The organism is Extensimonas vulgaris (genome assembly GCF_003337425.1).
Classification (GTDB): domain Bacteria; phylum Pseudomonadota; class Gammaproteobacteria; order Burkholderiales; family Burkholderiaceae_C; genus Extensimonas; species Extensimonas vulgaris.
In genome coordinates, this window is record NZ_QPJU01000001.1 from 284,755 (window position 1) to 338,879 (window position 54,125).

Below are 54,125 nucleotides of genomic sequence, written 5' to 3' on the forward strand. Positions count from 1 at the left end.
GATCAGCGCCGGGTCGCCAAAAGCGCTCGCACCTTCGCGCATGGCCGATGCGATGTCGGCCTCGAGCGTGTCCAGCGTGCGTACCACGCGCATGCCCTTGCCGCCCCCGCCCGCTGCCGCCTTGAGCACCACGGGCAGCGGCATGCCGCGCACGGTGGCGGCAATCGCGGCCGCGTCGCGGCTGGGCTGTTCGCTGCCACCGAGCACGGGCACGCCGGCGGCGCGCGCCTCGTGCTTGGCCGCGGCCTTGTCGCCCAGACGCTCTATGGATTCGGGCGTGGGGCCGATGAAGACCAGCCCCGCCGCCTCGACGGCGCGCGCGAACGCGGGGTTTTCGGCCAGAAAGCCGTAGCCCGGATGGATGGCCTGCGCGCCCGTGCGCCGCGCAGCCGCGATCACGGCGTCCATGCGCAGATAGCTCTCGGTGGCGGGGGCGCCGCCGATTTCGATCGATTCGCCGATGCGATCGACGTGCAGCGCGTCGCGGTCGGCGCTCGAATGCACGCCTGCCACGGCAATGCCCAGGCGCTCGCAGGTGCGCGCGATGCGGCAGGCGATCTCACCACGGTTTGCGATCAGGATTTTTCTGAACATAAAACTTCCAAATCAGTAGCTGCTAGCGCTTGATGCATAAGCGCTAGAGGCCCATTTGATGCATATTTTTGGGACGACAGCCAGGTTCGCACTCACATGCGGAACACGCCGAAATGCGTTTCCTTGGCCGGCAGGCGCCCGGCGAGTTCGAGCAGCAGCGCCATGGTGTCGCGCGTCTCGGTCGGCTCTATGACCATGTCGCACCACAGGTGCGCGGCGTAGTTGTAGGGGCTCGCAAAGCGCTCGAACTGCTCGCGGATCGGCTGCTTGAAGCGTTCTTTTTCTTCCTCGCTCCAGCTCGTGCCCTCGCGTTCGTGGATGTTCTCGCGCACCATGGTCAGCGTGGTGGCGGCCTGCTCGGGGCCCATGAGCGCCGCGCGGCCCGTAGGCCACATCATCATCACGTTGGGCTTGAAGGGGCGGCCGCACATTGCAAGATAGGCGGCGGCGTAGGAGCCGCCCGTGATCAGGGTGTAGCGCGGCACGTTGGCCGAGGCCATGGCCGTCATGAACTTGGCGCCGTGCTTGGCAATGCCCTGCTGCTCCACGGCCTGGCCGACCATGAAGCCCGACACGTCGGCCATGAACAGCAAGGGGATGTCGCGCTGGCAGCACAGCTCGATGAAGTGCGCCCCTTTGATCGCGCTTTCGGAAAAGATCACGCCGTTGTTCGCAAGAATGCCGATCTGAAAACCCTTGATGCGCGCAAAGCCGCAGATCATGGTGTCGCCGTACAACGGCTTGAACTCCTGCAGGTCGCTGTCGTCGATCAGGCGCAGCAGCACCTCGCGGTTGTCGGTCGGGTGGCGGGTGTCGGCGCTCACGATGCCGTAAATCTCGCGCGGGTCGTGGCGCGGCGGCAACGGCGGGGCCACGTCCCAGCGCTGCCTGGGGCCCGTGCCCAGGTTCGCGACGATGCCGCGCACGATAGCGATGGCGTGCGCGTCGTTTTCGGCCAGGTGGTCGGTCACGCCGCTGATGCGGCTGTGCATCTCGCCGCCGCCCAGGGTTTCCACGTCGACCACTTCTTTGGTTGCGGCATAGACGAGCTGCGGGCCGCCGAGGAACATGGCGCCCTGGTTGCGCACGATCACGGCCTCGTCGCACAGCGCGGGCAGGTAGGCGCCGCCCGCGGTCGAAGGCCCGTGCACGGTGGCGATCTGCGTGATGCCCTCGGCGGACATGCGGATCTGGTTGTAGAAGATGGAGCCAAACTGCCCGTCGTCGGGGAAGATGAACTCCTGCTCGGGCAGATTCGCGCCGCCCGACTGCACCATGGTGATGCATGGCAGGCGGTGCTGCCAGGCGAACATCTGCGCGCGCACGTGCTTTTTCGCGGTGATGCCGTAGTAGGTGCCGCCTTTGACGGTGGCGTCGTGGATCATGATCATGCAGGGCCGCCCGCTGACCAGGCCCACGCCCGTGATGATGCTGCCGCCCGGCGGCACGCCCTCGTATAACCCATCGCCCGCGAGCTGGCCGAACTCCAGAAACGGCGAGCCAGGGTCGAGCACGGCCGCGAGACGCTCGCGCGGCAGCAATTGCTTGCGCTGCTTGTGCAGGCGCCGTGCTTTTTCAGGGCCACCCGCCAAGGCGCGCGCACGGCGCTCGTGCAGTTCGGCAATGCGCGCCTCGTAGGCTTCGCGGTTGCGGCGGAATTCGTCGGTGTGCACCGACACGTTGGAAACCATTGCTGTCATTCGATTCCTCTTTCGTCTCGGTGCCCCGGCGGTCCGCCTCGTGGCGGGTCAACCCAAGGCCGCAAAGCGCTGCAGGTGATGGTCGGCGCTGCCAAACAGGTTGCAAAACAGCGTCAGGCGCCGGAAGTAGTGGCCTATGTCGAGCTCTTCGGTCATGCCCACGCCGCCGTGTAGCTGCACCGCCTGCTGCGCCACATAGCGCGCGCGCTCGCCGATGGCCGATTTGGCCGCGGACACCATGCGTGCGCGCGTGCGCGCGTCGGCATGATCGACGTGCAGCGCCGCCATGAGCAGCATGGAGCGGCTCGCCTCCACCGCGGCAAACATATCGACGATGCGGTGCTGTATGACCTGGAAGCTCGCGATCGGCACGTCGAACTGCTTGCGCGTCTGCACGTACTCGCCCGTCTTGCGCAAGAGCGCCGTCATGCCGCCGAGCGCGTCGGCGCAGGCCACGACGGTGCCCAGATCGATGACTTGTTCGAGCAGCGCGAGGCCCGCGCCCTCGGCGCCCACGAGGGCGTCGCGGCGCACCTGCACGCCGTCGAGCACCAGATCGCCCGCCTTGCTGCCGTGGTAAGTGCGGTAGCCTGCAATCTTGAGCGCAGGCGTGTTCGCATCGAGCAGAAACAGGCTGATGCCCTGCGCGTCGTCCGCCGCGCCCGAAGTTCTGGCCGCGACCACGAAGCCGTGCGCCCAAGGCGCGCCGAGCACGCCCGTCTTGCGCCCGCTGAGCGCCCAGCCGTCCCCTTGCGCACGCGCCTGTGCCGTGACGTAGCGCAGCTCGTGGCGCGCGTCGGTTTCGCCGTAGGCCAGTGCAAGGATGCGCTCGCCCGCGGCCACGGCGGGCAGCCAGGCTTGCTGCTGCGCGGGCGTGCCGGCCAGCGCGAGCGCCTGCGCGCCGAGCACCGTGCTCGCCAGGTAAGGCTCGACCACGAGCGCCGCGCCCATGGCCTCGGCCACCTGCGTGAGTTCGACCACGCCGCCAAAGCCGCCGTGCGCCTCGGGTAGCCCCAGGCCCAGCCAGCCCATGTCGGCAAACTGCTTCCAGTGCGCGGCGCTCATGCCGGCGTCGGAGGCGATGGTCTTGTTGCGCGCGTCGAAGGTGTATTCGGTTTGCAGGTACTTTTGCGCGGCGTCGCGCAGCATTTTCTGCTCTGCAGAGAGTTCGAAATTCATGGCTTGTTCCTCCTGCGGGCTTTATCAATGCGCGCCGCCCGCGAGCAGCATCTTGGCAAGCACGTTTTTCTGCACCTCGTCGCTGCCGCCGTAGATCGTCGCTGCGCGTGAAAAACAGTAGCGCGGCATGGCATGGGCAAAGCGTCCCTGACCGAATTCGCCTTGCTCGTGCCAGGGCCAGGCAAGCTCGGCCGCAAGCTCCACGTCGAGCTCCGAAAGGGTCTGTTGCACCGCCGTGCCCATGGTCTTGAGCAGCGAGGATTCGGGCCCGGGCGCCTTGCCCGCCGCCGTGGCCGCAAGCACGCGGAAGTTGGTGTATTCGAGCGCCATCAGATCGATCTCGGCGCGCGCGATCTTGAGGCGCAGCGCCGGGTCTTCGATGGCCGGGCGCCCGCCCGAGCGGCGCTCGCTGGCCGCGGCGCGCAGGTTCGCAAGGTGCGCCTTGGAGTCGGCCACGCCCGCGATGCTCGTGCGCTCGTGCGTGAGCAGGTATTTGGCAATGTCCCAGCCCTGCCCTTCGCGCCCCACGAGGTTGCGCTTGGGCACGCGCACGTCGGTGAAGAACACCTGGTTCAGGTGGTGCTCGCCGTCGATCGAGACGATGGGGCGGATTTCTATGCCCGGGCGATCCATCTCGATCAGCAAAAACGAGATGCCCTCCTGCTTCTTGCCCGTGTTCGCCGTGCGCACCAGGCAGAACATGTGCGTGGCCCAGTGCGCATAGGTGGTCCAGATTTTGGAGCCGTTGATCACGTAATCGTCGCCATCCGAGACGGCCGCGGTCTTGAGGCTGGCCAGGTCCGAGCCCGCGCCGGGCTCCGAATAGCCCTGGCACCACCAGTCTTCGCAGCGCCGGATGCGCGGCAGGTATTGGGCTTTTTGCTCGGGCGTGCCGAAGGCGATCAGCACCGGCCCGAGCATGATGACCCCCATGGACAGGCCGACAGGTGCGTTGGCCGCCGCGCGCTCGAGGTCGAAGATGTAGCGCTGCGTCGGCGTCCAGCCCGGCCCGCCGTACTCCTTGGGCCAACCGGTGACGAGCCAGCCGCGGTCGTCGAGCTTGCGCTGCCACTGCACGATCTCGTCTTTTTGCAGCATTTGTCCCGTGATCACCTTGCGCTTGAGCGACTCGGGCGTGTTTGCCTGGAACCAGGCGCGCACTTCGCGCTGGAACTCCAGGTCTTGCGGGCTGAAGTCGATATCCATGGTGTCCTCTCAGTCTGCGTGAAGTAGGCTCAGATCGTGATGCCGCCGCCGCACACCAGCGTCTGGCCACTGATGTAGTTGGACTCGGGCGTGCACAGCAGATAGACCGAACCGGCCGCCTCTTCGGGCGTGCCTGCGCGGCCCAGCGGAATGCTGCGCTCCATCATGGCGAGCAGGTCGGGGTTCACGCCGACTTTGATCTTGCGGCCCTCGATGTCGATCGCGGCATCGCCCTTGGCCGGCGCCTCGGTCAGGCGCGTCTTGATCATGCCGAAGGCCACGCAGTTGACGTTGACCTTGTAGCGCCCCCATTCCTTGGCCATGGCCAGCGTCAGGCCCACGACGCCCGCCTTGGCGGCCGAATAATTGGCCTGGCCAGCGTTGCCGCCCAGTCCCGCGATCGACGAGATGTTGACCACCTTGCGGAACACCTCCTGGCCCGCGTCGGCTTCTTTTTTGGCGGCAAAGCGGATGTAGTCGGCAGCGGCGCGCAGGATTTTGAACGGCGCCGTCAGGTGCACGTCGATGATCGCGTACCACTGCTCGTCGGTCATCTTCTGGATCACACTGTCCCAGGTGTAGCCGGCGTTGTTGATGATGATGTCCAGGCCGCCAAAGCCCTCGGTGGCGGTCTGCACGAAGCGCTCGGCGAAGCCGTCGGCCGTGACGCTGCCAGGGCAGGCGAGCGCCTGGCCGCCCGCTGCATGAATGTCTGCCACGGTTTGTTCGGCCGGTGCTGCATCGAGATCATTGACGACCACTTTGGCGCCCTCGCTCGCGAGCTTGAGCGCAATGGCGCGACCAATGCCGCGGCCGGAGCCGGAAACGATGGCCACTTTGCCTTCGAGTTTTTTCATGGTGCTGGTCCTTTGCTGGAGAGAAAAAGGGAAGCGGCGCACGCGCGTTGACCTGCCACCCCTGCGCCCGCGCGCAGCAGTGGCTCGGCCGGCGTGGGCCAGGATGGCAAAAAATGCAGCGGTTTCAGCCCTGCGCGATCAGGGCCTCGCCCGCGAGGGTGATCTCACCCGTGCTCTTGGCCGCAGTGAGCTCCACGCGCACACAGGGACGGCCTGCGCGTTCGGTCTTTTCGACCACCTTGCCCGAGCAGCGCACGCGGTCGCCCAGGTGCGTGACGGCGGCAAAGCGCACGCCAAAGCTCAGCAGCTGGCGCTGCGGCACCCACTCGGTCAGGGCGCGCCCGAGGTAGGCCATGGACAGCATGCCGTGTGCAAACACGTCGGGCATGCCGGCCTTGCGCGCGAAGTCGATGTCGATGTGGATGGGGTTGTGGTCGCCCGAAGCGCCCGCGAACAGGGCGAGCGTGGTGCGCGTGATCGGGGGCAGCTCCAATACGGGCATTTCATCGCCAATCTGGAGCACTTTGATGGGGGTATTCATGGGAAAAGCTCCTTCAAGCATGGCGCACGACGATGACCGAGTGAAGGTCGGCGACATGCTCGCCGAGCTGGTTGGTCACGCGCGTATCTTTGGCGATGAATTCGAGCGCGCCGCCTTTTTTCTCGTAGATGTCGGTGATCTTGGACTCGAAGCGCAGCGTGTCCCCCGCGCACACCGGCGCGTAGTAGTCGAAGCGCTGCTCGCCGTGCAGCACCTTGCCCAGGTCGATGTTGAGCGTCTCGATGAGCTGCATCATGGCGCCCGAATCGCCCTCGGCGCCGAAGATGAAGGTCGGCGGCGCCACCACGTTGCGATAGCCTGCGGCGCGCGCGGCTTCGACATCGGTGTAGATCGGGTCTTTTGCGCCTATGACCTTGGCAAAAAAGGCGATGCGACCTTTTTCCACGTCCCACAGCGTGGGCGGCTGGGTGTAGCCGATGAATTTTTTATCGATCATGTTCGCGTCTCCTTGGATCCTGCGGCGCTCAGTTGGTCTGGTACATCGTCACCACACAGGCACCGCCCAGGCCGAGGTTGTGCTGCAGCGCGATGCGCGCACCTTCGACCTGGCGCTTCTCGGCCGTGCCGCGCAGCTGGTGCGTGAGCTCGTAGCACTGGGCCAGCCCGGTCGCACCGAGCGGATGGCCCTTGGAGAGCAGGCCGCCCGAGGGGTTGGTGACGACCTTGCCGCCGTAGGTGTTGTCGCCGTCGAGCACGAACTTCTCGGCACCGCCTTCGGGGCACAGGCCCAGCGCCTCGTAGGTGATGAGCTCGTTTTGCGCAAAGCAGTCGTGCAGCTCAACCACATCGACATCCTCTGCTCCGATGCCGGTGCGCTCATAGACCTGGCGTGCGGCATCGCGCGCCATGTCGTAGCCGACCACGCGCATCATGTCCTTGGACGTGAAGGTGCTCGGGAAGTCCGTGGTCATGGCCTGGGCGACGATCTTCACCTGCGTGTTGAGGCCGTGCTTCTTCGCGTATTCCTCGGAGCAGACCACGGCAGCCGCAGCGCCGCAGGTGGGCGGGCAGGCCATGAGGCGCGTCATCACGCCGGGCCAGACCGCGGGTGACTCCATGACCTCCTGCACCGTGACTTCCTTGCGAAACAGCGCGAGCGGGTTGTTCACGGCGTGGCGGCTCGCCTTGGCGCGGATGGCGGCGAAGGTTTCGAGCTTGGTGCCGTACTTGTCCATGTGCGCCTTGCCCGCACCACCGAAGTAGCGCAGCGCGAGCGGGATTTCGGGGTGGCCCACGAGCGCGTCGGTCACGCGGTCGAACTCTTCGAACGGCGTGGGGCGGTCGGTGAACTTGGCCTTGATCGCGCCCGGCTCCATCTGCTCGAAGCCCAGCGCGAGCACGCAGTCGGCCGCACCGCTCTCCACGGCCTGGCGCGCGAGAAACAGCGCGCTCGAGCCCGTCGAGCAGTTGTTGTTGACGTTGATGATCGGAATGCCCGTCATGCCGACCGGGTACAGCGCGCGCTGGCCGCAGGTCGAATCGCCATAGACATAGCCGACGAAGGCCTGCTGAATGGCGCCGTAGTCGACACCGGCATCGGCCAGAGCCTGGCGCGCGGCCTTCTCGCCCATGACGTGATAGAAGTCGCTGGCGCCGGGCTTGGCAAACGGGATCATGCCGACACCGGCAACGATGACTTTGTGGCTCATGAAAATCTCCTAAGGATGAAGGGGTGCCTACGTCACGCAAAAGGAACAACGAGGACTTTGGCAGTCTATCTAACGCTTGACAGTCCTGCAAGCCAAATTTACATTGCGTCGCTGAAGCCGTTTGATGGGCTGGCGCATGCGCCCCCACGCGGGGACTTCCCCACGGGGCTCTGGCAACGCCTGCTCAAGCCCCAGGACGCGCCAACGACAACGACATTCAGGAGACAAACCCCATGAGCATCACCGCGCTCGAAATGAACCTGCTGCGCCGCCAGAACCTCGGCGACAGCCTGCGCCGCTCGGCCCTCGCGGCGCCGAACAAGCCCGCGATCATCTACTACACCACCGACGGCGCAAGCCGCAGCGTCACCTACGCCGAGCTCAACCGCAAGGCCAACGCCGTGGCGCACAACCTCATGCAACGCGGCATCGCCAAGGGCGACAAGGTGGCCGCGCTTTCGCGCAACAGCATCGAATTCCTCGTGCTCGGCTACGCGCTGCACAAGATCGGCGCCTGGCTGGTGCCGATCAACTTCATGCTGCAGCCGCCCGATGTGCAACACCTGATCGATTTTTCCGAAACCAAGTGGTTCTTCGTCGAAGATGCCTTGCTGGGCAACGTGGCCCCCGTGCTCGACAAACTCACCGGCGTGCAGCAGTTCGTGCAATTCGGCCCGAGCCCGAGCCGCCCTGCGGGCTGGATGGCCTTTGACGAGTTGCTGCCAGGCCCCACGCACGAGCCCGAGGTACTGATCGAAAGCGACGACGTGGCCATTCTGCTCTTCACGAGCGGCACCGAATCCGCGCCCAAGGGCGTGCTCTCCACGCACGCCAACTACTGCGCAGCGCAGCTGAGTTGGTCGATGAACATGGGTGTGGCCCAGGATGACGTCTTTTTAGTGAGCATTCCGCTGATCCACGCAGCAGGCTACGTGCTGTCCACGCTGTGCCTGACGAACCACGCCACCATCGTGATGACGCAGGCGCCCCAGCCCGTGCAGATGATCGAGCTGATGGCGCGCCACCGGGCCACGGGCACAGCGCTGCCGCCCACGCTCTACGTGGCGCTGCTCGCCTGCCCCAACTTCAAGACAAGCGACCTGAGCTGTGCGACCAAGCTGATCACTTGGGCCTCCACCATTCCGCGTGCCATGGTCGATGGTTGGAAAGAAGTAGCACCGAACGCACGCTTTTACTCGGGCCAGGGCATGAGCGAAACCACCGCCTCCCTGCTGACTGCCGGCTTCGTTTCGAGCTGGGCCGAAATGCCCAACGGCGACGGCCGCTGGGTCGGCACCCTGCTCGCTTATGGCGCCGACGTGCGCCTGGTGGATGACGAGGACCAGGATGTTCCCGTGGGGATGGCCGGTGAGCAGATCATCCGCGGCCCTGTGGTCATGAAAGGCTATTACAAAAACGCCGAGGCCAACGAGCGCGCATTCCGTGGCGGCTGGTTCCACACCGGCGACGTTTTGTTCCGCGACGCCGAGGGCAATTACTTCTTTGCCGACCGCAAGAAGGACATGATCAAGAGCGGTGGTGAAAACGTCTATTGCCAGGAGGTCGAAAGCGTGCTCGGCACGCACCCTGCCGTCATGCAGTGCGCCGTGTTCGGCCTGCCCGACGAGCGCTGGGGTGAGGCCGTCGCCGCGGCCGTGATCGCGCGCGCCGGCAGCACCGTCACCGAGGCCGAACTGATCGAATACTGCCGCGAGCGCCTGGCCGGCTTCAAGACGCCCAAGCGCATCTTCTTTCGCACTTCGATGCCCATCAGCGCCGCGAACAAGCTGCTCAAGCGCGAGCTCAAGGCCGAGTACGCCAAGGCGCTGCAAGCCTGACCTGGCCATCACCATCACGACGCACGCAATTCAGAGGCTCAGGCAAGGCGCTCGCCCCATGGCAACACACTTTGCTCCAGCCTTTTTTGCGTAAGTCCAGACCAAGGAGACGAAGCGACATGACCACCCCCACCACCATTTTGTTCGAGCAGCGCGGCGCTGCGGCCTGGATCACGCTGAACCGGCCCGCGGCCATGAACGCGCTCTCCGACGCCATGTGCACCGAGCTGCTCGAGGCCATCGAGCGCTGCGAGCGCGACGCCGCGATCCGCGTGATCGTGCTCACGGGCGCCGGGCGCGCGTTCTGCGCAGGCGCCGACCTCAAGGGCGTGTTCGAAAACACGCAAAGCGGCCCAGGCCCGCGCGACCCCATGGGCGAGTTCCTCGACCTGGTCAACCGCATGATGGACAAGCTGCGCTTTTGCCCCAAGCCGACGATTGCGGCGCTCAACGGCCTGACCATGGCCGGCGGGCTCGAGCTGGCCATGGCGTGCGACCTGATGCTGGCCGCAGAGAGCACGCGCATCGGCGACGCGCACGCCAATTTCGGCGTCTTTCCCGGTGCCGGGGGTGCGGCCATTCTGCCGCGGCGCATAGGGCCGACGGCGGCCAAGTACCTGCTCTTCACGGGCGACACCCTGCCCGCGCGCGACCTGGTGCCGCTGGGCCTCGTGAACAGTGTCGTGCCCGATGCCGAACTCGTGCCCGAGGTCGAAAAGCTCGCTGCGCGCATCGCGAGCAAGAGCCCGCTGGTGTTGCGCCGCATGAAGCAGACCGTGGCCGACGGGCTCGAGCAGCCCGAAGCGGTCGCGCTGCGCCTGGAGCGCCTGGTGCTCGAGGCGCACAGCCATTCGCACGACATCAAAGAGGGGCTCGCCGCCTTCGTCGAAAAGCGCACGCCGAACTTCAAGGGCTATTGAGCCCCGGCTGCGGCGCGCAAGCCCAGGGCTTTTCAGGCAGCGACTGCCGCCCGAATTTTTGAAAAATCCACTCCAAAAAGATAGCTGCTTGCGCTTCATTCATGAGCGCAAAAGCCCTTTTTTAATATCATTTTTTCGCTATTGTTTTTGTAACTCAGGAGCCCTCCATGAGCCACGCCCAGCCTCCCGTTTACATTGCCGGCATCGGCATGACGCCGACCGGCAAGTTCCTCGACAAGAGCATCAAGCAGCTCACGGCCGACGCCGTGCACGCGGCGCTCGCGGACGCGGGTCTGACCGTGGCCGACATCGAATCGGCGTTTTTCTCCAACGCCACCCAAGGCGCGCTCGAAGGGCAGACCATGGTGCGCGGCCAGATCGCGCTGCGCACCATGGGCTTCGAGGCCATTCCCATCTTCAACGTCGAGAACGCCTGCGCGAGCGCGAGCTCGGCCTTTCACCTCGCGGTGCAGTACGTGCGCTCCGGGGCGGGCGAGATCGCGCTCGCCGTGGGCGCCGAAAAAATGTTCTGCACCGACAAGGCCAAGATGTTTGGCGTATTCGACGGGGCCTGGGACGTCTCCACGGTCGAGCAAAACAAAAGCACGCTGCTGCAAATGGGCCACGGCGTCGTGCCACCCGAGGGCAGCACGTCCAAGGCGCCGTACAGCCTGTTCATGGACATCTACGCGGCCTTCGGGCGCTTTCACATGCGCGAGTTCGGCACCACGCAGCGCCAGATCGCCGCCGTCTCGGCCAAGAACCACGGCCATTCGGTGCACAACCCGCTCGCGCAGTACCGCAACGCCTACACCATCGACGAGGTGCTGGCCGCGCCGCCCATCACCTACCCGCTCACGCTGCCCATGTGCGCGCCCGTCAGCGACGGCGCCGCGGCGGCCATCGTGTGCTCCGAAGCCGCGCTCGCCCGGCTCGCGCAGCGCCAGCGTGCGATCCGCGTGCTCGCCTCGGTGGTGGCCACGGGCACCAACCGCCGCCCCGAGGACGTAGGCCAGCACATCACCGTGCATGCGGCCAAGAAAGCCTACGAAATGGCCGGTGTCGGCCCCAAGGACATCTCGGTGGCCGAGGTGCACGACGCCACCGCGATCGGCGAGATCATCCAGAGCGAAAACCTCGGCTTTTGCGCCTTCGGTGAAGGCGGGCCGCTCGCCGAGCGCGGCGCAACCACGCTCGGCGGACGCATCCCCATCAACACCTCGGGCGGGCTCGAATCCAAGGGCCACCCCATAGGCGCGACCGGCATAGGCCAACTGCACGAACTCGTGCAACAGCTGCGCGGCGAGGCCGGCGCGCGCCAGGTGCAAGGCGCACGCTTGGCGATCGCCGAAAACGGCGGCGGCCTCTACGGCATCGAGGAAGCCGTGGCCGCGATCACCATCCTGGGCCGCTGAAGCGCCCCGTCCTTACCCCACCCATTTCACCAACGCACCTGCGCGGAGCCCATCATGAACTTTCTGCCCACCGAAGAACAACGCATGGCCGTCGAAGGCTTCACCCGCTTTCTCGAAGACAAGCTGCGCCCCATCGTGCAGCGCTACCAGCCCGACAAATTCATCGAAAAAGAGCGCATGCTCGAGATTTTCCAGATGATGCTGCCCTATGGCATGGGCGGCAACGGCCTGATCTCGGAAGAAAACGGCGGCATGGGGCTGCCCTGGCTGACCTACGCGCTGATGTACGAACAGCTCGCGCGCATCTCGGGCGACGTGGCGCTTTCGCTCCTGATCCAGCAGCTCGGCGCGTATTCGCTCGAGGTCTGCACGAACGAGGCCATGCGCAAAAAATACCTGCCGCGCATGGTGCGCGCCGAGATCATCTCGTGCAGCGGCATCAGCGAGCCGGGCGTGGGCTCGAACGTCGCCGAGGTCACCTGCCGCGCGCAGCGCGACGGCGACCACTACATCGTCACGGGCGAAAAAACCTGGATCTCCAACGGCCACTATTCCGACTTCTGCATGGTCGTCGTGCGCACCTCGAGCGAGGGCTCGGGCAACCTCTCGATGATCCTCGTGGACCGCGCCGAACACGGCTACGAAAGCCGCAACATCGACAAGCTCGGCCTTAACAGCACCTCGACCGCGCAGCTCTTTTTCGACCACGTGCGCGTGCCCGCCGAGAACATGATGATCGCCCCCGGCGCGGGCCTCAAGAGCACCCTGGTGCTGTTCGAAAAAGCCCGCCCCATGGTGGGCCTGACCTCGATCGGCATCGCGCAGGCCGCGCTCGACAAGGCCGTGGCCTACGCCAAGGAACGGCGCCAGCACGGCAAACCCATCGGCGGCCACCAGCTGATCCAGGGCATGCTGGCCGAGGCCGCGACCGAGCTCGATGCGGCGCGCCTGCTCGTATACCGCGCGTTTGACCTGATTGACCATGGCGTGCGCAGCGAAGTACAAAGCGCCATGGCCAAGTGGTATGCCACCGAAATGGCGGTGGACGTGGCCTCCAAAGCCCTGCAAGTGCACGGCGGTAACGGAATCACCAAGGAGTTCGGAGTGGAATTGCTGTTCAGAAACGCCCGCATGATGCCCATCCCCGATGGCACGACGGAAATCCAGAAACTCATCATCGGCCGCGCGCTGACCGGCATCAACGCCTTCTCTTGATGGCCTCTGAACACTCCCACTCCATGGACAAAAACACCTCTGCAGGAGCCATCAAGGCCACGGTGCTCACAGCCCTGAATGTCACCTTGCGCTTCGGCGGCGTGACTGCGCTGTCGGACGTCTCCATCGCCGTGCGCGACGATGAACTGCTCGCGATCATCGGCCCCAACGGTGCCGGCAAGAGCTCGCTCATGAACGTGCTCAGCGGCTTTTACCTGCCGCAGGAAGGCAGCGTGCACTACCGCGGCGAGAGCATCAAAGGCCGCCCCGTGCACCAGATTGCGCGCGACGGCATCGTGCGCACCTTCCAGGGCACGCACCTGTTTTCCAACCTGAGCGTGATCGACAACATCCTCGTGGGCCGCTACAGCCTGATGCGCTCGGGCCTGCTGCAATCCTTCCTCTACTTCCCGTGGACGCAGCGCGAGGAGTCGCAGCACCGCGAGGTGGTCGAGGACATCATCGACTTCCTCGAAATCGAAAGCATCCGCCACCAACCCGTGGGCACGCTGGGCTACGGGCTGCGCAAGCGCGTGGATCTGGGCCGCGCGCTCGCGATGGAGCCCCAGGTCTTGCTGATGGACGAACCCATGGCCGGCATGAACACCGAAGAAAAAGAAGACCTTGCGCGCTTCATCATCGACGTGCGCGAAGCCAAGCACATCCCCGTGGTGCTCGTGGAGCATGACATGGGCGTGGTCATGGACCTGGCCGACCGCGTGGCCGTGCTCGACTTCGGCCGCAAGATCGCCGACGGCACGCCTGCGCAGGTGCAGGCTGACCCGGCCGTGATCAAAGCCTATCTGGGAGCCGCGGCATGAGCGCCCCCTCTTCCGTGATCCCCACGCTGCCGCAAACCCTGCTCGCGCACGCGCAAAACCACCCGCAGCGCCTGGCGCAGCGCGTCAAGCGCAAGGGCATCTGGCGCACCTACACCTGGAGCAACGTATTCGAGCGCGTGCGCAACATCGCCCTGGGCGCGGCGGCGCAAGGCCTGCAGCGCGGCGAAACCGTGGTCGTGATCGGTGAGAACGAACCCGAGCACTTCTGGGCGCTGTTCGCCGCGCAGTCCCTCGGCGCCAAGACCGTCTCGGTCTATCCCGACGCCACGCCCGACGAGCTCCACTACCTCTGCGAAGACTCCGAGGCGCGCTTCATCTTCGCGCAAGACCAGGAGCAGGTGGACAAGGCGCTCGCGGTGCTCGACCGGCTGCCCGACATCCGCGGCATCGCCTACTGGGACGACGCGGGCATGTGGTCGTACCGGCACCCGCTGCTGCTGTCGCTGGACACCTTGAGCGCCGAGGGCGCACGCCAGCACGAGCGCCAGCCGCAACGCTTCGCGCGTGAAGTCGCCGACGGCCGGGCCGACGACCTGGCGCTGCTGACCTACACCTCGGGCACCACGAGCAAGCCCAAGGGCGTGATGATCAGCCACCGCTGGCTCATAGACAACGCTCTGCGCATGAAGAGCGCGCTGCCGCTGCAAGAGGGCATGGAATACCTCTCGTACACGCCGCTGGCCTGGGTCACCGAGCAGTTGCTGGGCGTGACGCTGGGCCTGATCACGCCCCTGGTGGTGAACTTCCCGGAGGCGCCCGACCAGGTCTTGCCCAACCTGCGCGAGCTCGCGCCGCACATCGTGCTGTTTGGCCCGCGCCAGTGGGAAAACATCGCCGCGACCATCGAGGCGCGCATGCTCGACGCGAGCTGGCTCGCGCGCCGCACCTACCGCTGGGGTCTGCGCATCGGCCACGACGTGCATGTGGCGCGGCTCGAAGGGCGCGCCGCGCCGCTCGCCTCGCGCCTGCTGCTGCCGCTGGCCGAGGCGCTGGTGCTGCACCCGCTGCGCGACCAGTTCGGGCTCATCCACGCCAAAGTCGCGGTCTCGGGCGGCACGGCCATGGCGCCCGACGTGTTCCGTCTGTTCCACGCCATGGGCGTGGGCCTGCGCAACGTCTATGGCTGCTCGGAGTTCGGCCTGATCGCGGGCCACCGCGGCGAACGCTACGACCTCGAGACCGTGGGCCCGCTGCTCGACGTCGATCCGGCTTTTGGCGAGCCGCTGCAGACGCGCATCGCCGACAACGGCGAGCTGCAGTTGCGCGGCGGCACGGGGTTTTTGGGCTACTGGCACAAGCCCGACAAGACCGCGGCAATGGTTCGCGACGGCTGGTTCCTCACGGGGGATGCGGTGCGCCAGACCGAGCGCGGCGAGCTCGTCTATCTCGACCGTGTCGAGCACCTCGTCAAGCTCGCGAGCGGCCACCTGTACCCGCCACAGTTCATCGAAACACGTCTGCGCTTTTCGCCCTACATCAAGGACGTGATGGTGCTCGGTGACGCCACGCGCCCCTGGGTCGGCGCGCTGATCAACATCGACATGGCCGTCGTAGGCCGCTGGGCCGAGGAGCGGCGCATCGCGTTCTCGACCTTCACCGACCTGTCGCAGCGCCCCGAGGTGCGCGAACTCGTGCGCGAGGAGATCCGCCGCATCAACCAGTTCCTGCCCGAGGGCTCGCGCGTGGTGCGCTTTGCCAACTTTCCCAAGGAGCTCGACCCCGACGAAGGCGAACTCACGCGCACGCGCAAGCTGCGCCGTGAATTCCTCGCGCAGCGCTACCAAGCACTCATCGAGGGCTTGTATGCAGGAGCCGCAGAGATCCCCTGCGAGATCGCCGTGACCTATCAAGACGGCCGCCAAGGCGTGCTGCGCGCCACCGTCGTCGCCACCGACATCGAACCCCAGACCGCAGGGGGACGCAACGCCCGGAGTGCCCAAGCATGATGACCGAATTCTTCAACTACACGCTCAATGGCGCCCTGCTCGGGCTGCTGTACGCGCTCGTGGCCATGGGCTTCGTCGTGATCTACCGCGCGAGCAAGGTCTTCAACATGGCCGTGGGCGAGATGATCGTGCTCGGCGCCTTTTTGCTCTGGTGGGCGATCCAGTCGCGCGGCATGCATCCGGCACTGGGCATAGGCGTGGCGCTGCTGATCGCGGTCGTGGTCGGCTTGCTGATCGAGCGGCTGCTGTTTCGGCGCCTGATCGGCGAGTCGGTGTTCTCGATGATCATGGTCACCATCGGCCTCTTGATCCTGATGCGCGGTCTGGTGCTCGTGATCTGGGGCCCGCAGGAGCGGCAGTTCCCGGCGATCTTCCCGCTCGCGCCGCTGATCGTGTTCGACATGATCGTGCCGCGCTCACTCGCCGCGGGCGGCGTCATCGCGGTGCTCGCCGCGTTGGGGCTGCACTGGTTCTTCAACCACAGCCGCAGCGGCCTGGCCATGTCAGCGGTGGCCGAAGACCACCAGATCGCCCTCTCCATGGGCATCAGCGTGCGCCGCTCGATCGCCTTTGCCTGGGCGCTGGGTGGCGTGCTCTCGGTCGTCACCGCCATGGTCTATCTGAGCGGCAAGTCGCTCACCTTCCTGTCCTCGGAAATCGGCTTTGCCGCGCTGCCCGTGGCGCTGCTCGCGGGCCTCGAGTCGATCGCCGGCCTGCTGCTCGCCGGCCTCATCGTCGGCATCGTGCAAGGGCTGACTTCCGCCTACATCGACCCACTGATCGGCGGCAACGCCGCTGCGGTGGTGCCCTACATCTTCATGCTGGTGGTGCTGGTGGTGCGTCCTACCGGCATGTTCGGCTGGAAACGCATCGAAAGAGTCTGACACCATGGATCCCTCCGGCATCTTCCCCACGAGCTACGCGCAAGACCGCGCCCTGATACGTACGCGCCCCCAATGGGTGGTGTTCTGGCTGTTCATCGTGCTGCTCTTTTTGTACCCCTGGCTGGCATCGGCACGCCTATTGGCCGTGGCCAACCTCATCCTGGTGACCTCCATCGTCGTGATCGGCCTGCAGATCACCACGGGCTACGCAGGGCAGATCAACCTCGGCCAGGCAGCCTTCATGGGCGTGGGCGCCTACGCCGCGAGCGTGATCGCCACCAAGACGGCGCTGCCTTTTTGGCTCGCCGTGCCCATGGGCGGCCTCGTCGCCGGGTTTTCGGGCTGGCTGTTCGGCCTCACGGCGGCGCGCATCAAGGGTTTTTACCTGGCCCTGACGACCATCGCGGCGCAGTTCATCTTCCACTTCCTGGTGCTGAACCTGCCCTCGGCCTGGCTCGGCGGCGTGACCGGCTTCAGTCTGCAGCCCGCGCGCCTGGGCAGCATCGTGTTCGACACCGACCGCTCGCTCTATTACCTGTTCCTTGTCGTCACCATGGTCATGGTGTTCGGTGCCTTCGGCATCCTGCGCAGCCGCCACGGCCGCGCCTTCGTGGCCGTGCGCGACGACGACGTGGCCGCGGGCATGATGGGCATAGACGTGGCCGGTGCCAAGTCGCGCGCCTTCGTGCTCGGTGCGTTCTATGCAGGCATAGGCGGCGCTCTGTGGGCCTACCAGGTGCGCTACGTCTCGGTCGATCAGTTCACGCTGTTTCACTCGATCTGGTTCATCGCAATGATGATCGTGGGCGGCCTGGGCTCCATCGTCGGCGCCGTGCTCGGCACGGTGCTGATCCGCGGCGTGCAGGAGACCATCACCAGCCTCGGCCCCGACCTGGTCGAGCGCATCCCCAGCCTCAGCAGCGACCTGGTTTTTGCCAGCATGAACGTCTTTCTGGGTTTGATCATCACGCTGTTTCTGCTGCTCGAACCCAAAGGCCTGATGCACCGCTGGAACATCCTCAAACTCAACTACCGGCTCTGGCCGTTCCATCACTGACTTCCTGCAACCCCCCTTTTCCCATTTTTTCGTCCCTCAGCAACTACCTGGAGACTTTCATGCAACGCAACACCTTTCTCAAACTCTCGGCCGCGCTGGCTGCAGGTCTGGCCCTGAGCGCCCCGGCGCTGGCCCAGACCAAGACCATCAACATCGCTGGCCTCGCCGACTTCGCCGGGCCCTACGCCAACGTCATGCCCGAGATGGCCGGCGCGCGTGCCGCCGTGTTCGAGTGGTGGAACAAAGAGGTCGGCAGCAAGCTCAATGCGCAGATCGCCGTCAAGACCTACGACACGCGCTACGACGTCGCGCAGACCTCCAGCCTGTGGCCCGGCATCAAGGCAGAGCTCAAACCCGTGGTCGTCCTCGGCCTGGGCGGCAGCGACGCCGCAGCACTGCAACAGCGCCTGCCCGAAGACAAAATCCCCATGCTGCTGGCCACCGCCACCTACGGCTTCGGCTGGAAGCCCAACCAGTGGGCCTTGAACCTGCGCCCCACCTACGCGCACGAGGCTGGCGCGTTCATCGAGTGGTATCGCGCCACCAAACTCGAAGGCAAGCGCCCGGTCAAGGTGGGCATCATCACGTCGGAAGCGACGCCGGCCTATGCGGACCAAGCCAAGGGCCTGCAAAGCTACGCCAAAGCGCACCCGGACAAAGCCACGTTCGTCGAAGCCATCTGGACCGAGGTGCAGCCCACCGACATCACGCTGCCCGTGCGCCGGCTGGCCAATGCCGGCACCGACGTGATCGTGATCCAGACCAACACCGCGCAGGCCGTAGCCACCAAGCGTGCGCTGCAGGCGCTGGGCAAAAACATTCCCATCGTGCTGTCGCTGCACAATGGCCTCGCAGCCTCGTCCAAAGCGCTGGGCAGCCCGAACGGCTTTGCGGGTGACTATGAAGCCGGCGCCATCGCCGACGCGAGCGACAGCGACACGCCGGCGCGCAGGTTCTACCGCATGCTGCAAGAAAAATACGGCCTCAAATCGGGCTGGAACGCGATGACCATCATGGGCCTGGCGCAAAGCATGGCTGCCGCACGCGCCATCGAGCACACGATCAAGAGCCAGGGCGCCGACAAGGTCACGGGCCAGACGGTGTACGACACCCTCATGAAGACCAAGTTCACCAGTGCCGAGCTCATGGGCATCATGGCGGGCATGGACTTCAGCCCCGAAAACCCCTTCCCCACGGCCAGCTCCAAGCTCAACATCGTGACCATGAAGGAAGACGGCAAAGTCGTGCGGGCCGCCGGCGACATCCCCATGCCCACGGTGCCCAAGTGGTGACAGCGCAAGCGCAGACCCAAGCCGGGGTGGCGACCCCGGCCGCATTGCTCGCGCTCTCCAACGTCGAGGTGCTTTATTCAGAGGTCATCCTCGCGCTCAAGGGCGTATCGCTGCAGATTCCCGCGGGCGGCTGCGTCGCGCTGCTGGGCGCCAACGGCGCGGGCAAGAGCACCACGCTCAAGGCCATCTCGGGCGTGATCGACTCGGAGGACGGGCGCGTTTCGGGCGGCAGCATCACTTTTGCCGGCCAACCCATTCACGGGCTGGACCCGGCGACCGTGGTGCGCAGCGGGCTCGTGCACGTGATGGAGGGCCGGCGCGTGCTGCAACACATGACAGTGGAGCAAAACCTCATCATCGGTGGGCACATGTTCCCGTCCGCACGCGCGATGCGCGCGGCGCTGGAACGTGTCTATGAGGCCATCCCGCGCCTGGCCGACCTGCGCAAACGCACCTCGGGCTACCTCTCGGGCGGCGAGCAGCAAATGCTCGTGATCGGCCGCGCCATCATGGCCCAGCCCAAGCTCATGCTGATCGACGAGCCCTCGCTGGGCCTCGCGCCGCGCATGACCGACGAGGTCTTCGCCGTGCTGCGCAAGCTGCGCGCGCAAGGGCTTGCGCTGCTGATCGTCGAGCAGAATACGCGCGTGGCGCTCGAGATCGCCGACTACGGCTACGTCATGGAAAGCGGGCGCATCGTGCTCGAAGGGCAGGCGCAGGAGCTGCGCGACAATGAGGACGTGCGCGAGTTCTACCTCGGCCTGGACCGCGAAGGCGCCCGCAAGAGCTTCCGCGACATCAAACACTACAAACGCCGCAAGCGCTGGCTCGGCTGAAACAGCAACATCGAACCCAAGGAGATCTTCATGAGTGGCCCCCTCAAAGGCTTGAAAATCATCGAATTCGGCGGCATCGGCCCCGGCCCCTTTTGCGCCATGCTGCTGTCGGACATGGGCGCGGACGTGATCCGGCTCGACCGCAAGGCCGACAAAGGCAAGGATCGCGGCCCGGCGGCCTTTCTTGCGAGCGGCCGCCGCGGCGTGTTGCACCGCGGCCGGCGTTCGGTCGCGGTCGATCTCAAAGACCCGCAAGACAAAGAAAAGGTGCTGCAGCTGATCGACGGCGCCGACGCCATCATCGAGGGCTATCGCCCCGGCGTGATGGAGCGCCTGGGCCTGGGGCCGGACGTGCTGCTCGCACGCCATCCGCGCCTGGTCTATGGCCGCATGACGGGCTGGGGGCAGGACGGCCCCATGGCGCAGGCCGCGGGGCACGACATCAACTACATCGCACTCTCGGGCGCGCTCAGCACCATTGGCCGCGCGCAAGGCGGCCCGGTGGCGCCGCCCGCGATGATCGGCGACCTCGGCGGCGGCGGCATGATGCTGGCCTTCGGCATCGTCTGCGCCTTGCTCGAAGCGCGCAACTCGGGCAAGGGTCAGGTGGTCGATGCCGCCATCGTGGACGGCGCGGCGCTGCTGACTTCCATCGTCTGCGACCTCAAGGCGCTGGGCTTGTGGCAAAACAAGCTGCAGTCCAACCTGCTCGACGGCGGCGCGCATTTTTACGACACCTACGAGTGCGCCGACGGCCAGTGGATCTCGATCGGCTCGCTCGAGCCGCAGTTCTACACCCTGCTGCTCGAAAAGCTCGGCATCACCGACCCCGACTTCGCACTCTCGCGCCAGCGCGACCCTGCCGCCTGGCCCGAGCTCAAGCGCAAGATCGCCGACATCTTCCGCAGCCAACCGAGTAGCCACTGGCGCGATCTGCTCGAAGGCACGGACGTGTGCTTTGCGCCCGTGCTCACGATCGAAGAAGCCGCGCAGCACCCGCACAACCGCGCGCGCGGCACCTTCTTCGAACGCGAAGGCATCCTGCAGCCTGCGCCCGCACCGCGCTTCAGCCGCACGGTGCCCGAGCAACCCGGGCCCGCGCCTTACATCGGCGAGCACGATGACGAAATATTGCAGTAAGTACGCACACTTCGCACTACGAAAGCCGCAGCAAGCTGCGGCTTTTTTGTGCGCCATTGGGTGCAAAAACTGGTCATTCATACAGCCTTTTGCCCCGCCGCACTACAATCCGCGGCCATGGCAAGCAAAGCTTCAACCGTTACCACCAGCGCGTATGCCGAGAGCTCTATCCGCGTGCTCAAGGGGCTCGAGCCCGTCAAGCAACGCCCGGGCATGTACACGCGCACCGACACCCCGCTGCACATCGTGCAGGAGGTGCTGGACAACGCCGCCGACGAGGCGCTCGCGGGCTTTGGCAAGCGCATCAAGCTCACGCTGCACGCCGACGGCTCGGTGAGCATCGAGGACGACGGGCGCGGCATCCCCTACGGCCTACACCCTGAAGAAAACGCCCCCGTGATCGAACTCGTGTTCACGCGCCTGCACGCGGGCGGCAAGTTCGACAAGGGCCAGGGCGGCGCGTACAGCTTTTCGGGCGGCTTGCACGGCGTGGGCGTGAGCGTAACCAACGCGCTCGCACGCCGGCTCGAAGTGACGAGCTACCGCGACGGACAGGTCGCGCGCATCGTGTTTGCCGGCGGCGACGTGCTCGAGCCGCTCAGCGTGCGCCCGAACCAGGGCAGCGCCGAGGGCGACCGCAAGCAAGGCACCACGGTGCGCGTGTGGCCCGACGGCCGCTACTTCGAGTCCGACGCGCTGCCGCTGGGCGAGCTGGTACACCTGCTGCGCAGCAAGGCCGTGCTCATGCCCGGCGTCACGGTGCAGCTCATCGACGAAAAGAAAAAAGACAGCCAGACCTGGCAATACAAGGGCGGTCTGCTCGACTATTTGCAGCAAAGCCTGAGCGCCGAGCCCGTAATCCCGGTGTTCGAGGGCGCGGGCTTCGCCGACGCCGGCCACGACAGCTTTGCCGAGGGCGAAGGCGCGGCCTGGGCCGTGGCCTTTACCGAAGAAGGCGCGCCGGTGCGCGAGAGTTACGTCAACCTGATCCCCACGAGCGCCGGCGGCACGCACGACAGCGGCCTGCGCGACGGGCTGTTCCAGGCCGTGAAGAGCTTCATCGAACTGCACGCGCTGCTGCCCAAAGGCGTCAAGCTCCTGCCCGAAGACGTGTTTGCACGCGCGAGCTACGTGCTCTCGGCCAAGGTGCTCGACCCGCAGTTCCAGGGCCAGATCAAGGAGCGCCTGAACTCGCGCGACGCCGTGCGCCTGGTTTCGAGCTTCGTGCGCCCGGCGCTGGAGCTGTGGCTCAACCAGCATGTCGAATACGGCAAAAAGCTCGCTGAACTCGCCATCAAGGCCGCGCAAAGCCGCCAGAAGGCCGGCCAGAAGGTCGAAAAGCGCAAGGGCTCGGGCGTGGCCGTGCTGCCGGGCAAGCTGACCGACTGCGAAAGCCGCGACCTGCGCTACAACGAGCTCTTTCTGGTCGAAGGCGACAGCGCCGGCGGCAGCGCCAAAATGGGGCGCGACAAGGAGTCGCAGGCCATCTTGCCGCTGCGCGGCAAGGTGCTCAACACCTGGGAGGTCGAGCGCGACCGCCTGTTCGCCAACGCCGAAGTGCACGACATCGCCGTGGCCATAGGCGTGGATCCGCACGGCCCGCACGACAGCCCCGACCTGTCGGGCCTGCGCTACGGCAAGGTCTGCATCCTGAGCGACGCCGACGTCGATGGCTCGCACATCCAGGTGCTGCTGCTGACGCTGTTTTTCCGCCACTTTCCCAAGCTCATCGAAGCCGGGCATGTGTACGTGGCGCGCCCGCCGCTGTACCGCGTCGATGTGCCCGCGCGCGGCAAAAAGCCCGCGAGCAAACACTACGCGCTCGACGAAGGTGAGCTCGCCGCGATCCTCGACAAATGCGCCAAGGAAGGCGTGCCGCGCGAAAAATGCCAGATCAGCCGCTTCAAAGGGCTGGGCGAAATGAGCGCCGAACAACTGTGGGAAACCACCCTCAACCCCGACACGCGCCGCCTGCTGCCCGTACAGCTGGGCGACCTCGACTTCGCCACCACCGAAGCACGCATCACCCAACTCATGGGCAAGGGCGAAGCCGCCGCACGCCGCGAGCTGATGGAGCTGCGCGGCGATGCGGTGGAGGTGGATGTGTGATCGCTGCCGCCGCATAATCGATGCCCCTTTGCCACCACCGGAGGCCATGCGATGAACCGACGCCAGACCCTGGAAACCCTGGCACGGGCCAAGCCCGTGCTGCAAGAGCGTTACGGTGTCAGGCGGTTGGCCCTGTTCGGCTCCACCGCCCGGGGCGACGCCCGTGGTGACAGCGATGTGGATGTGCTGGTGGCGTTCGACGGCCCGGCAACTTCCGACCGGTATTTCGGCGTGCAGTTTTATCTGGAAGACGAATTGGGCTGCGCCGTGGACCTCGTGTCAGACAAGGCGCTGCGCCCCGAGCTGCGCCCCTATGTCGAGCAAGATGCCGTCGATGTCTGAACCCACTCGCGCCTGGGCCTTCTACATAGACGACATGATCGCCTTTGCCGAAAAGGTGGTGCATTACACCCGAGGGCTCGACCAGAACGCTTTTGAAACGAGTCCGCTCCACCAAGACGCTACGCTGCGCAATCTGGAGCTGATCGGTGAAGCGGCAACCCACATTCCCACCGACATCAGGGCACTGTATCCCGATATTCCCTGGCGGCGTATCGTGGCAACGCGCAATCGGCTGATCCATGCCTATCTGGGCATCGATCCTGACACCGTGTGGAGCATCGTCCGTGACGATGTTCCCAGTTTGCTCGCCCGGTTGCATGACATGAAAAACCGGTTAGAACGATCGAGTCGTCAGTAACCATGACGGCATGCACTTGCCGCATCGCCCCCTCAACGCACCGCCCGCCCCCGCGCCGCTTCTTCGACCAAAGCCGCCATGGCCAGGTCATCGGCGCCCGCGCGCTCGCGCAGGCCGTGCGCCACGCCGGCCTGGTTTTCCGGCACCTGGTTCTGGCTCGCCTTCCACTTGCCCGTGAGGCGCGTGATAGTGATCTCTATGCCCACGACGGCACTGAACATTTTTTCGATGTAGTCGGCCGGTGCGTCGTCGATCTGCCAGGGCTGAGCGGAGGCGGCCTCGTGCTGCGCCGTGAGCGCCGCGAGGTGCGCGCGCAGCCAGGCCCGGTCATCGACCGCGCGCAGCGCACCATGGGCATGCACCACGGCGTAGTTCCAGGTTGGCACGGCCTTGCCCGTTTGTGCCTTGGTGGGGTACCAGCCGGGCGTGATGTAGGCGTCGGGCCCGTGGAAGATCGCGAGCGCATCAGTGCCCGAGGCGCATTCGCGCCAGAGCGGATTGGCCCGCGCGACATGGCCGCGCAGCGTGCCCAGCGGGCCGTCCTCTGGCGAGAGGTGCAGCGGAATGTGGTTGGCATCGAGCCCGCCCGCCGCCAGCGTGACCAAGGTAGCCAGTGGCCGCGCACGCATGAGCGCGTGCAAAACTTCGGTGCGCGGCTCGGAAAAATGGGCAGGGAGGTACATGGTGGACGATCCTCAACAAAATAGTCAGCAACATTCTTATCACCTGGACTTACGCAAACAAGGATGCAGCAAAGTGCTTTGCCATTGGGGCGTGCGCCTTGCCTGACCTCGATTTGCGTAAGTCGTGACCACTTGTCCACGATTTTTTCCTGAACAGGTTCTCAAAAAGCCTTCACAGCAGATGCCGGCTTTCCAGCAAGCCTCTGCCCTGCACAGACAATACGCCCATGTCAGAAACACCGCCCCCCACGCTGAACCCCACCCCAGCCCCGCCCGCCGACCCCGACAGCCTGGCCGCCTATGCCGAGCGCGCTTACCTCGAATACGCTTTGAGCGTGGTCAAGGGTCGGGCGCTGCCCGATGTGTGCGACGGGCTCAAGCCGGTGCAGCGGCGCATTCTGTATGCGATGCAGCGCATGGGCCTGGGCTGGGGCGGCGCGAACAGCAACACGCCGCCCAAGCCCGTGAAAAGCGCGCGCGTGGTGGGCGACGTGCTCGGGCGCTTTCACCCGCACGGCGACCAGGCCGCTTACGAGGCGCTGGTGCGCCTGGCGCAGGATTTTGCGCAGCGCTACCCGCTGATCGACGGGCAGGGCAACTTCGGCAGCCGCGACGGCGACAGCGCCGCGGCCATGCGCTACACCGAGGCGCGGCTCGCGCGCATCAGCACGCTGCTGCTCGACGAGATCGACCAGGGCACGGTGGACTTCGTGCCCAACTACGACGGCTCGACCGAAGAGCCGCGCCAGCTGCCCGCGCGCCTGCCCTTCGTGCTGCTCAACGGCGCCAGCGGCATTGCCGTGGGCATGGCGACCGAAATCCCCAGCCACAACCTGCGCGAAGTGGCCGACGCCTGCGTGGCGCTGGTCAAGAACCCCGCGCTGAGCGACGACGAACTCTTCACCCTGCTGCCCGGCCCCGACTACCCCGGCGGCGGGCAGATCATCAGCCCCGCGGCCGACATCCGGGACGCCTACCGCACGGGCCGCGGCAGCCTCAAGGTGCGCGCGCGCTGGAAGATCGAAGACCTCGCGCGCGGCCAGTGGCAGCTCGTGGTGACCGAGCTGCCGCCCGGCGTGAGCGCGCAGAAAGTGCTCGAGGAAGTCGAGGAACTCACCAACCCCAAGCTCAAGGCCGGCAAAAAAACCTTGACGCAAGAGCAGACGCAACTCAAGGCCAGCATCCTGGCGGTGCTCGACGGCGTGCGCGACGAATCGAGCAAGGACGCACCCGTGCGCCTGGTGTTCGAGCCCAAGAGCAGCCGCATCGCGCAGGCCGAGCTCATCTCGCAGCTGCTCGCGCACACCAGCCTCGAAACGTCCGCGCCCATCAACCTGACCATGGTGGGCTTGGACGGCAGGCCCACGCAAAAAAGCCTGCGCCAGATGCTGCAGGAGTGGATCAGCTTCCGCCAGGACACCCTCACGCGGCGCTCGCGCCACCGCCTGGCCAAGGTGCTCGACCGCATCCACATCCTCGAAGGGCGGCAGATCGTGCTGCTGAACATCGACGAGGTGATCGCCATCATCCGCGCGAGCGACGAGCCCAAGGCGGCGCTGATGGCGCGCTTTCACCTGAGCGACCGGCAGGCCGAGGACATCCTCGAAATCCGCCTGCGCCAGCTCGCGCGGCTGGAGGCGATCAAGATCGAGCAGGAATTGCAGGAGCTGCGCGCAGAGCAAGCGCGCCTCGAAGACATCCTGGCGCAGCCGGCGAGCCTGCGCCGGCTCATGGTCAAGGAGATCGAAGCCGACGCCAAGACTTTTGCCGACGCGCGCCGCACGCTGATCCAGGCCGAGAAAAAAGCCGTCGCCGAAGTCAAGGTGATCGACGAGCCCGTCACCGTGGTGGTGTCGGCCAAAGGCTGGGTGCGCGCGCGCAGCGGCCACGGCCACGACGCCGCGGGCTTTGCGTTCAAGGCCGGCGACGGGCTGTACGGCACCTTCGAGTGCCGCACGGTGGACACGCTGCTCGTGCTCGGCAGCAATGGGCGCGCGTACAGCGTGCCCGTGGCCAGCCTGCCCGGCGCGCGCGGCGACGGCCAGCCCATCACCACGCTGATCGAGCTCGAACCCGGCACGCAGCCCGTGCATTACTTTGCCGGGCCAGCGCAGGCCACGCTGCTGCTGTCGGGCTCAGGCGGCTACGGCTTTTTGGCCACCGTCGAAGACATGGCCTCGCGCCACAAGGCGGGCAAGGCCTTCGTCACGCTGGCCGAAGGCGAGACGCTGTGTGCGCCGGCGCTGGTCAGCGGCGCTCAGGTCGTGCGCCGCGCCGCGCTCGACGGCAGCATCATCGCCCCGCCCACCACGCCCGAGGGCACACCGCTGCCCGGCGCGCTGGCCCCGGCCACGCAGGTGTGCTGCGTGTCGGCGCTCGGGCGCATCCTCACGTTCGAGCTGGCCGAGCTCAAGCTCCAGCCCAAAGGCGGGCGCGGCCTGATGCTCATGAGCCTGGAAGGCAGCGACACCCTGGCCGGCGCCGCAGGCTACACGCGCAGCGTGCGCGTCGAAGGCCTCGCGCGCGGCGGCAGACCGCGCGCCGAGACGCTCGAGATCCGCAGCCTGAACAACGCCCACGCCGCGCGCGCGCGCAAGGGGCGCGAGGCAAACTTCGGCTTCAAGCCCACGGGCGTGATGCGCATCGAATAATCTCTGGACTGTGACGCAAACTAGTGTAGTGTTTGATGCTTGATGCGACAAATAAAACCGATGGATTTTTGGTCTGGGCAAGGCGCAAACCGCAGCGATATCGGGTGGTATCGCGAGGATTTGCAACGCGGCCCGGGCCGAAAAGACGCGGTTTTATGTCGCAGATAGCGTCGAACACTGCACTAGGATGCAGCGCGGTGTTATGCCATGGGGCGAGCGCCCTGCCTCACCCCGATTTGCGTCAGTGAATCTGTTGTGCGCCGAGCGACATCGGCCACCCCCCTCTTTTGCCCCCTCTCGCACCATGACGACGCCCACGCCTCCATCCACCCTCACCAGCCCCGCCGCCGCGCGCCCCGTGCGCTCGCAATACGAAGACTTCATGCGCCACGTGTTCACGCACGGCGTGCACAAGGGCGACCGCACGGGCACGGGCACGCGCAGCGTGTTCGGCTACCAGATGCGCTTCGACCTGCGCGAGGGCTTTCCGCTGGTCACGACGAAAAAGGTGCACTTCAAGTCCGTCGCGCTCGAGCTGCTGTGGTTTTTGCGTGGCGATAGCAACGTGCGCTGGCTGCAGGAGCGCGGCGTGACGATCTGGGACGAATGGGCCGGCCCCGACGGCGACCTCGGCCCCGTCTATGGCGTGCAGTGGCGCAGCTGGCCCGCGCCCACGCCCGAAAACCCGCACGCCGCCATAGACCAGATCAGCGCCGTGATCGCCACCCTCAAGACCAACCCCGACTCGCGCCGCATCATCGTGAGCGCCTGGAACGTGGCCGAGCTCGACAAAATGGCCCTCATGCCCTGCCACGCCTTCTTCCAGTTCTACGTGGCCCCGCCGCAAACGCCCGGCGCGCGCGGCACGCTGAGCTGCCAGCTCTACCAGCGCAGCGCCGACATCTTCCTCGGCGTGCCCTTCAACATCGCGAGCTACGCGCTGCTCACGCACATGGTGGCGCAGCAGTGCGACCTGGACGTGGGCGACTTCATCTGGACCGGCGGCGACTGCCACATCTACAGCAACCACACCGAGCAGGTGCAAACCCAACTCGCGCGCACGCCCTACCCCTACCCCGAACTACACCTGCGCCGCCGCCCGCCGAGCATCTTCGACTACGAATTCGATGACTTCCAACTGCGCGACTACCAGCACCACCCGGCGATCAAGGCGCCGGTGGCGGTGTAGGGGGTTTGCGAATAGGGGGCAAAAATGCCGCTAGTGCTGTCTATCAAGCGCAAGATGCTACTTTTAGCGGAGCTATTCATTGGGCGCACGCCATGCTCGAATTGCGCTCAGCCATGGGCCGCTTCTTGAATGACCTCGGTCGCCCACTGGTTCAGGCTCTTGCCCGCGGCCTGCGCAGCCATCAGGGCCGCGCCATGCACTTCGGGCGGCACGCGCAGCATGAGCTTGCCCGAGGCGGGCTTTTCCGGCTTGACGCCTCGTTCCTCGCAATCTGCGAGGAAGTCGTCGATGGCATCCGCCATCGCTTGACGCAGCTCATCCACCGTCTCTCCATGAAAGCTGATGATGCTGCGCAGCCCGAGCACGCGGCCGATGAAAATATTGTCCCGCTCGTCGAACTCGATGCGGGCTGTATAACCCTTGTACGTCATGGTGTTCATGGCTTGACTCCTACCCGTTCCAACAACTCGCGCACCTCCTCGACTTGGTATCGTTTGGCCTCCTTGCCGGGATGGGGGCGATGACAGAGCCACTGCTCGCCGCGCAGCACGATCTTGACACGCGAGCCGGCGCGCTCATGCACTTCACCCCCAAGGGCGACAATCAAGGCCTCGATGTCGGCAAAGACGATGGCGGACGATGTCGGCTTGGCAAAAATAGACAGCAAAGTCTTGCGCTGCTTCGTATTCACGCCCCAATGCTAGCAAATAATGATTGCATTTGCCTCCCAAAATTTGGGGAGTTCGGGACTGCATCTCTACCATCCCATGACACGTCGCCACACGCCACCCCCATGCTCACTCCTCGCCCACCGTCCAAGCGCATAGAAATCACCGCCTTGCTCGGCATAGGCGCCTTGCTGCTCTTCATTGCCCTATTCCTCGACCCCATCGGTAATAGCCCGGACACGGGGGTCTTCGACTTGGGAACGCGCGGCACGAAGTGGCTGCTGGGTATTTTGGGCGCCGGCTTTGTCGCGGCTGGCGTCGGTGCGATCTGCAAAGCAAAAGGCACCAAAGAGTAAAGCATCAAAATGCCATATAGCGCTCATATATCAAGCGCATGCAGCTATCAATAGCGTAGTTCTAGAACATTCCTCCCCCTCCCCTCAAGGACTCCCTATGGGCGACCCCGGACTTTTCTTCATCATTGGTACGAGCGCGCTGCTCGTGCTCGTCGTGCTGCTGCAACTGGCGCTGCTGCTGCGCAAGCCGCGCTGGGAGACGCCCGCGGACTTGCTAGCGCGGCTCGGGGTGCTGGAGCAGAACCTGCAGGCGCTCGCGCAGGCCAGTGCGCGCAGTGAGGCGCGCAGCGAGGCGGGCAGCGAGCGCGTGGAGCAGCAGTTGCGCGCCTTGACGCAGAGCACCGCGCAGAGCCTGGAGGCCACGCGCGAGGCCGTGGGCGCGAAGCTCGACGGCAAGCTCGACCAGACGCTGGCCGAGGCGCGCAACGGGCGCGGCGAGCTGCTCGCGGCGCAGCGCAGCTTCGAAGCCAAGCTCGAGCAGCGCATCGGCGGCTTCGACGCCTCGATGGGCGGGCGCTTCGATTCGCTGCAGCTGGCCTTGCTCGGGCGACTCGACGAATCGGGCAAGGCGCAGCTGGCCCTGGCAGCACAGGCGCAGACCGAAGCCGCCGCGGCGCGCAAGGAGCTGGCCGAGACGCTGCACGCCTTTCGCGCCGAACTCGGCGCCACGCTGCAGCAGCTGGTCGCCGAGACGCAGGCCGCGCGCGCAGCGCTCGCGCAGAGCGCGGCCGCGTTCGAGCAGCAGATCGAACAGCGCTTCGAAGCGCTGCGCAGCGCCACGCAGGCCACGCTCGATTCGCTCAAGGCCGACGTGGGCACGCAGCTGGGCGTGCTCTCCACCGCGCTCAAGGACCAGCTCCAAGGCCACGGCAGCCAGCTGCGCCAGCAGTTTTCCACGCTGCAAGAAACCCTCGCGCAGCAGCTCGCCGCGCTCGCGCAGGGCGCGCAGCACAATTCCGAGCAACTGCGCAGCGCGCTCAACGAGCGCCTCGCGGCGATCCAGGCCGACAACAGCGCCAAGCTCGAGGCCATGCGCCGCACCGTCGATGAAAAGCTGCACGCCACGCTGGAGCAGCGCCTGGGCGACTCGTTCAAGCTCGTGAGCGAGCGGCTCGAACAGGTGCACGCGGGCCTGGGCGAGATGAAAACCCTCGCGGGCAGCGTGGGCGACCTCAAGCGCGTGATGACCAACGTGCGCACGCGCGGCACCTGGGGCGAAATCCAGCTCGGCGCGATCATCGAGAGCCTGCTCACGGCCGAACAGTTCGGCCAGAACGTCAAGACCGTGCCCGGCAGCAACGATCTGGTCGAATACGCGATCAAGATGCCCGGCAAGAGCGCCGACGAGACGGTGTGGCTGCCGATCGACTCCAAGTACCCAATCGAGCACTACCAGCGCCTGCTCGACGCGCACGAGGCGCTCGACGGCGCGCAGGTGCAGCAGGCGGCCGCGGCATTCGAGGCCTCGATCCGCCAGGAAGCGAAAAAAATCGCCACCAAGTACCTGAGCCCGCCGCACACGACCGACTTTGCCATCCTGTTTCTGCCTACCGAGGGACTGTTTGCCGAAGTCTGCCGCGTGCCGGGCATGGTCGAGGCGCTGCAAAACGACTACCGCGTGGTCGTCGCGGGCCCGACCACGCTCGCGGCCATGCTCAACAGCCTGCGCCTGGGCTTTCGCACGCTGGCGATCGAAAAGCGCTCGTCCGAAGTCTGGAACCTGCTCGCGGGCGTCAAGACGGAATTCCGCAAGTTCGGCGAGATCGTCGATTCCACGCGCCGCTCGATCGACGCCGCCGCAAACAAATTCAAGGACATCGGCGTGCGCACGCGCGCCATCGAACGCAAACTGCGCGACGTGGAGGAGCTGCCCGCAGCCGAAGCGTCAGACCTGCTGGGCGCCGAGGCGCTGGGGCTGGACGAGGAAGAGGACGCAGAGAACGCAGGCGCGGCGGAAAAGGTCAAGGGCTGAACCCGCGCGACAATGCCACGCCCGCCGCCACCCCACCAACCATCGCCCCGCGCATCCATGATCACCCGCCGCCAACTCTGGGGCCTGCTCGCGCTCACGCTCATGTGGGGCGTGAACTGGCCCATGATGAAGCTCTCGCTGCAGCAGCTCACGCCCCTGTATTTCCGCGCGAGCACCATGCTGCTCGGCGCGGCCTGGCTGTTCATCTATCTGGCCCTGCGCACGGGCGCGCGCATGTGGCCGCGCGGGCGCGAGTGGGGCGCCATCGTGCTGCTGGGGCTGCCCAACGTGCTGGGCTGGCACACCTTGTCGATCTTCGGCGTGCAGGAGCTCGCCTCGGGGCGCGCGGCCATCCTGGGCTTTACCATGCCCATCATCACCGTGGTGCTGGGCGCCCTGTTCTTTGCCGAGCCCATCACCCCGCGCGTGCGCCTGGCGGTGCTGTGCGCGGCGCTCGCCATCGGCCTGCTGCTGTGGAACGAACTGCAAAGCCTGAGCGGCCGCCCCACGGGCGTGGCCTGGATGCTGGGCGCGGCGCTGTGCTGGTCCATCGGCACGCTGATGTTCCGGCGCGCGCACCTCACGCTCTCGCCCCTGGTGGTCACGGTGTGGATGCTGCTGCTGGGCGCGCTCGCGCTGTGGCCGCTGGCGCTGCTGCTCGAGCCCGTGCCGCACGTGGCGGCGTTTTCGGCGCCGATGTGGATCAGCCTTGCCTATGGCGTGCTGGTCAACTACGGCGTCGCGCAGCTGATCTGGTTCAGCATGGCACGCAACCTGCCCCCCGCCGTCAGCGGCATGAGCGTGCTCGCCATCCCGCTCGTGGGCACGCTCAGCGCCACTTTCATCGTGGGCGAGCGGCCGCACTGGCAGGACTGGCTCGCCATGCTGTTCGTGATGCTCGCCATCGCCAGCGTGCTCTGGCCCGCGCGCCGGGCCAAGGTGACTGCCACAGAACCCCTTGCCCAGCCGCCGGCCGCACCTCCGGCCGCACCTCCGGCCACACCTGCTGCCGCCCCGCTCGCAGCACCAGCCCCTGAGCCGCCCGCCGCTCCGCAGGCCACAAGCCCCACAGGCACCGCACAATAGCGGCATGTCTGCCCCAACCCCTTCCCAGCTTTATCCGCCTTCTGCGTCCACCCCAGGCTGCGCCGCGCCCTGCGCGCAGCCGCCCACGCTGCAGGTGTGCCTGATCTTCGCGCGCGCCGCCAATGGCGTGATCGGCCACCAGGGGCGCATGCCCTGGCACCTGCCCGAAGATTTGGCGCACTTCAAGCAGCTCACGCTGGGCGCGCCCGTGATCATGGGGCGCAAGACCTGGGACTCGCTGCCGCCGCGCTTTCGCCCCCTGCCGGGCCGGCGCAACATCGTGCTTACGCGCCAGCCAGATTGGCATGAAAATGGCGCAGAGCGCGCATCCGACTTGCGTGAGGCGCTGCAATCATGCGAGCAACCTGGCACCGTCTGGGTGATCGGCGGCGCGCAGGTCTATGCCCAGGCCCTGCCGCTGGCCACGCGCATCGAGGCCACCGAAATCGCGCAGGACTTCCCCGGCGATGCCTTTGCCCCTACGCTCGGGCCCGAATGGGCAGAAACGGCGCGCAGCACGCACCAGAGCGCCAGCGGCCTGCCGTTCAGCTTCGTGCGCTACGAGCGCAAAGGCGCCGCGGATGACTCCTTGATCCATAGCGCCTAGCGCTTGATATATCTGCCATAGAGGCCAAAATCGTATGCAACTCGCCACCTGGAACGTCAACTCCCTCGCAGTGCGCCTGCCGCAGGTGCTCGACTGGCTCGCGCGCAACCCCGTCGATGTGCTGTGCCTGCAGGAGCTCAAGCTCACCGCGGACAAATTCCCCGCCGAGGCCTTCCGCGAAGCCGGCTACGAAGCCGCGGTGTTCGGCCAGCGCACCTACAACGGCGTTGCCACCTTGAGCCGCACGCCCTTGCGCGACGTGGTCCAAAACATCCCCGGCTTTGCCGACGACCAGGCGCGCGTCCTCACCGCCACGGTGGACACGGCCGCGGGGCCGCTGCGCGTGGTCAATGCCTACGTGGTCAATGGCCAGGAGCCTGGCTCGGAGAAGTTCGCCTACAAAATGCGCTGGCTCGAGGCGCTGCGCGACTGGCTGCGCGGCGAGCTTGCGGCCCACCCGCGGCTGGTGCTCATGGGCGACTTCAACATCGCGCCTGAAGACCGCGACTCCTACGACCCCGAGGGCCTGCGCGAGACCATCCACCACACGACGCAGGAGCGCGAACATTTCCGCGCGCTGCTGCAACTGGGCTTGGTCGATGCCTTCCGCCTGTTCGAGCAGCCCGAAAAAAGCTATTCGTGGTGGGACTACCGCATGCTCGCGTTCCCGAAGAACCGCGGCCTGCGCATAGACCACATCCTCGTGAGCGAAGCCCTGCGTCCCGCCGTGCGCGCCTGCACCATCGACCGTGCGCAGCGCAAGGTGCGCCCGCCGAGCGACCACGCGCCAGTGCTCGTGACGCTTTCTTTTTGAGAGCTTCTTGCGCTTATTTCACCTAGGAAAATGGCCGATTTGATCCAAATTTACAGGCGCAAATGCGAGCGATGCTGCGCTGGCTGCTGATCGCGCTCGCGCTGCTGGCGCTGCTCTCGGCGCTCGCGTTGTGGTCCTGGGGGCAGCTCGCGCGGCGCGCGCAAGGGCCCCCGGCGCACGCGCTGGCGCCGCAGCCCGACGCCACGGCGCTCGATCGGCTCGTCGCGCCGCTGCTCGCCGCGCACCCCGATGCAAGCGCGGCGGCGCTCGTCACGCGCAACGTGCAGGCCTTCACGCTGCGCGCGCAGACCGCGCGCGCGGCGCAGCGCAGCCTGGACGTGCAGTACTACATCTGGCGCGACGACCTCACGGGCCGGCTGCTCAAAAACGAGCTGCTCGCCGCCGCCGAACGCGGCGTGCGCGTGCGCCTGCTGATCGACGACATGAACACCGCCGGGCGCGACGACCTGCTGCTCGCGATGGACGCGCACCCGCAGCTCGAAGTGCGCCTGTTCAACCCCGCGCGCAACCGCAGCACCACGCTGCGGCGCGCGATCGAAATGGGGCTGCGCTTCGTGAGCGTGAACCGGCGCATGCACAACAAAGCCTGGATCGCCGACGGCCGCGTGGCGCTGGTCGGCGGGCGCAACGTGGGCGACGAGTATTTCGACGCGGCGCAGCAGGTCAACTTCCACGACGCCGACCTGCTGCTGCTCGGCCCCGCCGTGGCGCAGGCGAGCGCGATCTTCGACGCGTTCTGGAACAGCGCCGAAGTGATCCCGCTGCGCGCGCTGCACCCTGGCGCGCCGGCCGCGGACGCCGGGCAGCTGCAGCGGCGCCGCAGCGCCTGGCTGCAGCAGGCGCGCGCGTCCGACTACCTGCACCAAGTCCAGCAGGCCCCGCCGCTCGCCGACAGCCTGCACGGCGCGCTGCGCCTGCACTGGACGCCGCAGCTGCGCGTGCTCTCCGACCCGCCGCAAAAGGCTGCCCCCTTCGCCAGCCGCCGCGCGCCCGCGCACTGGTTGATGTACGACCTGCAGGCGCTGCTCTACAGCGCGCGGCGGGAAAACTGGCTGGTTTCGCCCTACTTCGTGCCCGGCGAGGCGGGGACGCTGCTGTTCGCAGGCCAGGCCGCGCGCGGCATGGACGTGCGCGTGCTGACCAATTCGCTCGCCGCCACCGACGTGGCCGTGGTGCACGCGGGCTACCTGCGCTACCGCCCGGCGCTGCTCGCCGCGGGCGTGCATTTGTACGAGCTGCGCCGCGGCAGCGCCGAAAGCACGTACCGCATGGGCAGCAGCGGCGCGAGCCTGCACACCAAGGCGGTGGTGGTCGATGGCCAGCGCGGCTTCGTGGGCTCGTTCAACTTCGACCCGCGCTCGGCGCAGCTCAACACCGAAATGGGCGTGATGTTCGACGACGCCGCGCTCGCCGCCGAAGTGCGCGCCATGGTGGCGCACGCCATGCAACCCGCCGCGAGCTACGGACTGCAACGCGACGCGCAAGGCGGGCTGCGCTGGCTCGGCACGCCCGACGCGCAAGGCACGCGCCAGGCGCTGGACACCGAACCCGACACCGAATTCTGGCAACGCGCCCTCGTGCGCGTGCTCAGCTGGCTGCCGATAGAGTCGCAGTTGTAGCTACCATAAAAGTAGCTGCTTGCGCTTATCCAGACTACACAAACTGGCAATTTCTTTATAAATCCAAATTCTCCATGAGGCAGCGCTTCGGGCCTATACGGGCGCTGGCGGACGGCGAACAGGCATTGCGGCCAAGGCGGAGAAACCCGTCATTGCGAGCCCCGCAGGGGCGCGGCAATCCAGTCCCGTCCTATGCAGCGTGCGCAGGCGCTGTTGCCAAGGCCCCATGGATTGCCGCGGGCCTGCGGCCCTCGCAATGACGGGGGACGATCGGCCCGCGTGCCAACAGGACAATCTGGGATAAACGATCACTCGGGCGGCGCGTCCAGCCCCAGCTCCTGGATCTTGCGCGTGATGGTGTTGCGCCCTATGCCCAGGCGCTGCGCCGCCTCCATGCGCCGGCCGTGCGTCGCGGCGAGCGCGGTGCGGATCAGGCGCGACTCGAAGCGGCGCGTGAGCGCGTCCCAGACCTCGCTGTGGCCGCTCGCGAGCAGCTTTTGCGCCTCGGCCTCGAGCCAGCGCTCCCAATCGCCTGCGCCGGCTCCTTCCGCCGCTGCTGCGCGCGTGCCGTTCACCGATGCGGGCTGCGCCGCCAGCGGCACTGCAGCCGCCGCCATGCCCCAGGCTCCTGCCGGCGTGCTGGCCGCCAGCGGCGCAGGGCTTGGCGGCGCGGCAAACGCCGCTGCCACAGGTGCTACAGGTGCCGCAGGTGCCGCCGTTGTAGGTGCCAGCGTCGCAGCGCCACTGGCGGCGGCGGGCGCAGAGGCCGGCGCTTCGAGCGCGGGCGCCTCGAGCACTTCGGGCGGCAAGTCCTGCACCGAAATCACCTGCGCCGGCGCCATCACCGTGAGCCAGTGGCAGATGTTTTCGAGCTGGCGCACGTTGCCCGGAAAGGCAAACTGCTGCAGCCGCGCGAGCGCCGCGTCCGAGATGCGCTTGGGCTCCACGCCGAGCTGGCGCGCGCTGTGCTGCAGAAAATGGCGCGTGAGCATGGGAATGTCCTCGCGCCGCTCGCGCAGCGGCGGCAAGCGCAGGCGGATCACGTTGAGGCGGTGGAACAAATCCTCGCGGAACGCCCCTTCCTTCACGCGCCGCTCCAGGTCCTGGTGCGTCGCGGCGATCACGCGCACGCGCACCTTCACGGCCGCATGCCCGCCGACGCGGTAAAACTGCCCGTCCGAGAGCACGCGCAGCAGGCGCGTTTGCAAGTCGAACGGCATGTCGCCGATCTCGTCGAGGAACAGCGTGCCGCCCTCGGCCTGCTCGAAGCGCCCGCGCCGCTGCGTCTGCGCGCCCGTGAAGGCGCCGCGCTCGTGGCCGAACAGCTCGGATTCGAGCAAGTCCTTGGGGATCGCAGCCGTGTTGATGGCCACGAACGGCCCGCCCGCCACGGGCGAGTGCTTGTGCAGCGCGCGCGCCACGAGCTCCTTGCCCGTGCCCGACTCGCCCGTGATCAGCACCGTGACCTGGCTCTGGCTCAGGCGCCCGATGGCGCGAAACACGTCCTGCATCGCCGGCGCCTGGCCGAGCATCTCGGGCGCTGCGCTCTGGCCGTCCTCGACGACCTCCTCGCGCTGGCGCTCCTCGACCGCGCGGCGGATCAGCTCCACCGCCTTGTTGAGATCGAACGGTTTGGGCAAATACTCGAACGCGCCGCGCTGGAACGCCGATACCGCGCTATCGAGATCAGAGTACGCCGTCATGATGATGACCGGCAGCCCCGGCTCGCGTTCGCGCACTTTCTCGAGCAGCTGCAGGCCCGAGCCACCCGGCATGCGGATGTCGCTCACGAGCACCTGCGGCCCTTGCTGCGCGTCGTCGCCCGATGCCACGTCGGCCAGGGCCTCGAGCACTTCGCGCGGATGCGAAAAGCTGCGCGTGGGCAGGTCTTCGCGCGCCAGCGCCTTTTCCAGGACGAAGCGGATCGAAGGGTCGTCATCTACTATCCAGATCGGCTTCATGCGTCTCTCCACATTCCGTTTGTTTGCTGCATCTCGGGCGAGCCTGGCGCGCTGGCCGCAGCGCAGCACTCGCCAGACATCACCGGCAGTGCGCCCGCCTCAAGGCAGCGGCAGCAGGATGCGAAAGTCGGTGCGTCCGGGCTCGCTCTCGCACTCGATCAAGCCATCGTGCTGCTGCACGAAAGTCTGCGCGAGCGTCAGCCCCAGCCCCGACCCGCCTTCGCGCCCCGACACCAAGGGATAAAAAATCCTGTCCTTGATGGCTTCCGGCACGCCCGGCCCGTTGTCGATGACATGCAATTCCAATGCCAGCCGATAGCGCTTGCGCCCAAAGGTCACCTGGCGCAGCACCCGCGTGCGCAGCGTGATGCAGGCGTCGCCCGCGGCGATGCGCTCGGCGAGGGCCTGCGCCGCGTTCTGCACGATGTTCAGCAGGGCCTGGATCAGTTGCGCGCGGTCGCCGCGGAACTCGGGGATGGAGGCGTCGTAGTCGCGCTCCACGTGCAAGCCCTGCGGATGCTCGAGCAGCACCAGCGCGAGCACGCGCTCGCAGACCTCGTGGATGTTCACGTCGCCCACCTGGTGCGGATGGCGGTGCGGCGCCAGCAGGCGATCGACCAGCGCCTGCAGGCGGTCGGCCTCGTGGATGATGACCTGCGTGTATTCGCGCAGCTCACGCTGGCCCAGCTCCATCTCGAGCAACTGCGCCGCGCCGCGTATGCCGCCCAGTGGGTTCTTGATCTCGTGCGCCAGGTTGCGGATCAGTTCCTTGTTCGCCTGCACCTGCTCGCGCAGGCGCTCCTCGCGATCCTGGCGCGCGTGCTGCTCGAGCGGCCACAGCTCGACCAGAATGTCGCCCTGCCCATCCATGGCGGCCACGTTCACGTGCGCGGGAATCAGCTCGTGCTGCAAACCCCTGAGGCTGGCCTCGAAGCGCAGCCCCGCAGCTTCCTGCTGCCGCGCGCTGACCAGGGCCATCTGCAGCAGCGCCGGTTGCGCAAAAAAGCTCGCAAACTCCACCCCTTCGAGCGTGCGGCGCGACAGGCCCAGCGCGTTTTCCAGCGCCGCGTTGGCAAAGCGCACCGCGCCCTCGCCATCGAGCACGGCCACCAGGGTGGACATCCAGTCCAGCGCCTGAAAACGCTCAGCCTGCATGGTCGCCCGCCGCGCAGCCCGATGCCGGCCTACGCGCCTCGCTCATTTGCTGCCGCCCGACGAGGCCGGCAGACGCCCCAGCTCGCGGCGCAGGCTCGCAATATCGCTCTCCACGCGGTCGATTTCGGCCTTGAGCGCGGCCGTGCGCTCCTGGTAGGCTTGCACGTTGCGCATTTCGAGCGCGCTGCGCTGCGGAAAGCCATCGTTGTATTCCTTGAGCAATTCGGCGCGGCGCGCCTCGGCCTTGCGCAGCTCGGCCTCGAGAATGGCGCGCGCATCGCTGTCGCGCGCACGCTGCTCGCTGTCGTTCACACGCGGCGCGGCTGCAGGCGCAGCCGAAGGAGCCGCACCCGACGCGGGCGCCGGACGCATTCCCGGCACCACGGTGACGTTGCCCCCTTCGACCAGCTTGCACCCGCGCTCCTTGGCCCGCGTGGCATCGTTGGTGTATTCGTTGCCACAGCGGTAAATCCGGTTTTGCGCCCAAGCCGGCGCCGCAGCACCGGCCACGGCAAGAGCGAGCAACAGCAAAGGCGTGGTGGGCGGTTTTGTCATTCATCTTCCTCGTGCGGGGCCGGCGGACTGAGTGTCGCTGGCGGGGTTGGATTCGCAAGTATCCCGCAATTCGCCAAGCCCTTCGCCCCCACTGCCGCGCAGCTGAAAACGAAAAAAGGCGACTGAGGCCGCCTTTTTCTCGCACCGATGCCGCGTGCAGACGGGGCATCTTGCGCTCATCAGAGCGAGTAATACATGTCGTATTCGACCGGATGCACGGCCATGCGATAGCGCGTCACTTCGCCCATCTTCAGCTCGATGTAAGCGTCGAGCATGGAGTCGGTGAACACACCGCCCTTGGTCAGGAAGGCGCGGTCGTTGTCCAGCGCCTCGAGCGCCTGGTCTAGGCTATGGCACACGGTGGGAACCAGCTTGTCCTCTTCGGGCGGCAGGTGGTACAAGTCCTTGGTTGCGGCTTCACCCGGATGGATCTTGTTTTCCACGCCGTCGAGCCCGGCCATCAGCATGGCCGCAAACCCGAGGTAGGGGTTCATCAGCGGATCAGGGAAGCGCGCCTCGATGCGCCGCCCCTTGGGGTTGGCCACGTAAGGAATGCGGATCGACGCCGAGCGGTTGCGCGACGAATACGCGAGCTTCACCGGCGCCTCGAAGTGCGGCACCAGGCGCTTGTAGCTGTTCGTGCCAGGGTTGGTGATGGCGTTGAGCGCGCGTGCATGTTTGATGATGCCGCCGATGTAATAGAGCGCAAACTCCGACAAGCCCGCATAACCGTCGCCCGCGAACAGGTTTTTGCCGTCTTTCCACACCGACTGGTGCACGTGCATGCCCGAGCCGTTGTCGCCTGCATAGGGCTTGGGCATGAAGGTCGCCGTCTTGCCATAGGCGTTGGCCACGTTGTGGATCACGTATTTTTGCAACTGCGTCCAGTCGGCGCGCTCGACCAGCGTGCTGAACTTGGTGCCGATTTCGTTCTGGCCCGCACCCGCCACTTCGTGGTGGAACACCTCGACCGGAATGCCCAGGGATTCGAGGATCAGCGACATCTCGGCGCGCATGTCCTGCGTGCTGTCCACGGGCGGCACGGGGAAGTACCCGCCCTTGACCGTCGGGCGGTGGCCGCGGTTGCCGGATTCCATCTTGGTACCCGAATTCCAGGGGGCCTCGTATTCCTCGATCTCATACATCACGTGACCGGGCTCGGTACTCCAGCGCACGCCGTCGAAAATGAAGAATTCGGGCTCGGGGCCGAAAAATGCGGCGTCCCCCAGGCCGGAGGCCTTGAGGTAGGCCTCGGCGCGCTTGGCGATCGAGCGCGGATCACGGTCGTAGGCTTTGCCGTCGCTGGGCTCGATCACGTCGCAGGTCAAAATCAGCGTGGTTTCTTCGAAGAACGGATCGATATTGGCCGTATTCGGGTCAGGGATCAGCTGCATGTCGGACGCTTCGATGCCCTTCCAGCCGGCGATCGAGGAGCCGTCGAAGGCGTGCCCGGAAATGAACTTGTCTTCATCGAAATGCGAGATCGGCACCGTGGTGTGCTGCTGCTTGCCACGGGTGTCGGTAAAGCGAAAGTCAACGAACTTGACTTCGTTTTCCTTGATCATCTTCATCACGTCTGCAACGGTTTTGGCCATCAGGTTCTCCAGAAAAGGCAATGAAAAATAACAACACGACTTACGCAAATCGGGGGCAGGCAAGGCGCTCGCCCCTTGGCAAAACACTTTGCGGCATCCTTGTTTGCGCAAGTCCAGAGCAACAAACTAAAAGCAGTTACCGTGCCAGCCCAAGCCGCCACTGCACCACGACAGCGCGCCAGAAGCCCACACACGTTCCCCGCGATCGCGAATGCACCATCTCGGTGCATTTTTTGCATGAAAAAAGTGAATCAACCGTTTCGCACCGTTTCGGCACCTTGTTCTGCACCAATTTCGCGCAGTCCTGCCAGCAATATCTCCCAGGCTGCGGCCACATGTTCGGTCGGGCCTTTGACGCCAATTTCGATGTGACGGCCATGAATCGGGTCATCGACGCTGGGCAAGCTGAAGGTGCGCACACGCGGATGCTGGCGCTCTATCCGCTCCATCAGCGCAACGAGCTCTGACTCCTGGACGCCGAAGATGCGCACCGAGCGTTCTTGCTGCGGCGCACGGTGAAAGAGCGCAGCGTAGTAACGCGCCAGCACCCACTCGATCATGGGCCAAGCCATCACGGGAAAGCCGGGGACGAAATGTACCGCACCCGGCCCCTTGCCAAAGCAGCTGAACCCCGGAATTTTGTTGTAGGGATTCGGAATGATGCGCGCCCCGACAGGAAACATGCCCATCTGCAGGCGCTGCACGTTGTCAGGGCGCTGCGGCTCGTACGGCAGCCCTTGCTCTCGCGCCATGTCCTGCATGCGCTCGCGAATCAAAACCTCTGCCTCGGGATGCAGAGCAAGCTCCACGTTCAGAGCACGCGCGGCACACTGGCGCGTGTGATCGTCGGGCGTCGCGCCAATGCCTCCGCATGAAAAAACGATGTCGCCCGACGCAAATGCGGCGCGCAAACTGCTCGTGATGCGCACCGGGTCATCACCGACATACGCCACATGGGCCAGCCGCAGTCCACGTGCGGCAAGCAGTTCCATGACTTTGGCCATGTGCTTGTCAGCGCGTTTGCCCGACAAGATTTCATCGCCAATGATGAGCAATCCGATCTTTGGAATCATCCTTCACCCTTTGTTTGCATTGCACGACGGCGCCTGCGCAATGCCTGGCTGTACCGGCAACTGCCGCGCATCGGGCCTGCGCGCAAAACCGCATCCAGCATCGACCTCATGCAGCGAGCATATCCCGGCCGATAAAGTGCAGGCGGGGTGCATGCTTGTTTTTTGAACTTTTGAACGCCAAAACGCCAAACGCCAGCCCATGGGCTGGCGTTTGGCTTGGAATCACACCCAAAGGCCGCGCAAAGCAGCCTCGGAGGGATTAGAACGAGTGGCTGATACCGAACTCGTAGGCGTTGACGGACTCGCCAGCCTTGATCGTTATGCCGGACAGACCGCTGATGCCAGTACCGCGTGCAGCGACACCGTCATTGGAGACGTGCGAGTACGTCCCATACAGAGCGGTACGCTTGGACAGGTTATAGACATAACCCAGAGCGTACTGCTTGGACTTGTCGTTCGGAGCGTTATCGCTCTTGTTACGCAGGTCGTTGTACGAGAAACGCACCACACCAGGGCCCACGGGAGCAGTCAGACCGACCAGCCACATTTGGTACTTCTTCTCAGGCAGACCGCCTTCCGACTTGGCCTTTTCCTGGCTCCACATCGCGAAGGGCTTGATCACGCCGAAGTCGTAGCTGGCGCCGATGCTGTAAGCCTCTGCGTCCTGCAGGAGAGCGGAGCTTGCCTTCGTAGGATCCTTGTCGGACAAAGCGTTCTTCTTGATCTTCATGTAGTCGGCGCCGATGTTCAGCGGGCCGTTGGCATAGCCGCCACGCACACCATAGCCATCGCCGTTGTTGGTCATGTTGGTGTTATACGGAGCAGCACTGCCAGCCTTCTCGCCGAAGATGTATTGCACCTGGCCGTAGAAGCCGCCGAGGTTCGAAGGCAGGAAGTAGCTGATCGTGTTGCTCTTGCGATCGTCGATGCCGGTGATCTGGTTCTTCATCAGGCTGCCGGAGCCAGTAGCCTCGAACGGATCGAAGGCCAGCAAGTTGTTGTAGTGCACGGCGTTGTCGCGGCCGAGGCGCACTTCACCCCAGTTGTCGCCCATCAGGCTGATGGTCGAGCGGCGCTTGAATTGCAGACCGCCGCCGTAGGCGCCGTTTTTGTTGCCGTCGCCGGTGTCAGCGTTGATGCCGGCTTCGAGCCAGAAGCCAGCCTTGAGGCCACCGCCGAGGTCTTCCACACCACGAACGCCCAGACGGCTCGTCTTGAGGCCACCGTTGGTCAGGCCGGTCACCGAGTTGGTGCCAGAGCTGTGCCCCACACCCACGTCCATCACGCCAAACAGGGTGACGGAAGATTGCGCCATGGCAGCGCCAGAAGCTGCCAGGACAGCCAAGGCGATCAGAGACTTTTTCATTGCGAATACTCCTTTGGGTTAAACATGCAGCGCCGGTTGGATGCGTGGGACATGTAAAAGTTGCATGCCTCTACATCACCGGGCGACAACCTCCTTGTCCAGGAAGTTGCTGTTATTGCACCAGACGCAGGCGTATTGCGCAAAGAAAAAGCGCAGCCTAGGGTTAACCCGTTGCTGCACCGCAACAGTCCGCTCTTTGATCGGCCTGTCATTTTCATGCCGTATTGCAAAAATATGCCCTAACCCATTGATCTATCTCTATAAAACCTCCTCTTTCGACTTTGTCGTCAGCGCCTCGATCTACAATGCCCCGCACTTGTGCCGCCTCTCTCGGGATGCGACAAGCACATTTCATGCCTCCACATTCCCCTTTTGCTTTCATAGCCATTGCATGGACTCCTTGCTTACTGCTGCCGATACGGCATTGCGCACCTTGTTCGCCAATCCCAAGGCTGCGCAAGAATCACCTGCGGCATCGGCTGCGCCCGCCAGCGCACAGACGGACGCCGCGCTCTCGCCCGAGGAAAAGCGCCTTGCGGGCGCGTTGATGCGTGTGAACCACGTGGGCGAGGTCTGCGCGCAGGCGCTCTACACGGCGCAGGCGGCCGTCACGCGCGATGCGGCCTTGCGCCAGCATCTTTTGCAGGCCGCGCGCGAGGAGCTCGACCACCTGGCCTGGACGCGCGAGCGCATTGACGCACTGGGCGCGCGCCCCAGCCTGCTCAACCCGCTGTGGTTCGCGGGCGCATTTGCCATCGGTTTGGTTGCGGCCAAGGTCAGCGACCGCGTGAGCCTGGGTTTCGTGGTCGAGACGGAAAACCAGGTGTCCGCACACCTGCAAAGCCATTTGCAGCGCCTGCCCGCGCAGGACGCCGCCTCGCGCGCCGTGGTGGCGCGCATGAAGGACGACGAGGAGCGCCACGCCGCAAACGCGCGCGCCGCCGGCGCGATCGAGCTGCCGCCGCCCGCGCGTGCGCTCATGAAACTCGCCGCCAAGGTCATGACGACGACGGCGCATTTCATTTGACTTGCCGCGCCAGCAGCGGCGCACTCAGACCTCCTGGACTTACGCAAACAAGGATGCAGCAACGTTTTTTGTCAGGGGACAAGCGCCTTGCCTGACCCCGTTTTGCGTAAGTCGTGACCTCTTTGCTCAAACCTCCACGATCTCGAAGCCGGTGCTGATCTGCGCCGTCTTGCCCAGCATGATGCTGGCCGAGCAGTATTTTTCGTGGCTCATGGCGATGGCGCGCTGCACCGCCGCGGGCGGGATGCCCTTGCCCGTCACGGTGAAGTGCATGTGGATGCGTGTGAACACCTTGGGGTCGGTGTCGGCGCGTTCGGCCGTGAGCTTGACGCTGCAGCCGCGCACGTCGTGGCGCCCGCGCTTGAGAATCAGTACCACGTCGTAGGCCGTGCAGCCGCCCGTGCCCGCGAGCACGGTTTCCATGGGGCGCGGCGCCAGGTTCTGGCCGCCGTTGGCGGGGTTGGCGGCGTCGGGCGCGCCGTCCATGGCGAGCACGTGGCCGCTGCCGGTTTCTGCCACGAAGCCCATGGCCGAGCGCGTGCCGGCCGCGCCGGTCCAGGTAACTGTGCATTCCATATTCCAAATTCCTCCAGCTGGTTTGTGCCGCTTTTGCAACACCTTGGGTTCATGAAGCGTTTTTTGCTGCATTGCAACAAATGCTGTGCTACAGTAGCGCCATGCGTTGATTCTTTGTAGCAACGCCTCGATTGTCTCCTCCATCTCCTCAAAGGATGGATTCAGCCCCGGGCCGCAACGCCTGGGGCTTTTTTTTTTGCCTTTTTTGCGCTCTTGTGCGCCTTTTCGCGCCTTTCCCGGCGACTGCCACGGCCTATGATGACGGCCCCGCACGCGCTGGCTTCCTCTCGATTGCCCCATGAGTTCACACCTGACCCCTTTCGACTACCTGAAAAAAATCCTCACCGCGCGCGTCTATGACGTGGCGGTGGAGTCGCCGCTCGAGCCCGCGCGCAACCTGAGCCGGCGCCTGCACAACAAGGTGCTGCTCAAGCGCGAAGACCAGCAGCCTGTGTTCAGCTTCAAGCTGCGCGGCGCGTACAACAAGATGGCGCAGCTCAGCCCCGAGCAATTGCAGCGCGGGGTGATCTGCGCCTCGGCGGGCAACCATGCGCAGGGCGTGGCCATGAGCGCGCACAAGCTCGGCACGCGCGCCGTGATCGTCATGCCCACGACCACGCCGCAGCTCAAGATCGACGCCGTCAAGACGCTGGGCGGCGAGGTGGTGCTGTGGGGCGACAGCTATTCCGACGCCTACACGCACGCGGTGCAGCTCGAGCGCGAACAGGGCCTGACCTTCGTGCATCCGTTCGACGACCCGGACGTGATCGCAGGCCAGGGCACGATCGCGATGGAAATCCTGCGCCAGCTGCAAAGCCTGGGCAGCAACCGGCTCGACGCGGTGTTCGTCGCGATCGGCGGCGGCGGGCTCGTGAGCGGCGTGGCGAACTACATCAAGGCCGTGCGCCCCGAGATCAAGGTGATCGGCGTGCAGATGAACGACTCCGACGCCATGCTGCGCTCGGTGCAGGCGCAAGAGCGCGTCACCCTGCCCGACGTGGGCCTGTTTTCGGACGGCACGGCCGTGAAGCTCGTGGGGGAGGAGACGTTTCGCATCACGCGCGGGCTGGTCGATGGCTTCGTGAGCGTGGACACCGACGCGGTGTGCGCGGCGATCAAGGACGTCTTCGTGGACACGCGCAGCATCGTCGAGCCCGCGGGCGCGCTCGCCGTGGCGGCGATCAAACAGTACGTGGCGCAGCACAAGACGCGCGGCGAGACCTACGCGGCCATTTTGTGCGGTGCAAACATGAACTTCGACCGCCTGCGCTTCGTGGCCGAGCGCGCCGAGGTCGGCGAGGAGCGCGAGGCGCTGCTCGCGGTGACGATTCCCGAAGAGCGCGGCAGCTTTCGGCGCTTTTGCGAGCTCATCGGCAGCCTGCCCGGCGGGCCGCGCAACGTGACCGAGTTCAACTACCGCATCAGCGACGCCGCGCTCGCGCACGTGTTCGTGGGCCTGACCACGCACGGGCGCGGCGAGTCGAAAAAAATCGCCCAGCACTTCGAGCGCCACGGTTTTCGCGCGCTGGACCTCACGCACGACGAGCTCTCCAAGGAGCATCTGCGCCACCTCGTGGGCGGCCCTTCCGCGCTCGCGCAGGACGAGCGCCTGCTGCGCTTCGTCTTCCCCGAGCGGCCCGGCGCGCTGCTCAAGTTTTTGAGCCTGATGCAGCCGAGCTGGAACATCAGCCTGTTCCACTACCGCAACCAGGGTGCGGACTACGGCCGCATCCTTGTGGGCCTGCAGGTGCCGCCCGAGGACGATGCGCTGTTCGCAGAGTTTCTGGCCACGTTGGGCTACCCCTGGGTGGAAGAGACGGACAACCCGGCGTACCAACTCTTCTTGCGCTGAATTTTGAGCCAAATCGGCCTTTAGCCCAGATTGGATAAGCGCGAGCAGCTATCGATTCAGGATCAACTCGATGCGCCAAGCCCTGCGCCACTACCTGCTCGCGCTGCAGTTTTTCACGCGCATTCCGGTCACGGGCCGGCTCGCGCGCTGGGTGGGTTACAGCCCGGCCTTGCTGCGCGCGAGCGCTGCGCATTTTCCGGGCGTGGGCTGGATCGTCGCGGGCGCGGCGGCGCTCGTGTATGCGGCCTTGCACCTGGCGCTCGCGCCCAAGCCCGGGGCGAGCGCAGTGGCGGCGGTATTCAGCACCATCGCCACGGTGCTGCTCACGGGCGGCTTTCATGAAGACGGCCTGTGCGACGTGGCCGACGGGCTCGGCGGAAGTCTGGAGCGCGCGCGTGCGCTCGAAATCATGAAAGATTCGCGCATCGGCGCGTTTGGCGCCATGGCGCTGGTGCTCGCGCTGCTGGCCAAGGTCAGCCTGCTCGCGCTGCTGGGCGCGCAAAACCCCACGCCTGCACTCGCGGCACTCGCGGGTGCGCACGTGCTGTCGCGCTTGTGGCCGCTGCTCGTGGTGCGCACGCTGGCGCACGTGGGCGACAGCGCACGCTCCAAAAGCAAGCCGCTGGCCGACCAGATCAGCTCCAACGCGCTGGCGACGGCCTTTTTGTGGTGTTTGATGCCGCTGGCGTTCGTGTGGTGGGCGCAGTCAGCTTTGTTTTTGGTAGCAGCTTGCACGCTCAGCGCGCTCGCCGCGGCGTGGCTTGCGTGGCGCTTTGCGCGGCGCCTGCAAGGCTACACGGGCGACTGCCTGGGCGCCGTGCAGCAGGTGGGCGAGATTGGCTTTTACCTCGGCGCGGCGCTGGCGTTGTAATGGTGCAGCACCTGGTAGCGCGTGCCCACGGTCTTTCGCGGCGCGTCGGGCGCCATCACGGGGTGCGACTCGACCAGCGCATAGCGCGAGACATGCCAGCGCACGGGGCTCGCGAGCGCTGCGGGCACCGGCGCCTCTTGCGCATCTTCCGCCTCGTAGCGCCGCGCGAGCGTGATATGCGGGCGGAACGCGCGCTGCTCCACGGGCAGGCCCAGACGCTGCAACGCCGCGCCCAGCGCCGCGTGCAAAGCTGCGAGCGCGGGCGGTAACGCATCGGGCAGCGCGACGAGCATGCCGCGCGGCCAGCGTTCGCAGCGGCGAAAGACCAGATCGAACGGTGCAAAGGGCACGCGCAAGCCTTCGACCAACGCCGGCAGCTGCGACCGCGGCACGGACCCCAAAAAGTGCAAAGTCAGGTGGATTTGCTGCGGCGGCACCTTGCGGTTGCGCGCGCCTGCAGCATCCAGGCCGAAGCGCTGCACCAAGTCTGCAGCCCAGCCGACCGGCGGCCACAGCGCAAGGAACAGGCGTGCAGTGGCCGGGGCGGCCGGAGCGGGCAAGCAAGGTGCGGGGGTGGACATGGCGCTGCACACCAACTCTGCACAGGCGCATCAAGCCCGAAAGCGCCGCCGCGTGAGTGCGAGCGCGAGCCAGAAGGCGCCGATGGTGGTGAGCGCGAGCACCAAAACGTGGCGCAAGGGCTGGGCGGGCCACTGGTCCATGAACAGGGGGCGCACGAGTTCGACCGCGTTTGTCAGGGGCAGCGCCGCCGAGAGGGTGCGCACCAGCGGCGGGAGCTGCTCGCGCGGGAAGAACACGCCTGAGAGGAACATCATGGGCGTGAGCACCAGGGTGAAGTAGTAGGTGAAAAAGTCGTAGCTCTTGGCGAGGGCATTGAAGATCAGCGCCAGGCTCGAAAACATCAGCCCCACGGCCAGCAGCACCAGCCAGGCCACGAGCAGCTTGGGGCTGTGGCTGATGCCCAGCGCGAGCATCACGCCCATGATCGCCGTGACCGTGAAGATCGACTTGAACGCGGCCCAGAGCATCTCGGCCAGCACTACATCGTCCAGGCGCAGGGGCGCGTTCAGGATGCCTTCCCAGGTTTTTTGCACGTGCATGCGCGAGAAGGCCGAATACAGCGCCTCGAAGCTCGCGGCGTTCATCGCGCTCATGCAGATCGAGCCGCTCGCAAGGAACAGGATATAGGGCACCTGCCGGCCGCCGCCCACGTCGATCTGCCCCACCAACGCCCCCATGCCGTAACCGAAGGCGACGAGCCACATCAGCGGCTCGGCGATGTTGCCCAGCAGGCTGGGCACGGCCAGCTTGCGCCAGACGAGCAGATTGCGCAAAAACACCGGCCACCAGCGCAGCGACAGGCTGGGCGGGCGCCATAGTGAGGGGGCGGGCGGGGGTGTCTGGAGGCTTGGGGTCATGGGCGCTGCGCTGGGTGGAGCAATGGAACGGTGCGGCAGGAATTATCGTTGGCGCCTGCCCTACCCGGCACCCGTCCGGCACCCATCCGGCGCCGCGCCGACCGGGCCGGGCGCGGCGGCGCGCGCTGATGCGCATGGCGAGGGCTCGATTACAGTCACGTTTTTCACCCTTGGAGCCCACCCATGACCACGATCGGAACGCCGCTATCCCCCCACGCCACCAAAGTCATGCTGCTGGGTGCCGGCGAGCTGGGCAAGGAGGTGCTGATTGCGCTGCAGCGCCTGGGCGTGGAGACCATCGCGGTCGATCGCTACGCACACGCGCCGGGCCAGCAGGTGGCGCACCATGCGCGCACCATCGTGATGAGCGACGCGGCGCAGCTCAAGGCGTTGATCGAAGCCGAGCGCCCGCACCTCGTCGTGCCCGAGATCGAGGCCATTGCCACGCCCGTGCTGCAAGAGCTCGAAGCCGCGGGTGTGGTGCGCGTGATCCCGACCGCGCGCGCGGCGCGCCTGACCATGGACCGCGAAGGCATACGGCGCCTGGCGGCCGAAACCCTGGGCCTGCCTACCAGCCCCTACCGCTTTTGCGACTCGCTCGCCGAGCTGCAAGCCGCGATCGACGGCGGCATCGGCTACCCGTGCATCGTCAAGCCGGTAATGAGCAGCTCGGGCAAAGGCCAGAGCAAGATCGACGGCCCCGCCGACGTGGCCAAGGCCTGGGACTACGCCATGGCCGGCGGGCGCGTGAACCAGACGCGGGTGATCGTCGAGGGCTTCATCGACTTCGACTACGAAATCACCCTGCTCACGGTGCGCGCACCGAATGCGTCGGGTGCACCGGAGGCGCCGGGCGCAGGCGGCCAGATCGCCACCCAGTTTTGCGCCCCCATCGGCCACGTGCAGGTCGCGGGTGACTACGTCGAGAGCTGGCAGCCGCACCCCATGCCGCCCGCGGCGCTCGACAAGGCCCAGCAGATTGCGCGCGCCGTGACCGACAACCTCGGCGGCCAGGGGATTTTTGGCGTGGAGCTGTTCGTCAAGGGCGAGCAGGTCTGGTTCAGCGAAGTCAGCCCGCGCCCGCACGACACCGGCATGGTGACCATGATCACGCAGTGGCAGAGCGAGTTCGAGCTGCACGCGCGCGCCATCCTCGGGCTGCCCGTCGATACCAGCCTGCGCAACCCGGGCGCGAGCGCCGTGATCTACGGCGGCGTGGAGGCGCGCGGTGTCGTGTTCGACGGCGTAGCTGAGGCGCTGGCCGTGCCCGGCACCGACCTGCGCCTGTTCGGCAAGCCCGAGAGCTTTGCCAAGCGCCGCATGGGCGTGGCGCTCGCGCGCGCCGACGACGTGGCCACGGCGCGCAGCCGCGCCCAGCTCGCCGCGAGCAAGGTGCGCCCGCGGGCGGCCTAAGTCAACGCCCGCGTAGGTGCGCAGCACCGCCGAACGGACAATCTGGGTTCACCCCTCGTCCCGTATCTGCCGCCCCGTGAGTTTGAGGAACAAATCCTCCAGATTCGCCGGGCGGTGCAGCGTGCGCAGCTGCGGGCGCGCCTCGAGCGCGTGCAGCAAGGGGCGCGCGTCGGGGGTGTAGAAGAACACCGTCTCGCCGCTCGTCTCCACGCGCGCGGCGAGCGCGCGCAGCGCCGCGTCCTGCGCGAGCGTGAGCGCGCCCACGCCATAGACCTCGACCACCTCGCGCTCCAGGTGCTCGGCGATCAGCGCGCGCGGTGCGCCCTCGGCGATCTTGCGGCCGTGGTCGAGCACCAGCAGGCGCGTGCACAAGCGCTCGGCCTCGTCCATGAAATGCGTGGTCAGCAAGATCGACTTGCCCTGCTGCAGCAACAGCTGCAGGCGCTCCCACATCAGGTGGCGCGCCTGCGGGTCCAGCCCCGTCGTGGGCTCGTCGAGCAGAAGCAGGCGCGGATCGTTGACCAGCGCCCGCGCGAGCGACAGGCGCCGCCGCATGCCGCCCGAGAGCTCCGCGGGCCGGGCTGCAGCCTTGCTGGCGAGCGCGGCGAATTCGAGCAACTGCGGCACGCGCGCGTCCATCACGCGGCGCCCCAGGCCAAAGTAGCGCCCATAGACGCGCAGATTCTCGGCGCAGCTGAAGTCGGGGTCGAGCGTGTCGAACTGCGCCACCACGCCGAGTTGCGCCTTGATCGCCAGCGCGTCGCGCGGCATGTACAGCGGCGCCGCGCCCGGCTGCGCGGTAAAGCGCACGCTGCCCGCGTCGGGCGCAGCCTGGCCCAGGCACATGCGCAGCGTGGTGGTCTTGCCCGCGCCGTTCGGGCCGATGATGCCCAGGCACTCGCCCGCGTCGATATGAAAAGACAAGCCATCGACGACGGCATGGTCGCCGTAGCTTTTGCGCAGGTGCTGGACTTGGAACAGAGCGGTCATGACAGTGGGGAAATTGCGAGAGGGCACGGCGCGTGCGCCACAAATTTGAACCCAGATTGTCCATTCGGCGGTGCTGCGCACCTACACGGGCGCTGGCGGACGGCTGGCGGTCATTTTGGCCGCTGCAAAGAAACCCGTCATTGCGAGCCCCGCAGGGGCGCGGCAATCCAGTCCTGTCCATTGCGGCGTGCGCAGGCGCTGTTGCCAAGGCCCCATGGATTGCCGCGGGCCTTCGGCCCTCGCAATGACGGGAACAATCATCCCGCGTCCGAATAGACAATCTGGGTTAAAAAGGTATTTTACGCAGATATATCAAGCGCAAGCAGCTATTTAAAAAAGAGCGCCACTTGCGCCATGCGCAGCCCACAAACCCTCACTGAAACGCCACTTCGGCAAAGCTGCGCAGCTTGCGGCTGTGCAGGCGCTGCGCGCCGGCGGCGCGCAGGATGTCGATCGCGTGCATGCCTATGCGCAGGTGCTGATCGACGCGCTCGCGGTAGAACTGGTTGGCCATGCCGGGCAGCTTGATTTCGCCGTGCAGCGGCTTGTCGCTCACGCACAGCAGCGTGCCGTAGGGCACGCGAAAGCGAAAACCGTTCGCGGCGATGGTGGCGCTTTCCATGTCGAGTGCGACGGCGCGGCTCTGGCTGAAGCGGCGCTGCCCTCGTCCCCAACCTCGGCGCACAAGCATGCGCGGCGCTGGATTCGCCATGCGCTCGCGCGCTACGACGAGTTCACCGTTAGCATCGTGAGCAGTGACGAAGGCCGCGCGCTGAACCGCGACTACCGCCACAAGGACTACGCAACCAACGTGCTCACCTTCGACTACGCGCAGGAGCCTATGGTGCTGGCCGACCTGGTGCTGTGCGCACCCGTGGTCGAGAGCGAGGCGCGCGCGCTGGGCAAGCCCCTGGCCGAGCACTACGCGCACCTGATCGTGCACGGCACGCTGCACGCGCAGGGCTGGGACCACGAAACCAGCGAGGCCGACGCCGAGGCCATGGAGGCGCGTGAGTCCGAAATTCTGTGCGGCCTGGGTTTGGAAGATCCTTACCAGCACAGCGATCGGTAAACGCCACGGGCCGTAAAGCGCATCGGATCAGGCCGCGCGCCAGCGTGCATCGAAATTTGCCCGCTGGACGCTTGCTACTGCTTGCTTTACGGTCACTGCTTCACGAGCCTATTTGGCGACCCTGCAGAACCATCAGTAGCCACCTCAGCGGTGTAGAGCGTTTTTGCATCCACTGGTGCGGCTATGCCCTCCGTGGCCTTGCCACTGAAGTAGCCGCATGCAGCGGCATTTGCGTACTGAAGTTTGAAGCGGAAGAAATTTTTGCCGTTTTCTGCGGCCGTCACGGTTCCTGAAAATCCACATGTCCCTACAAACCCATTCACATTGCCGCTGGCACTAATGGACAACATCGCGCCTGAATCGGCTCTGTACGAGCCCGCGTAAGCCTGCATGTTCGCGGGCTGGTCGTAGCCCGTAACGTATTGATATTGGAGGTTTTGTGTGCCGATGGAAGGTGCGCGCAAAGTGGCGGTGATTGATTGCTTTGGAACGAAACTACCCTGGATCGAACCCGTGTCTTTTGCCGTCCCCTGCCAACCGCTGATGGTTCCCGAAAACGACTGCCCGGAAGCCGAAACCTGCCCTTTGTAAGCCGTACCGGTGGTGTCGATGGCCCATACCTCACCACTTTCCAACGCAAGCGCTGCCGCGTCACCCGCAGCAGTGGTCCAAAACCCAGCCAATGCCGCCGCTGGTTGTGGCGCTGGTGTCGGTGTAGCGCCCGAGGAACCTCCATCTCCTCCACCGCAACCCGCCAGCAATCCGAGCGCTGCGAGCGCCGTCGTGATGGCTGCTGCCTCTTTCAACCCTGCCATTTTCATGAAAACCCCTTTTTCGGTTTGTTGATGGTGATTGCACGCGGCTCGGCCCCCTGCTTTGCAGTTCTGCCAGACCGAGCAGGAAACATCTTATCACAAAAAGTCTTATCTGGAATATTTTGGCTGCGCCACGACGATGCGCGGCCGTGTCCAGCTCCCTGCATGAGTCCCGCTACCAACGTCTGCGCTCCTTGCTGCGCGCAGCGCGCCGCAACGCGGGGTTGACACAGGCGCAATTGGCGCGGCGGCTGCAACTCGGGCAGTCGTTCGTCTCCAAAGTCGAGCGCGGCCAGAGCTACGTGGACGTGGTGCTGTTGGTCGATTGGTGTGATGCTTGCGGCACCTCTGCCGCGGATATCGTGAACGCATTGAAAAACGAGAAAAACGACCGCTGGCCCACTACCGCGTAAGTACGTCCGTCACCCATGCAAGAAGCCAAGGGGCGGAAACTTTTGAAAGAAATACGCCTTTTACGAAGGTACATCAAGCGCAAGCAGCTACTTAAAAAAGAGCGCCACTTGCGCCACGCGCAGCCCACAAACCCTCACTGAAACGCCACCTCGGCAAAGCTGCGCAGCTTGCGGCTGTGCAGGCGCTGCACGCCGGAGTTGCGCAGGATGTCGATGGCGTGCATGCCTATGCGCAGGTGCTGATCGACGCGCTCGCGGTAGAACTGGTTGGCCATGCCGGGCAGCTTGATTTCGCCGTGCAGCGGCTTGTCGCTCACGCACAGCAGCGTGCCGTAGGGCACGCGG

At 65.9% G+C, this 54,125-nt stretch carries 50 protein-coding genes and 2 pseudogenes (1 of these 52 running past the window's edge); 28 read left to right on the forward strand and 24 right to left on the reverse strand.

Annotated elements, in window-relative coordinates; translation table 11 throughout:
* The 8 genes from DFR45_RS01260 to DFR45_RS01295 all read right to left on the reverse strand — a co-directional run.
* On the reverse strand, positions 1–594 hold the start of the coding sequence (locus DFR45_RS01260; RefSeq protein ID WP_114481884.1) for an acetyl/propionyl/methylcrotonyl-CoA carboxylase subunit alpha. It extends 1,446 nt beyond the left edge of the window; 594 of the gene's 2,040 nt are visible here — the first part of the coding sequence; it begins with the start codon at positions 592–594; the stop codon falls past the left edge of the window.
* Positions 595–686: 92 nt separating this feature from the next.
* The gene (locus DFR45_RS01265; RefSeq protein ID WP_114481885.1) at positions 687–2,294 is read right to left on the reverse strand and encodes an acyl-CoA carboxylase subunit beta; all 1,608 of its coding nucleotides are present in this window, start codon (positions 2,292–2,294) and stop codon (positions 687–689) included.
* Between the two features lie 48 nt (positions 2,295–2,342).
* Positions 2,343–3,473 (reverse strand): acyl-CoA dehydrogenase family protein, encoded by a 1,131-nt coding sequence (locus DFR45_RS01270; RefSeq protein WP_114481886.1) that lies wholly within the window; start codon positions 3,471–3,473, stop codon positions 2,343–2,345.
* Between the two features lie 24 nt (positions 3,474–3,497).
* Positions 3,498–4,679 carry an acyl-CoA dehydrogenase family protein gene (locus DFR45_RS01275; RefSeq protein WP_114481887.1) on the reverse strand — a complete coding sequence of 394 codons (1,182 nt, stop codon included), beginning with the start codon at positions 4,677–4,679 and terminating at the stop codon, positions 3,498–3,500.
* A 29-nt stretch (positions 4,680–4,708) separates the two neighbouring features.
* Complete coding sequence (locus tag DFR45_RS01280) at positions 4,709–5,536, reverse strand: SDR family NAD(P)-dependent oxidoreductase (protein WP_114481888.1); 828 nt, start codon at positions 5,534–5,536, stop codon at positions 4,709–4,711.
* A 124-nt stretch (positions 5,537–5,660) separates the two neighbouring features.
* Positions 5,661–6,077 carry a MaoC family dehydratase gene (locus DFR45_RS01285; RefSeq protein ID WP_114481889.1) on the reverse strand — a complete coding sequence of 139 codons (417 nt, stop codon included), beginning with the start codon at positions 6,075–6,077 and terminating at the stop codon, positions 5,661–5,663.
* A gap of 13 nt (positions 6,078–6,090) precedes the next feature.
* Positions 6,091–6,534, reverse strand: coding sequence for a MaoC family dehydratase N-terminal domain-containing protein (locus DFR45_RS01290; protein WP_114481890.1), 444 nt, complete (start codon positions 6,532–6,534; stop codon positions 6,091–6,093).
* Positions 6,535–6,562: 28 nt separating this feature from the next.
* Positions 6,563–7,747: a lipid-transfer protein gene (locus tag DFR45_RS01295; RefSeq protein WP_114481891.1), complete on the reverse strand. Its 1,185-nt coding sequence runs from the start codon at positions 7,745–7,747 to the stop codon at positions 6,563–6,565.
* Positions 7,748–7,980: 233 nt separating this feature from the next.
* On the opposite strand from DFR45_RS01295, the gene DFR45_RS01300 reads away from it, so the two are divergent.
* The 14 genes from DFR45_RS01300 (at position 7,981) to DFR45_RS01365 (ending at position 23,941) form a co-directional block, all read left to right on the forward strand.
* Positions 7,981–9,585 (forward strand): AMP-binding protein, encoded by a 1,605-nt coding sequence (locus tag DFR45_RS01300; RefSeq protein ID WP_114481892.1) that lies wholly within the window; start codon positions 7,981–7,983, stop codon positions 9,583–9,585.
* Positions 9,586–9,704: 119 nt separating this feature from the next.
* Positions 9,705–10,505, forward strand: coding sequence for an enoyl-CoA hydratase/isomerase family protein (locus DFR45_RS01305; protein ID WP_114481893.1), 801 nt, complete (start codon positions 9,705–9,707; stop codon positions 10,503–10,505).
* A gap of 167 nt (positions 10,506–10,672) precedes the next feature.
* Positions 10,673–11,920 (forward strand): thiolase family protein, encoded by a 1,248-nt coding sequence (locus tag DFR45_RS01310; RefSeq protein ID WP_114481894.1) that lies wholly within the window; start codon positions 10,673–10,675, stop codon positions 11,918–11,920.
* 54 nt (positions 11,921–11,974) lie between these two features.
* The gene (locus DFR45_RS01315; RefSeq protein ID WP_114481895.1) at positions 11,975–13,135 is read left to right on the forward strand and encodes an acyl-CoA dehydrogenase family protein; all 1,161 of its coding nucleotides are present in this window, start codon (positions 11,975–11,977) and stop codon (positions 13,133–13,135) included.
* 23 nt (positions 13,136–13,158) lie between these two features.
* Positions 13,159–13,956, forward strand: coding sequence for an ABC transporter ATP-binding protein (locus tag DFR45_RS01320; RefSeq protein ID WP_114481896.1), 798 nt, complete (start codon positions 13,159–13,161; stop codon positions 13,954–13,956).
* The gene (locus DFR45_RS01325; RefSeq protein WP_114481897.1) at positions 13,953–15,923 is read left to right on the forward strand and encodes an AMP-dependent synthetase/ligase; all 1,971 of its coding nucleotides are present in this window, start codon (positions 13,953–13,955) and stop codon (positions 15,921–15,923) included. The genes DFR45_RS01320 and DFR45_RS01325 overlap by 4 nt, the downstream gene beginning before the upstream one ends.
* Positions 15,920–16,807, forward strand: coding sequence for a branched-chain amino acid ABC transporter permease (locus DFR45_RS01330; protein ID WP_114481898.1), 888 nt, complete (start codon positions 15,920–15,922; stop codon positions 16,805–16,807). Before DFR45_RS01325 ends, DFR45_RS01330 begins: the two co-directional genes overlap by 4 nt.
* Positions 16,808–16,811: 4 nt before the next feature.
* Entirely contained in the window at positions 16,812–17,864 is a 1,053-nt protein-coding gene (locus tag DFR45_RS01335; protein WP_114481899.1) for a branched-chain amino acid ABC transporter permease, read from the forward strand.
* A gap of 59 nt (positions 17,865–17,923) precedes the next feature.
* Positions 17,924–19,156: an ABC transporter substrate-binding protein gene (locus tag DFR45_RS01340; RefSeq protein WP_114481900.1), complete on the forward strand. Its 1,233-nt coding sequence runs from the start codon at positions 17,924–17,926 to the stop codon at positions 19,154–19,156.
* Positions 19,153–19,992, forward strand: a complete 840-nt coding sequence (locus DFR45_RS01345; RefSeq protein WP_241659380.1) for an ABC transporter ATP-binding protein — start codon at positions 19,153–19,155, stop codon at positions 19,990–19,992. The genes DFR45_RS01340 and DFR45_RS01345 overlap by 4 nt, the downstream gene beginning before the upstream one ends.
* 30 nt (positions 19,993–20,022) lie before the next feature.
* A complete protein-coding gene (locus DFR45_RS01350; RefSeq protein ID WP_114481901.1) occupies positions 20,023–21,132 on the forward strand; it encodes a CaiB/BaiF CoA transferase family protein in 1,110 nt (369 codons plus the stop codon).
* A 117-nt stretch (positions 21,133–21,249) separates the two neighbouring features.
* Positions 21,250–23,241 (forward strand): DNA topoisomerase IV subunit B, encoded by a 1,992-nt coding sequence (locus DFR45_RS01355; protein ID WP_114481902.1) that lies wholly within the window; start codon positions 21,250–21,252, stop codon positions 23,239–23,241.
* Between the two features lie 51 nt (positions 23,242–23,292).
* On the forward strand, positions 23,293–23,583 hold the full coding sequence (locus DFR45_RS01360) for a nucleotidyltransferase family protein (protein ID WP_114481903.1): 291 nt from the start codon (positions 23,293–23,295) through the stop codon (positions 23,581–23,583).
* A complete protein-coding gene (locus tag DFR45_RS01365) occupies positions 23,576–23,941 on the forward strand; it encodes a HepT-like ribonuclease domain-containing protein (protein WP_114481904.1) in 366 nt (121 codons plus the stop codon). The genes DFR45_RS01360 and DFR45_RS01365 overlap by 8 nt, the downstream gene beginning before the upstream one ends.
* Before the next feature lie 32 nt (positions 23,942–23,973).
* On the opposite strand, the gene DFR45_RS01370 is transcribed toward DFR45_RS01365, so the two are convergent.
* Entirely contained in the window at positions 23,974–24,624 is a 651-nt protein-coding gene (locus tag DFR45_RS01370; protein WP_114481905.1) for an FMN-binding negative transcriptional regulator, read from the reverse strand.
* A 227-nt stretch (positions 24,625–24,851) separates the two neighbouring features.
* Between DFR45_RS01370 and parC the strand changes: the two genes are divergently transcribed.
* Positions 24,852–27,275 carry a DNA topoisomerase IV subunit A gene (parC, locus tag DFR45_RS01375; RefSeq protein ID WP_114481906.1) on the forward strand — a complete coding sequence of 808 codons (2,424 nt, stop codon included), beginning with the start codon at positions 24,852–24,854 and terminating at the stop codon, positions 27,273–27,275.
* A 304-nt stretch (positions 27,276–27,579) separates the two neighbouring features.
* On the forward strand, positions 27,580–28,464 hold the full coding sequence (locus DFR45_RS01380) for a thymidylate synthase (protein WP_114481907.1): 885 nt from the start codon (positions 27,580–27,582) through the stop codon (positions 28,462–28,464).
* Between the two features lie 107 nt (positions 28,465–28,571).
* On the opposite strand, the gene DFR45_RS01385 is transcribed toward DFR45_RS01380, so the two are convergent.
* Both DFR45_RS01385 and DFR45_RS01390 read right to left on the reverse strand, forming a co-directional pair.
* Positions 28,572–28,904, reverse strand: coding sequence for a type II toxin-antitoxin system HicB family antitoxin (locus DFR45_RS01385; protein ID WP_114481908.1), 333 nt, complete (start codon positions 28,902–28,904; stop codon positions 28,572–28,574).
* On the reverse strand, positions 28,901–29,155 hold the full coding sequence (locus tag DFR45_RS01390) for a type II toxin-antitoxin system HicA family toxin (protein WP_114481909.1): 255 nt from the start codon (positions 29,153–29,155) through the stop codon (positions 28,901–28,903). Before DFR45_RS01390 ends, DFR45_RS01385 begins: the two co-directional genes overlap by 4 nt.
* Positions 29,156–29,257: 102 nt before the next feature.
* Between DFR45_RS01390 and DFR45_RS01395 the strand changes: the two genes are divergently transcribed.
* From DFR45_RS01395 to DFR45_RS01420, 6 genes are all read left to right on the forward strand, one after another.
* The gene (locus DFR45_RS01395) at positions 29,258–29,488 is read left to right on the forward strand and encodes a hypothetical protein (RefSeq protein WP_114481910.1); all 231 of its coding nucleotides are present in this window, start codon (positions 29,258–29,260) and stop codon (positions 29,486–29,488) included.
* 97 nt (positions 29,489–29,585) lie between these two features.
* Positions 29,586–31,460, forward strand: coding sequence for a DNA recombination protein RmuC (locus tag DFR45_RS01400; RefSeq protein WP_114481911.1), 1,875 nt, complete (start codon positions 29,586–29,588; stop codon positions 31,458–31,460).
* Positions 31,461–31,517: 57 nt separating this feature from the next.
* Positions 31,518–32,546 carry a DMT family transporter gene (locus tag DFR45_RS01405; RefSeq protein ID WP_144686921.1) on the forward strand — a complete coding sequence of 343 codons (1,029 nt, stop codon included), beginning with the start codon at positions 31,518–31,520 and terminating at the stop codon, positions 32,544–32,546.
* Between the two features lie 88 nt (positions 32,547–32,634).
* Positions 32,635–33,153 carry a dihydrofolate reductase gene (locus tag DFR45_RS01410; protein ID WP_114482183.1) on the forward strand — a complete coding sequence of 173 codons (519 nt, stop codon included), beginning with the start codon at positions 32,635–32,637 and terminating at the stop codon, positions 33,151–33,153.
* A gap of 34 nt (positions 33,154–33,187) precedes the next feature.
* Positions 33,188–33,967 carry an exodeoxyribonuclease III gene (locus DFR45_RS01415; RefSeq protein WP_114481912.1) on the forward strand — a complete coding sequence of 260 codons (780 nt, stop codon included), beginning with the start codon at positions 33,188–33,190 and terminating at the stop codon, positions 33,965–33,967.
* Between the two features lie 62 nt (positions 33,968–34,029).
* Positions 34,030–35,607 (forward strand): phospholipase D family protein, encoded by a 1,578-nt coding sequence (locus DFR45_RS01420; protein ID WP_114481913.1) that lies wholly within the window; start codon positions 34,030–34,032, stop codon positions 35,605–35,607.
* Between the two features lie 308 nt (positions 35,608–35,915).
* Here the strand turns inward: DFR45_RS01420 and ntrC are convergent, their stop codons facing one another.
* From ntrC to DFR45_RS01450, 6 genes are all read right to left on the reverse strand, one after another.
* The gene (gene ntrC / locus DFR45_RS01425; RefSeq protein ID WP_114481914.1) at positions 35,916–37,568 is read right to left on the reverse strand and encodes a nitrogen regulation protein NR(I); all 1,653 of its coding nucleotides are present in this window, start codon (positions 37,566–37,568) and stop codon (positions 35,916–35,918) included.
* Between the two features lie 99 nt (positions 37,569–37,667).
* Positions 37,668–38,723, reverse strand: a complete 1,056-nt coding sequence (glnL, locus tag DFR45_RS01430) for a nitrogen regulation protein NR(II) (RefSeq protein WP_277752673.1) — start codon at positions 38,721–38,723, stop codon at positions 37,668–37,670.
* A 42-nt stretch (positions 38,724–38,765) separates the two neighbouring features.
* Positions 38,766–39,278 (reverse strand): hypothetical protein, encoded by a 513-nt coding sequence (locus DFR45_RS01435; RefSeq protein ID WP_241659379.1) that lies wholly within the window; start codon positions 39,276–39,278, stop codon positions 38,766–38,768.
* 179 nt (positions 39,279–39,457) lie between these two features.
* On the reverse strand, positions 39,458–40,873 hold the full coding sequence (gene glnA, locus DFR45_RS01440) for a type I glutamate--ammonia ligase (protein ID WP_114482185.1): 1,416 nt from the start codon (positions 40,871–40,873) through the stop codon (positions 39,458–39,460).
* A 251-nt stretch (positions 40,874–41,124) separates the two neighbouring features.
* On the reverse strand, positions 41,125–41,946 hold the full coding sequence (locus tag DFR45_RS01445; RefSeq protein WP_114481916.1) for a competence/damage-inducible protein A: 822 nt from the start codon (positions 41,944–41,946) through the stop codon (positions 41,125–41,127).
* Positions 41,947–42,205: 259 nt separating this feature from the next.
* Positions 42,206–43,312 carry a porin gene (locus tag DFR45_RS01450; RefSeq protein WP_114481917.1) on the reverse strand — a complete coding sequence of 369 codons (1,107 nt, stop codon included), beginning with the start codon at positions 43,310–43,312 and terminating at the stop codon, positions 42,206–42,208.
* Positions 43,313–43,703: 391 nt separating this feature from the next.
* Here DFR45_RS01450 and coq7 point away from each other — a divergent pair, with 391 nt between their 5' ends.
* Positions 43,704–44,339, forward strand: a complete 636-nt coding sequence (gene coq7, locus DFR45_RS01455) for a 2-polyprenyl-3-methyl-6-methoxy-1,4-benzoquinone monooxygenase (RefSeq protein ID WP_114481918.1) — start codon at positions 43,704–43,706, stop codon at positions 44,337–44,339.
* 126 nt (positions 44,340–44,465) lie between these two features.
* On the opposite strand, the gene DFR45_RS01460 is transcribed toward coq7, so the two are convergent.
* Positions 44,466–44,915: an OsmC family protein gene (locus DFR45_RS01460; RefSeq protein WP_114481919.1), complete on the reverse strand. Its 450-nt coding sequence runs from the start codon at positions 44,913–44,915 to the stop codon at positions 44,466–44,468.
* A gap of 298 nt (positions 44,916–45,213) precedes the next feature.
* On the opposite strand from DFR45_RS01460, the gene ilvA reads away from it, so the two are divergent.
* Positions 45,214–46,767, forward strand: a complete 1,554-nt coding sequence (gene ilvA / locus DFR45_RS01465; protein WP_114481920.1) for a threonine ammonia-lyase, biosynthetic — start codon at positions 45,214–45,216, stop codon at positions 46,765–46,767.
* A gap of 70 nt (positions 46,768–46,837) precedes the next feature.
* Positions 46,838–47,638 (forward strand): adenosylcobinamide-GDP ribazoletransferase, encoded by an 801-nt coding sequence (locus DFR45_RS01470; RefSeq protein WP_114481921.1) that lies wholly within the window; start codon positions 46,838–46,840, stop codon positions 47,636–47,638.
* On the opposite strand, the gene thpR is transcribed toward DFR45_RS01470, so the two are convergent.
* Positions 47,611–48,219 carry an RNA 2',3'-cyclic phosphodiesterase gene (gene thpR, locus DFR45_RS01475; protein ID WP_144686922.1) on the reverse strand — a complete coding sequence of 203 codons (609 nt, stop codon included), beginning with the start codon at positions 48,217–48,219 and terminating at the stop codon, positions 47,611–47,613. The genes DFR45_RS01470 and thpR overlap by 28 nt on opposite strands.
* 30 nt (positions 48,220–48,249) lie before the next feature.
* The gene (locus DFR45_RS01480) at positions 48,250–49,077 is read right to left on the reverse strand and encodes an ABC transporter permease (RefSeq protein ID WP_114481923.1); all 828 of its coding nucleotides are present in this window, start codon (positions 49,075–49,077) and stop codon (positions 48,250–48,252) included.
* A gap of 183 nt (positions 49,078–49,260) precedes the next feature.
* Between DFR45_RS01480 and purT the strand changes: the two genes are divergently transcribed.
* Positions 49,261–50,490, forward strand: a complete 1,230-nt coding sequence (gene purT / locus DFR45_RS01485) for a formate-dependent phosphoribosylglycinamide formyltransferase (RefSeq protein WP_114481924.1) — start codon at positions 49,261–49,263, stop codon at positions 50,488–50,490.
* 48 nt (positions 50,491–50,538) lie between these two features.
* Here purT and DFR45_RS01490 read toward each other — a convergent pair whose 3' ends face one another.
* Both DFR45_RS01490 and DFR45_RS01495 read right to left on the reverse strand, forming a co-directional pair.
* Positions 50,539–51,480 (reverse strand): ATP-binding cassette domain-containing protein, encoded by a 942-nt coding sequence (locus DFR45_RS01490; protein WP_114481925.1) that lies wholly within the window; start codon positions 51,478–51,480, stop codon positions 50,539–50,541.
* 373 nt (positions 51,481–51,853) lie between these two features.
* Positions 51,854–52,138: pseudogene (locus tag DFR45_RS01495) on the reverse strand (AMP nucleosidase); the annotation flags it as partial.
* Here DFR45_RS01495 and ybeY point away from each other — a divergent pair.
* The gene (gene ybeY / locus DFR45_RS01500) at positions 52,124–52,552 is read left to right on the forward strand and encodes an rRNA maturation RNase YbeY (RefSeq protein WP_114482186.1); all 429 of its coding nucleotides are present in this window, start codon (positions 52,124–52,126) and stop codon (positions 52,550–52,552) included. The pseudogene DFR45_RS01495 and the gene ybeY overlap by 15 nt on opposite strands.
* 92 nt (positions 52,553–52,644) lie before the next feature.
* Here ybeY and DFR45_RS14290 read toward each other — a convergent pair whose 3' ends face one another.
* The gene (locus tag DFR45_RS14290) at positions 52,645–53,373 is read right to left on the reverse strand and encodes a hypothetical protein (RefSeq protein WP_144686923.1); all 729 of its coding nucleotides are present in this window, start codon (positions 53,371–53,373) and stop codon (positions 52,645–52,647) included.
* Between the two features lie 143 nt (positions 53,374–53,516).
* On the opposite strand from DFR45_RS14290, the gene DFR45_RS01505 reads away from it, so the two are divergent.
* Positions 53,517–53,780, forward strand: a complete 264-nt coding sequence (locus DFR45_RS01505) for a helix-turn-helix domain-containing protein (RefSeq protein ID WP_114481926.1) — start codon at positions 53,517–53,519, stop codon at positions 53,778–53,780.
* A 134-nt stretch (positions 53,781–53,914) separates the two neighbouring features.
* Here DFR45_RS01505 and DFR45_RS01510 read toward each other — a convergent pair.
* A pseudogene (locus tag DFR45_RS01510) lies at positions 53,915–54,125 on the reverse strand (AMP nucleosidase); the annotation flags it as partial.

Bases quoted from the DNA above. Each gene is read 5' to 3' on its own strand.
- DFR45_RS01265 (WP_114481885.1), bottom strand. From the start codon at position 2,294: ATGACAGCAATGGTTTCCAACGTGTCGGTGCACACCGACGAATTCCGC.
- DFR45_RS01270 (WP_114481886.1), bottom strand. From the start codon at position 3,473: ATGAATTTCGAACTCTCTGCAGAGCAGAAAATGCTGCGCGACGCCGCG.
- DFR45_RS01275 (WP_114481887.1), bottom strand. From the start codon at position 4,679: ATGGATATCGACTTCAGCCCGCAAGACCTGGAGTTCCAGCGCGAAGTG.
- DFR45_RS01280 (WP_114481888.1), bottom strand. From the start codon at position 5,536: ATGAAAAAACTCGAAGGCAAAGTGGCCATCGTTTCCGGCTCCGGCCGC.
- DFR45_RS01285 (WP_114481889.1), bottom strand. From the start codon at position 6,077: ATGAATACCCCCATCAAAGTGCTCCAGATTGGCGATGAAATGCCCGTA.
- DFR45_RS01290 (WP_114481890.1), bottom strand. From the start codon at position 6,534: ATGATCGATAAAAAATTCATCGGCTACACCCAGCCGCCCACGCTGTGG.
- DFR45_RS01295 (WP_114481891.1), bottom strand. From the start codon at position 7,747: ATGAGCCACAAAGTCATCGTTGCCGGTGTCGGCATGATCCCGTTTGCC.
- DFR45_RS01300 (WP_114481892.1), top strand. From the start codon at position 7,981: ATGAGCATCACCGCGCTCGAAATGAACCTGCTGCGCCGCCAGAACCTC.
- DFR45_RS01305 (WP_114481893.1), top strand. From the start codon at position 9,705: ATGACCACCCCCACCACCATTTTGTTCGAGCAGCGCGGCGCTGCGGCC.
- DFR45_RS01310 (WP_114481894.1), top strand. From the start codon at position 10,673: ATGAGCCACGCCCAGCCTCCCGTTTACATTGCCGGCATCGGCATGACG.
- DFR45_RS01315 (WP_114481895.1), top strand. From the start codon at position 11,975: ATGAACTTTCTGCCCACCGAAGAACAACGCATGGCCGTCGAAGGCTTC.
- DFR45_RS01320 (WP_114481896.1), top strand. From the start codon at position 13,159: ATGGACAAAAACACCTCTGCAGGAGCCATCAAGGCCACGGTGCTCACA.
- DFR45_RS01325 (WP_114481897.1), top strand. From the start codon at position 13,953: ATGAGCGCCCCCTCTTCCGTGATCCCCACGCTGCCGCAAACCCTGCTC.
- DFR45_RS01330 (WP_114481898.1), top strand. From the start codon at position 15,920: ATGATGACCGAATTCTTCAACTACACGCTCAATGGCGCCCTGCTCGGG.
- DFR45_RS01335 (WP_114481899.1), top strand. From the start codon at position 16,812: ATGGATCCCTCCGGCATCTTCCCCACGAGCTACGCGCAAGACCGCGCC.
- DFR45_RS01340 (WP_114481900.1), top strand. From the start codon at position 17,924: ATGCAACGCAACACCTTTCTCAAACTCTCGGCCGCGCTGGCTGCAGGT.
- DFR45_RS01350 (WP_114481901.1), top strand. From the start codon at position 20,023: ATGAGTGGCCCCCTCAAAGGCTTGAAAATCATCGAATTCGGCGGCATC.
- DFR45_RS01355 (WP_114481902.1), top strand. From the start codon at position 21,250: ATGGCAAGCAAAGCTTCAACCGTTACCACCAGCGCGTATGCCGAGAGC.
- DFR45_RS01360 (WP_114481903.1), top strand. From the start codon at position 23,293: ATGAACCGACGCCAGACCCTGGAAACCCTGGCACGGGCCAAGCCCGTG.
- DFR45_RS01365 (WP_114481904.1), top strand. From the start codon at position 23,576: ATGTCTGAACCCACTCGCGCCTGGGCCTTCTACATAGACGACATGATC.
- DFR45_RS01370 (WP_114481905.1), bottom strand. From the start codon at position 24,624: ATGTACCTCCCTGCCCATTTTTCCGAGCCGCGCACCGAAGTTTTGCAC.
- parC (WP_114481906.1), top strand. From the start codon at position 24,852: ATGTCAGAAACACCGCCCCCCACGCTGAACCCCACCCCAGCCCCGCCC.
- DFR45_RS01380 (WP_114481907.1), top strand. From the start codon at position 27,580: ATGACGACGCCCACGCCTCCATCCACCCTCACCAGCCCCGCCGCCGCG.
- DFR45_RS01385 (WP_114481908.1), bottom strand. From the start codon at position 28,904: ATGAACACCATGACGTACAAGGGTTATACAGCCCGCATCGAGTTCGAC.
- DFR45_RS01395 (WP_114481910.1), top strand. From the start codon at position 29,258: ATGCTCACTCCTCGCCCACCGTCCAAGCGCATAGAAATCACCGCCTTG.
- DFR45_RS01400 (WP_114481911.1), top strand. From the start codon at position 29,586: ATGGGCGACCCCGGACTTTTCTTCATCATTGGTACGAGCGCGCTGCTC.
- DFR45_RS01405 (WP_144686921.1), top strand. From the start codon at position 31,518: ATGATCACCCGCCGCCAACTCTGGGGCCTGCTCGCGCTCACGCTCATG.
- DFR45_RS01415 (WP_114481912.1), top strand. From the start codon at position 33,188: ATGCAACTCGCCACCTGGAACGTCAACTCCCTCGCAGTGCGCCTGCCG.
- DFR45_RS01420 (WP_114481913.1), top strand. From the start codon at position 34,030: ATGCGAGCGATGCTGCGCTGGCTGCTGATCGCGCTCGCGCTGCTGGCG.
- ntrC (WP_114481914.1), bottom strand. From the start codon at position 37,568: ATGAAGCCGATCTGGATAGTAGATGACGACCCTTCGATCCGCTTCGTC.
- glnL (WP_277752673.1), bottom strand. From the start codon at position 38,723: ATGCAGGCTGAGCGTTTTCAGGCGCTGGACTGGATGTCCACCCTGGTG.
- DFR45_RS01435 (WP_241659379.1), bottom strand. From the start codon at position 39,278: ATGACAAAACCGCCCACCACGCCTTTGCTGTTGCTCGCTCTTGCCGTG.
- glnA (WP_114482185.1), bottom strand. From the start codon at position 40,873: ATGGCCAAAACCGTTGCAGACGTGATGAAGATGATCAAGGAAAACGAA.
- DFR45_RS01445 (WP_114481916.1), bottom strand. From the start codon at position 41,946: ATGATTCCAAAGATCGGATTGCTCATCATTGGCGATGAAATCTTGTCG.
- DFR45_RS01450 (WP_114481917.1), bottom strand. From the start codon at position 43,312: ATGAAAAAGTCTCTGATCGCCTTGGCTGTCCTGGCAGCTTCTGGCGCT.
- coq7 (WP_114481918.1), top strand. From the start codon at position 43,704: ATGGACTCCTTGCTTACTGCTGCCGATACGGCATTGCGCACCTTGTTC.
- DFR45_RS01460 (WP_114481919.1), bottom strand. From the start codon at position 44,915: ATGGAATGCACAGTTACCTGGACCGGCGCGGCCGGCACGCGCTCGGCC.
- ilvA (WP_114481920.1), top strand. From the start codon at position 45,214: ATGAGTTCACACCTGACCCCTTTCGACTACCTGAAAAAAATCCTCACC.
- DFR45_RS01470 (WP_114481921.1), top strand. From the start codon at position 46,838: ATGCGCCAAGCCCTGCGCCACTACCTGCTCGCGCTGCAGTTTTTCACG.
- thpR (WP_144686922.1), bottom strand. From the start codon at position 48,219: ATGTCCACCCCCGCACCTTGCTTGCCCGCTCCGGCCGCCCCGGCCACT.
- DFR45_RS01480 (WP_114481923.1), bottom strand. From the start codon at position 49,077: ATGACCCCAAGCCTCCAGACACCCCCGCCCGCCCCCTCACTATGGCGC.
- purT (WP_114481924.1), top strand. From the start codon at position 49,261: ATGACCACGATCGGAACGCCGCTATCCCCCCACGCCACCAAAGTCATG.
- DFR45_RS01490 (WP_114481925.1), bottom strand. From the start codon at position 51,480: ATGACCGCTCTGTTCCAAGTCCAGCACCTGCGCAAAAGCTACGGCGAC.
- DFR45_RS14290 (WP_144686923.1), bottom strand. From the start codon at position 53,373: ATGAAAATGGCAGGGTTGAAAGAGGCAGCAGCCATCACGACGGCGCTC.